This is a genomic window from Photorhabdus stackebrandtii (assembly GCF_011189495.1).
Taxonomy (GTDB): Bacteria; Pseudomonadota; Gammaproteobacteria; order Enterobacterales; family Enterobacteriaceae; genus Photorhabdus; species Photorhabdus khanii.
The window spans coordinates 1-57,671 of sequence record NZ_PUJV01000007.1; the positions used below are offsets into that span (position 1 = coordinate 1).

The window sequence follows — 57,671 nt, forward strand, 5'->3', positions numbered from 1 at the left end:
CATGTGTTAGGCCTGCCGCCAGCGTTCAATCTGAGCCATGATCAAACTCTTCTATTAAAAGCTTGATGCTCAAAGAATTTTACTGTTCATTCGTCATGAATCAACTGTTGTTCACTCTTCAAGACTTTAGTGTATTTCTTTGTGATACGGTCTTGTGAGTGCCCACACAGATTGTCTGATTAATTGTTAAAGAGCAGGCTGAACTAAAAAATAACATTCTGGTTCAGCCGGGCTGCGTATACTACGCTTTTCGCCCGCAGAGTCAAGCGCTTATTCACGTTGCTCTGCCTGGCCTCACACGTTTTGTCAGCGTTGTGTCGGTCAGTGGTGGCGCATTATAGGGGGTTCTTCGGCGCTGGCAAGCGTTTATTTAAAAAAAACTGTTATTCGCGGCTTTTTTCAACAAAACGTGTATTTTTGGTTTCTTTTTACACAAAAACGGATGTCATCGACAGTAATTATTTCCAAACTAAAGTAGTATAAATGGATAAATGCGGGAAAAGGTTCAAATCTACTATGCAATTTAAAGAACAAAGAAAAGCTTCCCAGAAAAACCTTTCTTATCTTTTAGCTGAAAAAATCGGACAACAGATTTTGTCTGGTGAATATAAAACTGAAACCATCCTCCCTGGTGAAATAGAACTCGCTGAACAGTTCGACGTCAGCAGAACTTCTGTTCGCGAAGCGATAAAAATACTTGCAGCCAAGGGTATGCTATTACCACGCCCACGTATTGGTACCCGCATCATGCCAACTATGCACTGGAATTTCCTTGATCAGGATTTATTAAAGTGGTGGATGAATCGTGATAATCTTAACCAGGTGATTGAACACTTCCATATAGTGAGATTGGCAATAGAACCACAAGCTTGCTTTCTTGCTGCAAAAAACGCCACACAAGAACAAAAGAAGCAGCTTTTACAACTCATAGGTGAAATGTATCTGCTGAAAGAAAATTTTAACCGGGAAAAATGGATAGATATTGATTACCAGTTTCACCACACCATTTATAAATCCTGTGGAAACCCATTTTTAGGTTCTTTTGCCAACTTATTTCGTCCAGTTTATCAGAACTATTTCGAAGCTATTATTTCCGACAAAGTTGTGCAACTGGAAGCTCATAAAACAATTGTTGATTCAATCATCAAAGGTGACAGTCGCAGAGCACTTCTCGCTTGCCAAAAGTTATTAACAGAGTATGAATGATCTTATATAGTAATGTGTTAGATTAATATCTAATCAAACATGGGTTAGATAAATACAGCAGGACGATTAATGGTAAAAACCGCTCGTAATATGGCGGGGCTACCCTGGATTGCTGCAATAGCTTTTTTTATGCAAGCTTTAGATGCAACAATTCTCAACACAGCATTGCCCGCTATTGCTGAAAGCCTCGAACACTCACCTCTGGCAATGCAATCCGCTGTTGTCAGCTATACTTTGACTGTTGCTTTGCTAATTCCAGTTAGTGGCTGGCTAGCAGATCGTTTTGGTACCCGCCGGATATTTATTTTTGCGGTATCCTTATTTTCTTTAGGCTCCCTCGCCTGTGCTTTGTCAGGTAATTTGGCTTTTCTGGTTATTTCCCGTGTAATTCAAGGAATTGGTGGTGCAATGATGATGCCGGTTGCCCGCCTTGCTTTATTACGCGCATACCCACGCAGTGAACTTTTAGCCGTTATGAATTTTGTCACCATGCCAGGGTTAGTAGGACCAATTCTTGGTCCTATGCTCGGGGGATTATTAGTCACTTATGCTACCTGGCATTGGATATTTATTATCAATATTCCAATTGGTTTATTGGGGATTATTTATGCTAAAAAGCATATGCCTAATTTTACAATGCCAAAACGTTCATTCGACTTTTTCGGTTTCATACTTTTTGGACTGAGTTTAGTCATGGTTTCCGTTAGTTTGGATTTATTGGGGGAGAGTTCGTTACCAGGCTATATACCTCTCATAATTATGGTCGGCGGCTTTATGATATTATTTGGCTACCTGATGCATGCCAGAAAATACCCTCAACCACTTATCAGCCTGAAGTTATTCCGTACTCGCACATTTTCTATCGGTATTATCGGTAATATTGCTACGCGCCTGGGAACTGGGTGTATTCCTTTTCTGATGCCTCTGATGCTACAAGTTGGTTTTGGTTATTCAGCAATCCTTGCCGGGATGGCGATGGCGCCAACAGCTATCGGTTCTGTTATAGCTAAATCTTTTGTTACTAATGTATTAACACGTTTCGGTTATCGTAAAACTCTGGTTAGCATAACAGTTATCATCGGATTAATGATTTCTCAATTTTCACTGCAATCACCAGAAATGTCCGTTGTTCTTTTAGTTATCCCACTATTTTTACTAGGTATGGCCGTGTCCATTCAATTTACTTCGATGAACACCATTACTCTGGCTGATCTGACCGATAATAATGCCAGCTCAGGAAATAGTTTATTAGCGGTAACTCAGCAGTTGTCTATTAGTTTCGGTGTTGCAACGAGTGCAGCTATTCTCCGTTTTTATGAGTCCATACCTTATGGAACAACTGTCGATAACTTCCACAACACTTTTATTACCGTGGGAATAATCACTTTACTCTCTTCTTCCACCTTCCTGTTATTACATAAGGAAGATGGCGATAATATGATCAAGAAGTAAGAAACAGAATACTTAAGGACGGGAAACTGAGTTACGTTCAATCAATGTTGGAGTTAATACTAACAACTTAGGATCACTCCCTGGGTTATCCATCCGGTAAAGCAAAGTATCAACAGCCAGTTTTCCCAATTCATCTTTTGGCTGATGAATGGTTGTTAAAGGTGGGATCATATAAGGGGCCAGGTCGATATCATCATAACCAATGATAGATATATCATTCGGCACGGAAAGCCCTGCTTGATAAAGAGCCTGATAAGCGCCAACAGCCATTGCATCATTGCCAGCAAAAACAGCTTCTGGTAGCTCTGGATGTTGCAGCAATTTTTGCATTGATTCAAAACCACCAGAAAATTCAAAATCACTATAAATTTCATACCCCTTAGGAATAACAAGGCCAGCGTCTGCCATTGCCTTTTTATATCCTTCCAACCGATGGCTAGCAGGCGTTTTATCTTGCGGACCAGCAATACAGGCTATTTTCTTAAAACCACAACTGATGAGGTAATTGGTGGCCATCTCCCCTCCCAACAAGGAGTTGTCCTGAATAACATCGCTAATAATATCAAATGGAGACCAATCCATCATGACCATCGGTAAAGGGGGATAACGGCGCAAAACATTACAAGAATTGTGCTGGTTCTCAGTACACATGATCAGCAGCCCATCTACTCGCTTTTGCAGCAACGTTTCCATGCTGTAATCCATCCGTTTGGCATCACCTTCTGTATTACACAAGATAAGGCTGTAACCACGTTCATAACAGCTTCTTTCAACCCCTCTTACAATTTCAGCATAAAAAGGGTTATTACTGGTTGTTACCAACATACCAATAGTTTTGGTCTGCTTGATTTTAAGACTTCGTGCAAGTGCTGATGGCGCATAATTTAGTTGCTCAATAGCATCATTAACTTTCTTTTTTACACCATCACTGACATAACGGTTATTGTTAATAACATGAGACACAGTTGATGTGGAGACGCCTGCAAAACGAGCAACATCTTTCATTGTAGCCACAGTCAGTCCTGTTCCGTTAAAAATGCATCAATTTCATTTCGCCACGGGACAGAAGGCTGAGCTCCCTGACGGGTTACCGCTATTGCAGCAGCAGAGTGGGCAAACCGTACCGCAGATAACATTGCTTTTCCTTCCAGCAAAGCTGTCACGAACGCGCCATTGAAAGTATCTCCCGCTGCAATAGTATCTACAACTTTAACGTTAAATCCTGAAACAATTTCTCCCTTCTGACCTTTTTCACTCAACCATACGCCACGGCTACCCAATGTGATAATGACTGTTTCAATGCCTTTATCATGCAATATCTGAGCCGCTTTTTCTGCACCTGAATCATCTTTTACTGTAATTCCAGTCAAGTATTCAGCTTCAGTTTCATTCGGAGTAATGATATCCACCAGCGAGAGCAATTGATCCGATAATTTTTGTGCCGGCGCCGGATTAAGTATTACTTTCGTATCATTTTGTTTAGCTATCTCTGCGGCAAGTTGTATGGTTTCCAATGGAGACTCAAGTTGCATTAATAATGCATCCGCCTCTTCAATAATATTTTGGTAGCGATAGAAATATTCTGGTGTCAGTGCAGCATTAGCCCCCGCATTGATACCAATAACATTTTCACCTTGCTGATTAACGAAAATCAGCGCTACACCGGTTGTTTCCCCTTCAATAACTTCAATACCAAAAGTTTTAATATTATCCATTGCTAACTGCTGGCAGATACGGGAACCAATATCGTCTTCACCGACACAAGCAATAAATGCAATATCAGCACCACTACGACCTGCTGCTACCGCCTGATTAGCACCTTTACCACCAAAAGCAATCTGGTATTGCTTTCCGATCACCGTTTCACCCGGACGAGGGAACGATTCAAGATTCAAAATATGGTCAGCATTAATGCTGCCAAGCACTGCAAGTCTTGCTGTACCCATTAAATCTATTCCTTTTCCATTATGCCGTTACCATCAATTAGCAACAGCACAGTAATACCGATTTATTTTTTAATAACCAGCTCCAATTCTACAGGAATAACGGCATCAACTTTTTCGCCTTTCAGCACCCTGTCCGCTGTCTGAATGCCAATAATACCAATCTGGTCAGGACGCTGAGCGATTGTCGCGCCTAATTTCCCACTTTGAACAGCTTTGATTCCCTCTTCCGTGCCATCAAAACCAACAACTAATACATCACTTTTACCTGCTATCTGTAAAGCACGCAGAGCACCCAACGCCATTTCATCATTCTGAGCAAATACAGCTTGTATAGCCGGATGAGCTGTCAGTAAGTTCTGCATAACATTCAACCCCTTAGTGCGGTCAAAATCAGCAGGCTGACTAGCCAACACATTAAACTTATGTTCTTGTGCTACTTTATTAAATCCTTCACCACGTTCACGGGCAGCAGAAGTGCCAGTAATACCTTCTAACTGAATAATGTTGGCTTCATTCCCCAGTTTTTCAGCAATAAAATCACTCGCTATTTTACCCCCCTGGCGGTTATCAGAAGCAATATGGCTGACAACTGTACCTTTATTCGCTATCCGATCGAGAGTAATTACCGGGATTTTCGCATTGTTAGCCATGATAATGGCATTACCTACAGCATCAGAATCAGTTGGGTTAATCAGCATTAGTTTAGTACCACGTACCGTCAAATCCTGAACATTGGCTAATTCTTTCGCTGGGTTATCCTGAGAATCCAGCACAATTAGGTTATAACCCAATTTATCCGCCTGTTTTTGAGCACTTTCTTTCATGGTGACAAAAAATGGGTTATTTAGTGTAGAAATGACTAACGCGATAGTATCTTTTGCTAACACATTTACACTTATAGTCGCGCCTAGTGCAACAGCAGATAAAGTTGTGACTAATTTCTTCATTCTCATTGTGTTATTTCCTGTAGGATGAGGTTATTTATCACTTTTGTTATCAATCAGAACTGCCAGCAATATTACACTTGCTTTAACAATCATCTGGTAGTTAGAAGAAACACCTAATAAGTTTAAGCCATTATTTAAAAAACCGAGGATTAGCGCACCAATCAAAGTCCCCGTAATTAATCCCTTACCACCAGCCAGACGGGTTCCGCCCAAAACGACAGCGGCAATAGCATCCAATTCATAACCACTCCCCGCCATTGGTTGAGCAGAAGAAAGACGGGCTACTTCAATAATACTGGCTAATGCAGTCAGTAAGCCGCATAAGGCGTAAACGATAATCTTGATTTTATCGACACTGATACCAGACAAACGGGTAGCCGATTCATTACCACCCAAAGCATAAATATAACGACCTAAACGAGTGTGATGCAGGAGATACCATGCAATAGCAAAAACTATCAACATCAGCCATATTGGAGTAGGAATTCCCAGTGGACGACCAATACCAAACCAGCCAAACAGATCCGCATTATTACTGAATCCTGTATTTATTGGGCTGCCATCAGTGTAGACGCGGGTTATTCCACGAAGTAGTAACATCATGACTAAAGTGGCAATAAAAGCCTGTACTTTACCTTTAGCAATGATTATTCCTGTACAGGCGCCGATCACAGCACCTAAAGTCAAAGCACCCACTACAGCCACCAGCGCATTAACCTCCATACCAACCAATGAAGCAGCTACTGCGCCTGTCAATGCAAGCAATGAACCAACAGACAGATCAATACCCGATGTTAAAATAACCAATGTCATCCCAACTGCCATAATGGCATTGACTGATGTTTGTTGCAGAATATTAAACAAGTTATTTAACGTGAAAAAATTTGGGCTAAGAGAAGAAACTACGGTTATCAATACTAACAACGCAATCAATGATTTTTGTTTCAATAACCACTCTTTAATAAACCAACGCTTAGATGTCGGTGATATGTTCGAATTCATACTGAATTACTCCTGAATCGTTCCATATTGTTTGCCAACAGCCGCCGCCATCAAAATTTCTTGAGTTGTCTGTTCAGCAAAAAATTCTCCGCTGATATGACCTTCATACATGACCAAAATACGATCACTCATTCCTATCACTTCCGGCATTTCAGAAGAAACAAGGATGATACTCAACCCCTCTTTTTTGAACTGATTAATTAGCTGATAAATTTCTTTTTTTGCACCAATATCTACTCCCCGAGTCGGTTCATCCAAGATAAGAATTTTTGGTCTGGTCATTAATCCACGAGCAATTGCCACTTTTTGCTGATTACCGCCAGAAAGCAGGCCAATCGTCTGTTCCATCGAAGGTGTTTTGATATTAAATAACTTGATAAAATCATTGACTGCCTGCTGCTCTTTTTTATGATTCAGGCTACCTGATTTATTACTGAAATAACGTAAGGCGGTAAGAGACATATTCTCTTTAACTGACATATCCAAAACTAATCCATCACGCTTCCGATCTTCTGAAATATAAACAATCCCACAAGCTAACCCGTCCTGAGGGCCATGGGCTACAACAAGCTTCCCATCCAGAGTGATTTGTCCTTGAGTTTTTGACAACGCACCATAAATAATTTTCATTAATTCAGTGCGGCCAGCCCCCATCAACCCTGATATACCCAAAATTTCTCCACTATAAAGGGAAAAACTAACATTTGTCACACCCGGACCAGAAATTTGCTTAACTTCAAGTCGCTTCTTACCACGAGGCAAATTTAGACGAGGATATTGCTCTTCCAGTTTTCGCCCAACCATCATTTCAATCAAAGTCTCTTCTTTTAACTCTTTTACCGATTTTTCACCAATAAATTGTCCATCACGGAATACCGTAACATCATCGCAGATTTCAAAAATTTCTTTCAGACGATGAGAGATATAAACAATACCGCACCCTTGCAATGTCAATTCACGTATTACGTTAAACAATGATTCAGTTTCTGTATCAGTCAGTGCATCAGTTGGTTCATCCATAATGATAACTTTGGATTCAAAACTCAGCACCTTAGCAATCTCAATCATTTGTTGATCACCGATAGAAAGTTCAGCTACCCGCCAGTGACTGCTGTAACTTAAATTCAACTTCTTTAAAAGGTGATCGGCTTCCTGATACATTTTTTTCCAGTCAATGGCACCAAATTTATTAACGAATTCGCGCCCCAGGAAAATATTTTCTGCAATAGTCAGTTGGGGAATAAGATTTAATTCTTGATGGATAATTCCAATACCCGCTTCCAGAGAGGCTTTAGGGCCAGAAAAAATCACTTCTTTTCCCAGATAATGAATTGCACCTGTATCCTTAGTATATATTCCAGTTAACACTTTCATCATCGTGGATTTACCTGCACCATTCTCCCCGACCAATGCCATGACTTTACCCGGATAAACACGTAATGCTGCGCCGGATAATGCTTTAACACCAGGAAAAGATTTACTAATTCCTTTTAGTTCCAGTGCAGGTCGCATAACCACCTCAGAAAGTTACACCAGCACAAAGGATGATATTGGCATAAGGAGAATTTTCTCCTGTACGAATCATCGCTCGGCTATGTTCCGTTTTCCGTTTCAATATATTATGACTGATATATTTCACAATAATTGAGTCCCGTTGCTGTTTCTCCAGTTCCTTAATCTGAGCTAGTATTAATTTATGTATCAAAGAATTATAGACAATGATCTCCTCTGCTAAAAATGCAGCTTCAACCTGCATTTCCTGAGTCACGACATTAAGAACGGATATAAAACTAGGAATCCCCTGGGTTAGCGCTAAATCAATCCGCTGGGCTGAAGAAGGAATTGGCAATCCAATATCGCCAATTGTAATCTGGTCAGTATGTCCCAACCGAGAAATTACGGCTGAAATTTCAGAATTAAGTATTACACCTTTTTTCATTTTTTTATTCCATTAGCGAAACGTTTCGCTATTAAAGCAATATAGAAAGTAACATTTAAAATGCAACATTAATAATACAAAAGTGTGATCGTTATCGATAACGTTTCGACAATAAAAAAAACAAAAATAAACGTTAACTTATTGAATATTTGACGCTGAATCGATTTTTAAGGTAAATATAGTCTTTATCAATAAATGATGATTAAAATCTATGAAGAAGAGTGATTAGATTTTATTTATCCCAACAGATAATATTGGTATGAATTATGCAATTAACGGAAAAAATAGCTCGTTTAAGTAACTATCTGGAAAGTGGTCTGTATGAAAGACAACAGACAATTCGTTTATGCTTACTAGCTGCACTGTGCGGGGAAAGTGTTTTCCTGCTTGGTCCCCCTGGGATCGCAAAAAGTCTGATAGCCCGCCGATTAAAATTTGCGTTTCGTGATGCCAGAGCATTTGAGTATCTGATGACCCGTTTTTCCACTCCCGAAGAAATTTTCGGTCCTCTTTCTATTCAGGCATTGAAAGAAGAAGGACGTTATCAGCGGCTGACCACTGGCTATTTACCTGAAACTGAAATTGTCTTTCTCGATGAAATATGGAAAGCAGGCCCGGCAATTCTCAATACCTTGCTGACTGCAATTAACGAAAGAAAATTCAGGAATGGGGATACAGAAGAGAAAATTCCGATGCGATTACTGATAACAGCATCTAATGAATTACCTGAAACAGATAGCAGCCTTGAGGCTCTTTATGACCGAATGCTAATCCGTATTTGGTTGGATAAAATTCAAGAAAAACAGAACTTCCGGGCACTACTTACTAACCACAAAAATGAAAATGATAACCCTGTCCCGGAAAATATCCAGATAACAAATGAAGAATTTCATCAATGGCAAAAAGAGATTAATAAAATAGTCCTACCAGAGAATTGTTTTGATATTATCTATCATCTACGTCAGCAACTTGATTCGACAGAACATTCACCTTATGTTTCAGACCGACGCTGGAAGAAAGCAATTCATTTATTACAAGCTAGCGCTTTCTTCAATGGCAGAAGAGAAATATCACCACTTGATTTAATATTGTTAAAAGATTGTCTGTGGTATGATCTTCACTCTTTCAAATTATTACCTCAATATCTGAATACTCTCATGATCGAACAAGCATATCAGCAAAGAGTATCATCTCAGCAAATTGATTCACTTTATCACCAATGGATTCAAGTTCGTCAGGATAAAAATAATCAGCAGGCATTGTACCTGGAAAAACAAACAGGTTTGTTTGGACGCAAAATACAATATTCGTTACCCGATCACATCAATGAAGAAAAATTGACTTTGTTCCTGCATACACCTCTTCATATCCATGATATTCAAGTCAATTTTATTGAAACGGAAAAAAAGACGCTAAACACCTGGATAAATAAAGGTGGAAGTTTACCAGCTCGTCTGAATGGTATTGGTTTTCCACAAGATATAGTCGCCGAAATTAATTCAATACACCAACCAGAGATTTTTGATATTAGTCGCCGTTCCTCTACTTTATATTTACCGGATAGTCAACATCAACAAAACGAAAAAAACGGAGAGTGGTTGGAAAAACTGGAAAAAATTAATCAAGAGATCCACCATCAACGCCAATTATTTAGTCAGCATCAGCCATGTTTATTCATTGAAAACCATTGGTTTGCTGCAATAGAACAAAGTTTTATCCAACTGACAGACAGAATCAACCAACTGAAAATAAAAATGGGAGACTAACTAAATGATTAGCCTAACAACCCTTGATCTTTTATTGTCAGTAAACGAAGGAGAGCTGATAGAAGAGGTCATATTAACTCTTCTGGCTTCTCCTCAATTAACTATCTTTTTTGAAAAATATCCTCGTTTAAAACGTGCGCTACTGAAAGATATTCCCGGTTGGAAACAAGATTTACAACAAAGAATTAAAGAAGCACTAATTCCTGCCCCCCTGGCAGAAGAATTTCAGTTATATCAACAGTTACTGTCAGCCAACACTAATAATTTTTATCTTAAACTTCCCGATATTCTGGAAATACTGAACCAAATTAAATCTCCTTTTATTGAAGAAGCACAGAAATTGGTAACCGACACCACCGATCATTCAAACACATTACAAATCCTGTTTATCCAACGATGGCGGCTCAGCTTGATCCTGCAAACCACAACTTTCCACAAGAAATTACTGGAACAAGAAAAAGAGCAATTACTGGCAGAACTGCAACAAAGACTGACACTAAGCGGTAATCTTGATCCTGTTTTCAGTGAAAATGACAGGGCCGCAGGACGATTATGGGATATGAGTAAAAGTCAGTTAAACCATTCCCTAAATGATGAACAGCTATTGATTCGCTACAGTGAATTTCTCCATCAACAACCAGAACTGGAAAAACTGGCTCAATTACTTGGTCGTAGCCAATCTGCAAAATCAAAACCACAGGAAAGCCATCTTCTCGAGCCCTTTACCACCATTGAACAGACATCAGATACCGTTCCTGAACAGGTAAATGGTATAGGGCAAAGTGATGATATTTTACGCCTATTACCAACAGAATTAGCAATATTGGGAATTGAAGATCTGGAATATGAATTTTATCGCAGATTGGTGGAAAAGCGCTTATTGACCTATCGCTTACAAGGCGATAGCTGGCAACAGAAAACAACATTTCGACCAGTCATTCATTATAATCAGGAGGAAAAGCCAAGAGGGCCATTTATTGTCTGTGTAGATACTTCCGGCTCAATGGGAGGATTCAATGAAAAATGTGCCAAAGCCTTTTGTCTGGCACTGTTACGCATTGCACTAGCAGATGATCGCAACTGTCACATCATGTTATTTGCTACAGAAATTGTGCACTATGAACTATCTTCACCAGATGGCCTGGAACAAGCTATTCGTTTTCTCAGCCAGACTTTTAAAGGAGGAACAGATTTAGCTTTTTGTCTGGCAAGCACAATAGAAAAAATGAAAAAGCAATGCTGGAAAGATGCTGATGCTGTTGTTATTTCAGATTTCATTGCCCAGCGTTTACCGGACTCACTAATCCATCAGATAAAAAATCTGCAACAGCATCAGCAACACCGCTTCCATGCGGTCTCCATGTCCCAATATGGTAAGCCCAGTATTATGCGGATATTCGATCATATCTGGCGTTTCGATACCGGACTTAAAAGCCGTTTACTGCGAAAATGGCGTCACTGAGTCGAATCAGAGCACGTCTTCTACAGTTTCGCGTACTTCAGGTGACCATATGCTGCATTGAACCTGACCGATATGTTTCATTTGCAGCAGTAGCATCACCAAACGGGATTGACCAATACCTCCGCCAATCGACTGTGGCATATCGCCTTTAAGTAATGCCTGATGCCAATCATATTGCAAGCGCTTTTCATCACCTGTCAGCCCTAATTGGCGCTCTAGTGCTTCTGCATCAACACGGATACCCATGGAAGAGATCTCAAAAGCATCCTCTAAAACAGGGTTCCAAACAATAATGTCGCCGTTCAGACCAGCAAAACCATCACTGTTTGGCGTCGTCCAGTCGTCATAATCCGGAGCACGAACATCATGTGCTTGACCATCAGATAATTTAGCACCAATACCAATGAGGAAAACAGCGCCCAATTCTTTAGCAATAGCACGTTCACGACCTTTTGCATCCAGATCCGGATAGCGGCTCAGAAGTGTTTCACTGTGAACAAAGTGAATTTGATCTGGCAGGAACGGTGCCAGACCAAACTCTTTGCTGACAGCTTTTTCTGTTTCTTTTATTGCTTCGTAAATTTTGCCTACTGTCTGTTTTAGATAAGCAAGTGAGCGTTGCCCATCTCCCATCACTTTTTCCCAATCCCATTGATCAACATAAACAGAGTGGATTGGTGTTAAGCGATCCTCGTCCGGACGCAATGCTTTCATGTGAGTGTAAAGCCCTTGCTCCGGCTGAAAATCAAAACGACCCAATGTCTTACGCTTCCATTTAGCCAATGAATGCACTACTTCGAAAGTTGAATCCGGTAACGTTTTCACTTTTACCTGAACAGCCTTTTCATGGCCGGACAAGTTATCCTGAATGCCATCACCCAAGCAGCTTAAGATTGGCCCTTGTACTTCAATCAGACCCAGTTTGCTTTCCAGCAAACGGGAAAAGAAAGATTTCACGAAACTGATTTGTTGCTGCTTCTCAATAAATGACTTTTTCATAATATTATTCTCAAATTCTTAGGTAGCCCTGATGTCCTGTTGAAAACATTAAGCAATAGAATGAGGTATAAATTCAATATACTTTAATAAAAATAGTCTTTATGCTTTATAAAATTCATTTTCAATAGAGTAAAAATGAAAATTCGATAAAAAATGGAGCTAGAAATGGCAGATATTTATCAGATCGATAATCTGGACCGCGGCATACTTCACGCTTTAATGGACAACGCACGCATACCTTATGCTGAACTGGCAAAGAAATTTACTGTCAGCCCAGGAACCATTCATGTTCGTGTAGAAAAAATGAAGCAAGCAGGGATCATCACCGGTACCAGAGTAGATATTAGTACTAAACAACTTGGTTATGATGTTTGTTGCTTTATTGGCATTATTCTTAAAAGCGCTAAAGATTACCCATCAGCCCTGAAAAAATTAAGTAACCTGAATGAAGTCGTTGAGGTCTACTACACAACTGGTCACTACAGCATCTTTACTAAAGTTATGTGCCGCTCAATTGAATCTCTTCAAGATGTACTTATCAACAAAATACAGACTATTGATGAGATCCAATCAACAGAAACCCTGATCTCCTTGCAAAACCCGATTATGCGAACAATCAAGCCATAAGATAAAATTTGTTATAACCACATTATCCACAGGTAGATCCCAACAGATTCACAGCGTACAATAGCCGCTCTTGAAATCTGTTGGGATCACTATGGTCACTATTACTTTAATCAGCGGCAGCACCATGGGTAGTGCTGAATACGTAGCTGAACATATGGCTGAAATTCTGGAAAATGCTGGTTTTTCCACCGAAATGCAGCACGGCCCCTCTCTAGATGAGCTTCCTCAGGAAGGGATCTGGTTGATAGTCACATCCACACATGGGGCAGGAGAATTACCGGAAAATATACAACCACTGGCAGAAGAAATTTCTGAACAAAAACCTGATCTCAGCAAAGTAACATTTGGCGCTGTTGGTATTGGCAGTTCTGAATACGATACTTTCTGTGGGGCAATAAGATCGTTTGATCAACTATTAGTGGAAAATGGAGCCAAGCGCCTCGGTGATCGTCTGGAAATTGATATCCAACAGCATGAGATCCCCGAAGATCCTGCTGAAGAGTGGGTTAAAATTTGGGCAAACTCACTCTAGTTTGAACAAAAAAACAGCGAACGATTGTGGATAACTCATATAAAAAGCCGGGGTTAACCCGTAGTTATCCATAGTATAACTATCAGTCCATGATCGTGTTGTGAATAACTCCCAGTTTAGATCCCAGTTTATACCGGGCAGGATCACGGATCATTCACAGTAAATGATCCTTTACAATGTTATGATCTTTCTAAGTAAAAACAACTTATCCACAAAAGATCATGATCCTAATAAAAGATCTAATAAAGAGATCTTTAAATAAAAAAGATCTTCTTTTAATTACCTGCGATCTTACCTACTTGGTCTATCGCCCAAACTTGAGTAGAATTCTCTTCCCTTAATGCAACACTAAGCATTCTTATAACTAAAGGTTCATCACCATGTTTTATCCAGAGCAATTTGACGTCATCATTATCGGTGGTGGTCATGCCGGTACTGAAGCTGCTATGGCAGCTGCTCGTATGGGTCGTCAAACCTTATTACTGACTCACAATATTGATACTTTGGGCCAAATGTCATGTAACCCAGCCATCGGTGGGATCGGTAAAGGACATCTGGTTAAAGAAATTGATGCGCTTGGTGGCTTAATGGCTAAAGCTACTGATCAGGCTGGTATTCAGTTTAGAACCTTAAATGCTAGTAAGGGACCCGCTGTCCGCGCAACACGTGCCCAAGCTGACAGAATTCTTTATCGTCAAGCCATACGGACAGCATTAGAAAATCAACCTAACCTAATGATTTTCCAACAACCCGTAGAAGATCTCATAGTTGAAAACGATGCTGTCACCGGTGCAGTAACTCGTATGGGACTTAAATTCAGAGCCAAAGCAGTTGTTCTGACAGTAGGTACGTTCCTTGATGGTAAAATTCATATAGGTCTGGAAAATTACAGTGGAGGAAGAGCTGGTGACCCTCCAGCAATTTCATTAGCACAGCGTCTACGTGAGTTGCCTTTACGTGTAAACAGATTAAAAACAGGTACGCCACCACGTATTGATGCTAGGACTATTGATTTTAGCCAACTAACACAGCAACTAGGTGATAATCCAACACCAGTATTCTCTTTTCTTGGAAATGTGGGACAGCATCCACAACAAATGCCATGCTATATCACTCATACCAATGAAAAAACACATGATGTAATCCGTAATAATTTAGATCGCAGCCCAATGTATGCAGGGATTATTGAAGGGATCGGCCCACGTTACTGTCCTTCGATCGAAGATAAAGTCATGCGTTTTGCGGATCGCAATGCTCATCAGATCTTTCTTGAACCAGAAGGGCTGACCAGTAACGAAATTTATCCAAATGGTATCTCTACCAGCTTACCGTTCGATGTACAGATGCAAATTGTTCACTCCATGAAAGGAATGGAAAATGCTCGTATTATTCGTCCTGGCTACGCAATAGAATATGATTTCTTCGATCCAAGAGATCTAAAACAAACATTAGAAAGTAAATTCATCCACGGTTTATTCCTTGCCGGGCAAATTAATGGTACGACCGGCTATGAAGAAGCTGCTGCTCAAGGACTCCTAGCTGGTCTTAACGCAGCACGTTATGCTTCGGAGGAAGAAGGTTGGTTCCCTCGCCGAGATCAAGCTTATATTGGCGTTCTGGTTGATGATTTATGTACCTTAGGGACTAAAGAACCATACCGTATGTTTACTTCCCGGGCTGAATATCGTTTGATGTTACGTGAAGATAATGCTGACCTTCGTCTAACAGAAAAGGGCCACGAATTAGGGATAGTAGATGATTACCGCTGGGAATATTACTGCCGTAAGGTAGAGATGATTGAACAGGAACGTCAGCGTTTGCGTAATATTTGGATTCATCCTCATTCAAATAATCTTAGCGACATCAATAACATATTAAAAATGCCATTATCAAAAGAAGCTAATGGAGAAGATTTATTGCGTCGCCCTGAAATGAATTATCAGATTCTGACTTCATTACCACTGTTTTCACCCGGCCTTAAAGAACTACAGGCAGCTGATCAGGTTGAAATTCAAGTTAAATATGAAGGGTATATTGCCCGTCAACAGGAAGAAATTGAAAAACAATTGCGTAATGAAAACACGTCATTACCGGTTGATCTTGATTACCGTCAAGTTAGTGGTCTTTCTAATGAAGTTGTCGCTAAACTTAATGATCACAAGCCAAACTCAATTGGTCAGGCTTCACGCATTTCAGGGGTAACACCTGCTGCAATTTCGATTTTACTTGTATGGCTGAAAAAACAGGGCTTACTGCGCCGTAGTGCCTGAGAGGATTTTTATTGTGCTTAATAAACTGGAATTTCTGCTGACTAAAGCAGGAATAGCGCTTTCACTACAGCAAAAACAGCAGCTCATGGCCTATGTTGATATGCTCAACAAATGGAATCAAGCCTATAATCTCACGTCTGTCCGTGAGCCAGAGCAAATGCTGGTACGTCATATTATGGATAGCATTGTTGTCAGCCCTTATCTACAGGGTCATCGTTTTATAGACGTAGGCACAGGTCCGGGGTTACCGGGGATCCCATTAGCCATTGTTCGTCCAGATTCTCATTTCACATTGTTGGATAGTTTAGGTAAAAGAATTAGATTCTTGCGCCAGGTTCAGCATGAACTTGGTTTGGATAATATAGAACCAGTGCAAAGCCGGGTTGAAACGTACTCTTCTGAGCCGCTTTTTGATGGCGTTATTAGCCGTGCTTTTGCCTCATTACAGGATATGGTCTCTTGGTGCTGCCATTTGCCTGAATCTGTTCATGGACGATTCTATGCGCTTAAAGGCATGCTTCCTAAGGAAGAATTTACCATGTTACCTTCCGGAATTGTTGTTGATTCAGTTATTCAGTTAGATGTTCCTGAACTGGAAGGGCAACGCCATTTGGTTATCCTTAAATCAAACTAAGTTTGTTATTTGTCAATAAAGTTATAAATAATTAGTGATGTTGAGCACAATATACTGTGGTCAACATCGTCAATTATGATTTGTCTCGTTTCAGCTTTAATTTACCGAGTTATTACATAAAAATAACGTTATCTTGATATTAAGATAGTTGGGACTTTAAAAATCAGATAAAGCGTTTTTTCATCAGATTCGCTTTTTTAAAGCAGCTAAAAATTAGCTTGGTAATTTAAGTCAATAATATAATAACCTTTTCCTATAAATTTAAATTAACTTATTGATTTAAATGTTGATATTTTTTATTTTTATTCCCTGTAAATGTTAAATATAACTAACAAATGAAAATTTTATGTGATTCAAATCACACTTAAGTTTGAGAGTATGAAATTATTAGAGATGGGAAATCAGCACAATAATTAGCTTACAATTTGGCACCAAAGTAAAAAATTTAAATAATTGTTCACCTTTTCGCTACTTATGGATTGAATTCATTTTGGCTGCCCGTATAATTTGCACGTTTTTGTCACTTGACACACTTAAGCAAAGGCAGTTTTATACAACATTTAGCAAAACCTGATATGCAAGGCGTGCAAGGGGAGAAAATAAAAGTCATGTCTGTATCCCTTTACAGCGGTAGAATTGCACTGAAACTGCTTTTTTTGCAGTTAATGACTTTTGTTGTTCTCAGTGTGGCTTTTTGTACCAAAAGTATAGAATGGGGCATTTCTGCTTTTGTTGGTGGATTAGCATGTTGGTTACCTAATGCCATTTTTATGCTATTTGCCAGTTTTCAGAAAGTAAAAGAAGAAAGTGTTCCTGTACGTGTTGCATGGTCTTTCGCTATTGGCGAAGGGTTGAAGGTTATTATTGCAATAGCTGTGCTGGTTGTTGCTTTAGGCGTGTTTAAAGCGGCGTTTGCACCACTGGGTTTGACTTATTTAGCGGTGCTGGTTGTGCAGATCATCGCACCAGCTGTGATAAACGGTTAGGTTTTCAACAACAAAAGGGTAAGAGGCATCATGTCTGCATCAGGAGAAGTTTCAACTGCAAGGGACTACATAGGCCACCACCTGAATAACCTTCAGTTGGACCTACGTACCTTTGAGTTGGTCGATCCCAACTCTGGTGGTTCTGCAACGTTCTGGACGTTGAACATTGACTCGCTTTTTTTCTCAGTCGTATTAGGGATTTTATTTCTGTATGTATTCAGAAAGGTTGCGGTTAATGCCACCAGTGGCGTACCTGGCAAACTTCAGACTGCTATAGAATTAATCATGGGTTTTGTTGATAACAGTGTCCGTGATATGTATCACGGCAAGAGCAAAGTTATTGCCCCTTTGGCACTGACTGTGTTCGTCTGGGTGTTATTAATGAACGTGATGGACTTACTGCCAATCGATTTTCTCCCTTATATCGGTGAACATGTCTTCGGCTTACCTGCTCTGCGTGTGGTACCAACAGCAGATGTCAGTATTACTTTGTCGATGGCTATTGGTGTCTTTGTCCTCATCCTCTATTACAGCATTAAGATGAAAGGAGTTGGTGGTTTTACAAAAGAGCTGACTTTACAGCCTTTTAATCATCCATTGTTTATTCCAGTTAACTTAATTCTGGAAGGGGTTAGCCTGCTTTCAAAACCGGTATCACTCGGTCTGCGACTGTTTGGTAACATGTATGCAGGTGAATTGATCTTTATTCTTATAGCTGGTCTGTTACCGTGGTGGTCGCAGTGGATGCTCAGCCTGCCTTGGGCTATCTTCCACATACTGATTATTACGTTACAAGCCTTTATTTTCATGGTTCTGACGATTGTTTATCTGTCGATGGCATCTGAAGAACATTAATTTTTACCACAATAACTGTGTTTTAACTGAAACAAACTGGAGACTGTCATGGAAAACCTGAATATGGATCTGCTGTACATGGCTGCCGCTGTAATGATGGGTCTGGCGGCAATCGGTGCTGCGATCGGTATCGGCATCCTCGGAGGTAAATTTTTGGAAGGCGCTGCTCGTCAGCCGGATTTAATCCCTCTGCTGCGTACACAGTTCTTTATCGTTATGGGTCTGGTTGACGCCATTCCGATGATTGCTGTGGGCCTTGGCTTGTACGTAATGTTTGCTGTCGCGTAGTTTGCAGAAAAAATCTGAAACTACGTCAACTCATTAATTTAAAAAGAGGTATTGTGCTGTGAATCTTAATGCAACAATCCTCGGCCAAGCCATTGCGTTTGTCCTGTTTGTTATGTTCTGTATGAAGTTTGTATGGCCACCAATCATGGCGGCCATTGAAAAGCGTCAAAAAGAAATTGCTGACGGTTTATCTTCTGCGGAACGCGCCAAAAAGGACCTGGACTTAGCGCAAGCCAATGCGACCGACCAAATGAAGAAAGCGAAAGCGGAAGCTCAGGTCATCATCGAACAGGCTAATAAACAAAAAGCCCAGATCCTTGATGATGCAAAAGCGGAAGCTGAGCAGGAACGTAACAGAATCGTAGCGCAAGCTCAGGCAGAAATTGATGCCGAACGTAAGCGTGCTCGGGAAGAGTTGCGTAAGCAGGTCGCTATGTTGGCTATCATAGGTGCCGAGAAAATCATCGAACGTTCCGTGGATGAAGCTGCTAACAGCGACATCGTTGATAAACTGGTCGCTGAACTGTAAGGAGGGAGGGGCATGTCTGAATTCGCTACTGTAGCTCGCCCCTACGCCAAAGCAGCTTTTGACTTTGCTGTGGAAAAACAATCGCTAGAACAATGGCAGAATATGCTGGTGTTCACAGCTGAGGTGACTCGTAATGAGCAAGTTGGTGATCTGCTTTCCGGTTCATTGGCATCGGAAACATTAGCCAATGCCTTTATCGCAATTTGCGGTGAACAGGTTGATGAACATGCTCAGAACTTTATTCGTGTTATGGCAGAAAATGGTCGCTTATTGGCGTTACCTGAAGTTTTGCAGCAATTTATTCAATTGCGTGCGTCACTTGAATCAACCGTTGATGTTGAAGTGATTTCTGCAGCCGAACTGAGTGAACAACAGCTGGCTAAAATTTCTGCAGCGATGGAAAAACGTCTGTCACGCAAAGTTAAGCTGAATTGCAAAATTGATAAGTCTGTTATTGCTGGTGTGGTCGTCCGCGCAGGTGATTTGGTGATCGATGGCAGTATTCGTGGCCGTTTAGATCGCTTAACAGACGTCTTGCAGTCTTAAGGGGACTGGAGCATATGCAACTGAATTCCACCGAAATCAGCGAACTGATCAAGCAGCGCATTGCTCAGTTCAATGTAGTGAGTGAAGCTCACAATGAAGGTACGATTGTATCTGTTAATGACGGTATCATTCGTATTCACGGTTTAGCCGAAGTTATGCAGGGTGAGATGATCGCACTGCCTGGCAATCGTTATGCAATCGCATTGAACCTGGAGCGCGACTCCGTAGGTGCGGTTGTGATGGGCCCGTATGCTGACTTAGCAGAAGGCATGAAGGTCAAATGTACTGGCCGTATTCTTGAAGTTCCTGTTGGTCGTGGTCTGCTTGGTCGTGTGGTAAACACGCTGGGTGAGCCAATTGATGGCAAAGGTCCTGTTGAGCATGATGGTTTCTCTGCTGTTGAAATGATTGCTCCGGGCGTTATCGACCGTCAATCCGTTGATCAGCCGGTACAGACTGGTTATAAATCTGTCGACGCCATGATCCCTATCGGTCGTGGTCAACGTGAACTGATTATCGGTGACCGTCAGACGGGTAAAACAGCACTGGCTATTGACGCAATTATTAACCAGCGTGACTCAGGTATTAAATGTGTTTATGTCGCAGTTGGTCAGAAAGCTTCTACTATTGCGAACGTTGTTCGTAAATTAGAAGAACATGGTGCTCTTGCCAATACTATCGTCGTTGTTGCAACTGCTTCAGAATCTGCTGCATTACAATACCTGGCGCCATATTCTGGTTGTGCAATGGGCGAGTATTTCCGCGATCGCGGTGAAGACGCGCTGATTGTTTACGATGATTTGTCTAAGCAGGCTGTTGCTTATCGTCAAATTTCCCTGTTGTTGCGTCGCCCACCAGGGCGTGAAGCATTCCCAGGTGATGTTTTCTATCTGCATTCCCGTTTGCTGGAGCGTGCTGCGCGTGTTAACTCTGAATATGTAGAAAAGTTCACTAATGGTGAAGTGAAAGGTAAAACGGGTTCTCTGACGGCTTTGCCTATCATTGAAACTCAGGCAGGTGACGTATCAGCATTCGTACCAACAAACGTTATTTCAATTACTGATGGTCAGATCTTCCTGGAATCCAGTCTGTTCAACGCGGGTATTCGTCCGGCAGTTAACCCAGGGATCTCTGTATCCCGTGTCGGTGGTGCAGCTCAGACTAAGATCGTGAAGAAGTTGTCTGGTGGTATCCGTACTGCTTTGGCTCAGTACCGCGAACTGGCAGCGTTTTCTCAGTTTGCTTCTGACCTTGATGATGCAACCCGTAAGCAGTTGGATCATGGTCAAAAAGTCACTGAGTTGCTGAAACAGAAACAGTATGCACCAATGTCTGTTGCACAGCAGTCACTGTCTCTGTTTTCTGCGGAGCGTGGTTATCTGGAAGATATCGAAATTGCTAAAGTTATTGATTTCGAGTCTGCGCTGCTTGCGTATGCCAGCCGTGAACATGCTGATCTTCTGAAAGAGATTGACCAGTCTGGTGGTTACAATGAAGAGATCGAAGCAAAGCTGAACGCTCTGCTTAATTCCTTCAAAGCAACTCAGTCCTGGTAACACTATTCGGCCCGGTTTAATTAAACATGGGCCGTCTGGTTAATGAGGAGAATCAGGAATGGCCGGCGCAAAAGAGATACGTACCAAGATCGCCAGCGTGCAAAACACGCAAAAAATCACTAAAGCGATGGAGATGGTTGCTGCGTCCAAAATGCGTAAAACGCAGGATCGCATGGCGGCCAGCCGTCCTTATGCAGAAACCATACGTAGCGTGATTGGTCACCTTGCGTTAGGTAATCTGGAATATAAACACCCATACCTTGAAGAACGTAAAACCAAACGTGTCGGGTATCTGGTTGTTTCTACCGATCGTGGCTTGTGCGGTGGTTTGAACACTAATCTGTTCAAAAAACTGTTGTTAGACATGAAAGACTGGTCTGATAAAGGTGTCCAGTGTGATCTGGCACTTATCGGATCTAAGGCGACCTCTTTCTTTGCTTCTGTTGGGGGCAACGTTGCTGCTCAGGTAACAGGCATGGGAGATAACCCTTCACTGTCCGAATTAATCGGGCCGGTTAATATCATGTTGCGGGCATACGATGAAGGACGTCTGGATAAATTGTATGTGGTGACGAATAAGTTCATCAATACAATGTCTCAGGAACCTACTATTACTCAGTTGTTGCCTCTGCCTGCTGGAGATGATGAGACACTGAAGAAGAAATCCTGGGACTATTTATACGAACCTGATCCTAAGGCGTTGCTAGATATACTGCTGCGTCGTTATGTAGAATCGCAGGTTTATCAGGGCGTCGTTGAAAACCTGGCTAGTGAACAGGCCGCACGAATGGTGGCGATGAAAGCCGCGACTGATAATGGTGGCAGCCTGATCAAAGAGCTGCAGTTGGTTTATAACAAAGCTCGTCAGGCCAGCATAACTCAGGAGCTGACCGAGATTGTCTCGGGTGCTTCCGCGGTTTAACAGCTAGGTTTACGAATTACGTAGAGGATTCAAGATGGCTACTGGAAAGATTATCCAGGTAATCGGCGCCGTGGTGGACGTCGAATTCCCTCAAGATACCGTACCAAAAGTATACGATGCACTTGAGGTTCAAAACGGCGAAGCTAAATTGGTGCTGGAAGTACAGCAGCAGTTGGGCGGCGGCGTTGTTCGTTGTATTGCAATGGGTACTTCTGATGGCTTAAGCCGTGGTTTAAGCGTTACTGATTTAGGTCACCCAATCGAAGTTCCCGTTGGTAAAGCGACACTTGGCCGTATCATGAACGTATTGGGTGAACCAATCGACATGAAAGGTGATATCGGCGAAGAAGAGCGTTGGGCTATTCACCGTTCGGCTCCAAGCTATGAAGAGTTATCTAACTCTCAAGAGCTGCTGGAAACCGGTATCAAAGTAATGGACCTGATTTGCCCATTCGCTAAGGGTGGTAAAGTCGGCCTGTTCGGTGGTGCGGGTGTAGGTAAAACCGTAAACATGATGGAGCTGATCCGTAACATCGCGATTGAGCACTCAGGTTACTCTGTATTTGCCGGTGTAGGTGAACGTACCCGTGAAGGTAACGACTTCTACCACGAAATGACCGACTCTAACGTATTGGATAAAGTATCTCTGGTATATGGTCAAATGAATGAGCCACCAGGAAACCGTCTGCGTGTTGCGCTGACTGGTCTGACAATGGCAGAGAAGTTCCGCGATGAAGGTCGTGACGTTCTGTTGTTCGTTGATAACATTTATCGTTATACCCTGGCAGGTACCGAAGTGTCTGCATTGCTAGGTCGTATGCCATCTGCGGTAGGTTATCAGCCAACTCTGGCGGAAGAAATGGGTGTTCTGCAGGAACGTATTACTTCCACTAAAACCGGTTCGATCACTTCTGTACAGGCTGTTTACGTACCTGCGGATGATTTGACTGACCCATCTCCAGCTACAACTTTCGCCCACTTGGACGCAACTGTAGTACTGAGTCGTCAGATTGCCTCTCTGGGTATTTACCCTGCGGTGGATCCGCTGGATTCTACCAGCCGTCAGCTCGATCCATTGGTTGTTGGTCAGGAGCACTATAATGTTGCCCGTGGCGTTCAATCTATCCTGCAACGTTATCAGGAACTGAAAGACATCATCGCTATCCTGGGTATGGATGAACTGTCAGAAGATGATAAGCTGGTGGTTGCGCGTGCTCGTAAGATTCAGCGCTTCTTGTCTCAGCCATTCTTCGTTGCAGAAGTGTTTACAGGTTCACCAGGTAAGTTCGTTTCCCTGAAAGACACTATCCGTGGCTTTAAAGGTATCCTGAACGGCGACTATGATCACTTGCCAGAACAAGCGTTCTATATGGTTGGTACCATCGAAGAAGCTGTGGAAAAAGCGAAGAAACTTTAAAACGGCTGACCGGAGGTTGACATGGCTGCGATGACTTACCATCTGAATGTTGTCAGTGCTGAGAGCCGGATGTTTGAAGGCTTGGTACAGAAAATTCAGGTGACAGGTAGTGAAGGTGAGTTGGGTATTTACCCGGGACATGCTCCACTACTTACTGCCATAAAACCTGGCATGGTACGTATTGTTAAGCAGTTCGGTGAAGAAGAGGTGATTTACCTTTCTGGTGGTATCCTTGAGGTACAACCGAGCGGCGTTATCGTACTGGCTGACACTGCGATCCGTGGTAAAGATTTGGATGAAGCTAAGGCGCTAGAATCTAAGCGTAAAGCTGAAGAACACATCCGTAATTCTCACGGTGATGTTGACTATGCTCAGGCATCAGCTGAATTGTCTAAAGCGATTGCAAAACTTCGTGTAATCGAGTTGACAAAAAAGGCGATGTAATACAGGCAGTTAAAGAAAAAAGCCAGTTGGTGCAAGCTAACTGGCTTTTTTGTATTGCGAAATATGTAGTAATTTATCTCACAAACAGGTTTACTTTTTTCTCTCAAATTGGAGTTATCAGGTTTCTTATGTCTAACAGTGCAAAAAGTGTTGTGATCCTTGCCGCGGGTAAAGGAACTCGCATGTATTCTGATCTCCCTAAAGTACTGCACTTGCTGGCCGGTAAACCGATGGTTCAGCATGTGATTGATACTGCAATGGCGTTGGATGCTAAAAATGTTCATCTGGTTTATGGGCATGGTAGTGATCTGATGAAGCATGCCTTATCTGATCAAAAGTTGAATTGGGTATTACAGTCGGAGCAGTTAGGGACTGGGCATGCAATGCAACAGGCAGCACCTTATTTTACTGATGATGAAGATATTCTGATACTGTATGGCGATGTGCCTCTGATTGGAGCAGATACCCTTGAACGTCTGCTGGCGGTTAAACCTGAAGGTGGTATTGGTTTACTGACAGCAATTCTGGATAATCCAACGGGTTATGGTCGCATTGTTCGTGAAAACGGAGAAGTAACCGGAATCATTGAGCAAAAAGACGCGACTGAAGATCAACGAAAAATCAATGAAATCAACACAGGTATTCTGGTCGCTAATGGTGGTGATTTAAAACGTTGGTTATCCCAATTAAATAACAACAATGCTCAAGGTGAATATTACCTTACTGATGTGATTGCTCTGGCTTATAAAGAAGGTCGGAAAATTGAAGCAGTACATCCAAGCCGCTTGAGTGAAATGGAAGGTGTGAATAACCGCCTCCAGCTTTCCGCTCTTGAGCGTATTTATCAATCTGAACAAGCAGCAAAATTATTACTGGCGGGCGTTATGCTGTTGGATCCCGCTCGTTTTGATTTACGCGGTATATTGACTCATGGCCGTGATGTGGTTATTGATACCAATGTCATTATAGAAGGTAATGTAACCCTTGGTAATAACGTGCAAATTGGCACAGGCTGCATATTGAAGAATTGTATTATCGGCGATGATTCTATTCTTAGTCCATATACCGTTGTTGAAGATTCTGAAATGGAAGTTGGTTGTACTGTTGGGCCTTTTGCCCGTTTGCGTCCTGGTTCTAAACTCGCTGAAAAAGCCCATGTAGGGAATTTTGTTGAGATGAAGAAATCTTATTTGGGTAAGGGCTCTAAAGCTGGACATCTGACTTATCTTGGCGATGCTGAGATTGGACATAATGTGAATATTGGTGCAGGTACTATTACCTGTAACTACGATGGCGCTAATAAATTCAAAACCGTCATTGGAGACGATGTTTTTGTTGGTTCTGATACTCAGCTTGTTGCGCCAGTGACTGTTGCCAACGGTGCAACAATTGGTGCGGGGACAACAGTGACAAAAAATATCGCTGAAAATGAATTGGTAGTAAGCAGAATTAAGCAAACCCATATTCAGGGTTGGAAACGTCCAGTAAAGAAAAAATAAAATAATAATCCCCACTCTACAGGCTCGGGGACCGGCAAAGCCGGAAAACAATCAGGTTCGTGACATATAAAGGGCTTTCATCAGCCCTGTTTTTAGGAATAAAACTGATGTGTGGAATTGTTGGTGCAGTAGCACAACGAGATATTGCTGAAATCCTGATTGAAGGGCTTCGTCGTTTGGAATACCGTGGTTACGACTCCGCTGGGCTGGCGGTTGTTGATAACGAAAATAATATGCTTCGCCTGCGTGAAGTCGGTAAAGTGCAAATACTTGCTGATGAGGTTGACAAGCAACCAGTCCTTGGTGGGACAGGTATTGCGCACACCCGTTGGGCTACACATGGTGAACCAAACGAGAAAAATGCTCACCCGCATATATCCGATTATATTGCTGTTGTTCACAACGGCATTATTGAGAATTACGAAGAATTGCGGGTTCAGTTAATTGAGCACGGTTATCAGTTTACATCGGATACTGATACAGAAGTTATTGCCCATCTTGTTCATTGGGAGCAAAAACAGAGTGATAGCTTGCTGGAGACTGTCCAGCGTGTAATTCCCCAGCTTCGTGGTGCGTATGGTGCAGTTATCATGGATGGCCGTGATCCTGGGACAATAATCGCTGCAAGATCGGGTAGTCCTCTGGTTATTGGTTTAGGCGTTGGGGAAAACTTTCTTGCGTCTGATCAATTGGCTCTGCTGCCTGTTACCCGCCGTTTTATCTTCCTTGAAGAAGGTGATATTGCGGAAGTAACCCGCCGTACTGTGCATATTTTTAATACTCAGGGCGAACCGGTTGAACGGGAGCAGATCGAATCCAATATTCAGTATGATGCTGGTGACAAAGGTGTTTACCGTCACTATATGCAAAAAGAGATCTATGAACAGCCAATGGCAATCAAAAGCACTCTGGAAGGGCGCTTAACCCATGGGCAGGTAGATTTGTCTGAACTTAGTCCTAATGCAGCTGAATTGTTATCCAAAGTTGAACATATTCAGATCGTTGCCTGTGGTACATCCTATAACGCTGGTATGGTTTCCCGTTACTGGTTTGAAGCATTGGCGGGTATTCCTTGTGATGTGGAAATTGCTTCTGAATTCCGTTACCGCAAATCAGCACGTCGTCCAGGAAGCTTACTGATTACATTGTCTCAATCAGGTGAAACCGCAGATACACTGGCAGCACTGCGTTTATCCAAAGAGCTTGGATACCTCACATCGTTGACGGTTTGTAACGTAGTAGGCTCTTCCTTGGTGCGTGAATCTGATTTTGTTTTGATGACCAAGGCTGGTGCAGAAATTGGCGTTGCTTCAACTAAAGCGTTCACAACCCAGCTGACAGTATTGCTAATGCTGGTGGCTTATCTTGGGCGTTTAAAAGGTGTTAATGCTGAACAGGAGCAAAAAATTGTTCATGCATTACATGCACTGCCAAGCCGCATCGAAAGCATGCTGTCGAAAGATAAAATTATCGAGGCGCTGGCAGAAGATTTTTCTGATAAACATCACGCTCTATTCCTTGGCCGTGGTGATCAGTATCCAATTGCTGTTGAAGGGGCGCTGAAATTAAAAGAAATTTCTTATATTCATGCAGAGGCTTATGCCGCAGGCGAATTAAAACATGGCCCATTGGCACTGATTGATGCAGATATGCCAGTCATCATTGTAGCTCCAAACAATGAACTGCTGGAAAAATTGAAATCCAATATCGAGGAAGTACGTGCTCGTGGCGGATTACTATATGTATTTGCTGATCAGGATGCTGGTTTTACAGACAGCGAAGGAATGAAGATCATCTCATTACCGCATGTTGAAGAATTGATTGCTCCAATATTTTATACCGTGCCGTTGCAACTGCTCTCTTATCATGTTGCGCTGATTAAAGGAACTGATGTTGATCAGCCTCGTAACCTGGCTAAGTCAGTGACTGTAGAATAATCGCTTTATAATAAGAAGTTAAAATAAGCCCCTGTACATTAAAAACACAGGGCCTTTTTGTGTTTAATTGAGAAAGTTTCTCATTATTTTCTTGATGATAAAAACAAATTGCGATATTGTTATGTTATATTATTACATTTATGGCGAAGTTATGAAACCAGATATCCATCCAAACTACCGGGTAGTTGTATTTCACGATACCAGTGCTAATGCCTACTTTACAGTTGGCTCCACTATTCGTACTGAGCGGGCAATTATTTTGAATGGAGAAGAGTATCCGTATGTGACTGTTGATGTATCATCGGAATCACATCCTTTCTATACAGGTAAGCAGAAAACTTTATCTCAAGAAGGTAGCACAGCACGATTCCAGAAAAAATTTGGGCGTTTTATTGGCAATAAATAAATTGAGGGATCGTAAAAATGCAGGTGTTAAGTTCACTTAAAACGGCGAAAACCCGTCACCCAGATTGCAAAATCGTACGCCGTTGGGGCAGGTTGTATGTTATCTGTAAATCCAATCCGCGTTTTAAGGCTGTTCAAGGGAAGAAAAAGAAACGCTGATACTAATAGTAGAACTCGTAGCTTATAACTGCGGGTTTCTTTTCTGTATTTTATTTGTAATTATCTTGAGAATAACTAATCTAACCTAAACTTTGTTTGAGAAGGGAGTTAGCATCATTAAATTCCAGATGAAGAAAAGTTATATTTTACGCAAAATGAAACCTTATAAATGTTTGCTGTATAGTCTAGAATTAAACCTTCAATTGGTTGTTATTGCTACAAATCCACCCTAAAAAATAGTTCATAATTTACTCTTATTAACGTATTTCTCTATAAACCATTATCTTGGTCATTTATTGATACCCGAATATAGCCAATCTTCGTCATGTGTAACCCTGCTTAATACCAATAAGAGACTATTTTTATGGGAATTATCATGGATTGAGCTATTTTGAAAAATCTTGGTTTAAAAGAAGGGGCTAAAATAGCTGCTGCTGAAGGATTATTAAACTCCGATGGTTATATAACTATTCCTATGATAGTTAATGGTGTACCAAAGAAGTGGATATTTCAGTGGATGACAGGCCCAATTTGTAATAAAGAAGATGTAACTTACCCAGTATTACAGTTTCCACTTGCTTTCCCGAATATGTGCTTAATAGCTCTAACCGCAACAAAAGGCAATGACACCCGTTTCTCGGATCAAGTGTTTCAAGTATCCTCTTGGACTAATTCAGAAGTAAAAATATTCCCACAATGGTTTGGTACAGGAAATCAAGGCTTATGTTATCCACTTATTATAGCTATCGGGTATTAAATATATTCAACAAGTTAGGATTTTCACCCAGATATGTTAAAAGCTGGTTATCTTTCTATGAAAAGTTTGCCCTATCATGCAAAACATTCTGATGAACGAAGAATGGAATAGTTAACCAAATTGGTATTTCAAAAATACTAGAGATTGACTGACCAATTCCACCATTATCGTAACTTAAAGGAAGACCGGGCACTATACATTCTATCCCCGGTCTTTTTGTTAGTTATGGCAATGGTGGATATTATTCTGCAATAACTATTGATTGAAACAGTTAATAGTAGTTATGCGAGTCATAGCTGATCGACTTCAACAAGGTTTTTTTATTTCCCCCATACTCGCAAATAAATTGTTACATCTGATTCTGGCAAAACATCATTTCTGTTTACTGGAAGATAAATTCCAGCCCACACAGTAATCGAAGTTTTACTTACATCTGACACCCATGATGTTTCAATATAAATCCAGGGAGTATCAAGATTAGTCACCGATGCACCAAGAAAAGCAACAGGAAAAACAATTGGAAAAGATATGTTTTTCATTCTTTCTTGATGCGTATTACTCCGATTATGTACATCGCTCTTTGTCAAAATGACTTTTACATACTGTTCTATAATTCCATTCGGACTCATCCACCAGCCTTTATCATCACTGAAATTACTGGAAAAAAAACTGGCATCTGGAACCTGATTACCTTTGTTTCCTATATCACGTTTAGCCCCTTCTTTTAAACCAAGGTTTTTCACATTAGTCGATCCGTGATAATTTCTATAAAAATAGTCTATTATTGGTATTAAGCAGGGTTACACATGGCGAAAATTGGCTATATCCGGGTGTCAACAAATGACCAGAATAGTGATTTACAGAGAAATGCATTGATATGTATAAATTGTGAGCGAATTTTTGAGGATAAAATCAGTGGAAAAACAGCCAACAGACCGGGTTTAAAGAGAGCTTTAAAACAGCTTAAAAAAGGCGATACTTTAGTTGTTTGGAAATTGGATCGATTAGGGCGTAGCGTAAAAAATATGGTTACTTTGATTTCTGATTTAAGTGAACGCGGTATCCATTTCCAGAGCCTGACTGACAGTATTGATACTAGCACCTCTATGGGGAGATTTTTCTTCCACGTTATGAGTGCATTGGCTGAAATGGAACGAGAATTGATCGTTGAAAGAACAAATGCAGGATTAGTAGCCGCTCGTGCCCAAGGGAGAATTGGTGGCAGACCAGTATCATTTTCATTCGTTGAACAGCAACAAGCTGCAAGATTGCTGGCGAAAGGCCACACACGGAAACAGTTATCATTAATTTACAACACATCGTTATCCACGATATATAAATATTTTCCGGTAAATAAAACGGATTGTTCATCAGATTAATATTTGTAAGGAAACTAACTAAATGTTTAATTTTATACTGTGTAATACCTAAGGCTAATGGAAAACGTTGACTCTGTTCTACAAAAAATTAACAAATAAAGACAAGCAAGTACTGCTGGCAGAAAAAGCTTATTGTATGTTAAATCCACTGCGTTTGGGTATTTTTGAACAAAAAATCGCCATTAAGCATAGGGTTTACATACTTGAAAATTAATTTATCAATGATGGAAACGGTTGTCAGTACCTGGAAATCGTCAGGTAAATTCGACCAATAAAATTAATTTCATTAATTGCACAGTCAAAAGTTACATCGTGATCACAGACACGAATTTTACCGCCCGGGATTTTTATGATCTTTTTAATGCTATGCATCCCTTCAATATCAATCAACCATAAACCATCCTGAATATCAGGTTCTTCTGCATCCAACAAATACCAAGAGTTGTTGTCATCAATAATGAGCGATTTTTTTATTCCTCTAGCGATAAGTTCATTATCTAAAATTACAGGGGTTTCAACATCCAGCCTTCCACCTACTAATTTAACGCGCTGTATTGTCGGAGCAATAATATTTTCTAAAGATTCTTTTTTCTTTTCTCCGTCAGGGAACATTTCTCCTTGCCCTGTGCTTAGCCATAACAATGAAGCATTGGTTTCAAGATTGCATTGAATAACCCAGTCTGCTGGAAAACTATCCCTTAAATAACGGTTTGCCATTGTGCTTTTAGACACACCCAAATGGTCGCTAAGTGCCTGACGTGATTTGAATCCATATGCATGGACAAGACGCTCGATAGCTTGTTTTCCTCCACTATCTGCACCCATCTTTATCTCAATTGTGTTTTTTTTCATTAAAAGTACAGTTTAGTGAGTTTGTTATCTTCACAAAGTTCTCTGATTAAGAACTATAGTGATCCTAGATGAATTTATTAGAATATTGCATCATGAACACTCAAATTTCAATATGTATACTTTGTGAAACTATATCATCTAAATAAAGGGAAAGAATTTGTTAAGTTTTAAAATAAGAAAAATTTATTAATTACAGCTGATTGTAATCGGAAAGAAACCTTTTTAATCATTAATTATTTCAATAAAAACAATAATTAATATATTAACACTATCAAATATAGTTATCAAAAAAGATAAGAAACTACTTTAACTTTTTCTAATCAACGTGTACTGTTCTTATATACAGTTATGTTATACGGAGGTAAGTTTGTCAGTGGACTTTCTTATGGAATCAGTAATAGCGCAACGTATTAATTTTATCGCCAGAATGGCAACAAGCTGTGAATGTAATCATGCTGAAGATAAAGAACTGGCTTTAGCTTGGATTGCTGAGTTATCAACACCACTTGCAAAACAACTTGTTAACCATCACGAAATGCTTGATGAATAAGTGTAACAAAAGAATAAATGTGATAGGTAAATGATATGCATTTGGAAATTCTATTTGATAAAAAATCTAAATTTTCTCAGTTAGTTATGATTACATTGAAAAATGAACTGAAAAATAGATTTTTCTTATGATTCAACAAATTTGAGAAGACGATAGTTGAACTAGCCACTGGAAGGTGGCTTTTTGTTTTCGTTTGTACTATTCCTTTAACAATGTTGCCTGGTTGTTTCTTCCTATCTTGTTAGCACACCATAACACTCTAATTTAATAAAATTTTCTGTAATATAGAGGGGATATTTAATGAAAATAATTTCACAGCAAAATGATACTGTTGACGCTTTATGCTGGCGTCACTATGGCCGAACTCAAGGTATGACTGAACGAGTTTTAGAAGCTAATCCAGGGTTGGTTGAACTGGTATTTAAAAAATTCCCTGAATTGTCTGAATATAGCGTAATCCTGCCACATGGCACTGAAGTCGAAATGCCAGAGGTTATATCAGCCACAACAAAACCTATTCTGCAACTATGGGATTAAAGATAACAGACGGATAAAGACAACCATATTACCTTGATTGCTTTTTCAACAGAATTATTACCTTATATTAGGAATCGTCAACAATCAAGCCAAGTAAAATTACCTGTAACACTGTACCCAGTATTTGGTCAGGTAGTACAAATTAAAATTCTTTTAATTATCGTGTCAAACTCTGACTATAGCTATAGATTATATAAAAGCCTTTCTCAATTGTGGGAAAGGCTTTTTAATTCATATTGTTATAGTTTTTCCCTTCCAAGAAATTTGTCTGATCTTTCCTACAATTCACCTTTAATGTCTACCGCTACCTTTAATGTCATTCTTCCAAACATAAACCCATAACTACCTATATGGCATTTTTCCGAATATGGATACACAACTAACAGAACTTCTACGCTTATTGCGTAACCTGATCAGAACTGGTGTTGTTACTGAGGTAGATCATGCCCGAGGTATGTGCCGGGTCGCGACAGGTAATCTTAAAACTGACTGGCGGCCTTGGTTGACAATGCGAGCAGGTCATTCCCGTACCTGGTGGGCCCCCAGTGTTAGTGAGCAGGTTTTATTACTATCCGTTGGTGGAGAGCTGACCACCTCCTTTGTATTACCGGCTGTTTATTCCGATCGATTTCTAGCTCCATCAGTTTCTTCCGAAGCTGTCCATATTGCTTTCCCTGATGGGGCCGTAATGGTGTATGAGCCGAAATTCGGTGCCTTAACCGTAAAAGGTATTAAGACTGCTAATGTGCAAGCTTCATATTCCATAACACTTGAGGCAACGAATATAACACTAAAAGCACACGATAAAATCTCAATGTCGGCAAATAACAAAATTGGATTGACATCGCAAAACGAAATCTCAATGTTGGCAAATAACAAAATTGGATTGACATCGCACAACGAAATCTCAATGTCGGCAGATAACAAAATTGGATTGAAATCGCACAACGAAATTTCAATGGGAGCAGACATTAAAATTGGACTAAATGCAAAAAAATCACTTTCACTGAGCTCACATGAAGTCAAGTGTGAAGCAAAAAAAGAAATGGAATTGAAAGCACCAGAACTGGCTCTGAAAGGAAAAACTAAACTGGAAGGTGATGTTGAAAATACCGGCGGAAAACTCAGCTCTAATGGTGTGACCCTACATTCTCATAAACACACTGGAGTCATGTCCGGCGGTGCAACAACAGGAGACCCAACATAATGATGTATATTGGAATGAACAGGCAAACTGGCCGCAGCCTGACGGATTTGGCACATGTACGGCAATCTGTCAGCGATATCTTATCAACACCAGTAGGTAGCCGTGTGGAACGGCGTACTTATGGTTCTCTGTTACCTGAATTGATTGACTGGCCACAGAATGCAGCTCTGCGTCTGCAAGTTATGGCAGCCAGTTATACAGCGATCAGCCGCTGGGAACCGCGCATCAATCTGACATCTATAACCATCAATACCCTACAAGACGGCAAAATGACGGTAGATATAGCCGGCCATTATCAGCAGTCCGCCGGAGCGTTTTCTCTATCCATCCCTGTGAGGTAAAACAATGCCAACCATTGACCTGAGCCAGTTGCCACCACCTGATGTAGTCGAGCCACTGGACTATGAAAGCCTGTTAGCTGAACGCAAAGCCGAATTGATCTCTCTTTACCCTGAAGAACAACGAGATGCTATTACTCGAACATTGGAACTGGAATCTGAACCTCTGGTTAAATTACTTGAGGAAAACGCTTATCGGGAATTGATATTGCGTCAGCGGGTTAATGAAGCTGCCCGTGCAGTAATGCTGGCTTATGCAACTAACGGCGATTTGGACCAATTGGGAGCGAATTACAACGTTACTCGGGCAGTTATGGAACCGGATAATACCTTCCGTGATCGTATCCAAAGAGCCTTTGAAGGACTAAGTGTTGCAGGTCCGATAGGTGCGTATGAATATCACACCCTTAAAGTTAATGAAGGTATTCATGCTGATAAAGATGAATATAAAGGTGAATATCAAACTGTAGCGGATGTTTCCGTCATCAGCCCATCTCCTGCCAATGTGACTGTAACTATTTTGTCACGGAAATGGAAATGGGAAAAAGGTAAAAAAGATGAAGAGGATACAGAACATAAAGGCGTGGCTTCACAAGATTTACTGGATAAAGTGGTTGTAGCACTTAATGACGAAAATGTTAGACCAGTTGCTGATCGGGTAAAAGTACAGTCAGCACAAATAGTGGAATACCAGATTGATGCTGTGCTTTATCTCTATCCGACACCTGAGTCTGAACCTATCCGTAAATTGGCTCAACAAAATATGGATAAATATGTGCAAGATCAACATAAGTTGGGAAGGGATATCCGGCTATCTGCCATTTATGCCGCACTGCATGTGGCTGGTGTACAGCAGGTGGAACTAAGAGCACCGGCGAAGGATATTATTTTATGCAAAGATCAAGCTTCTTATTGTACCAGCGCAAAACTGGAACTGGGTAAAACTCAAACTTCCGATTGTTCCAAACCAAATCCAGCTCTAATCGTGGGAGGTTATGATGAGTGACCGCCTGTTGCCAACAGGTTCCACTGTTCTGGAAATAGCTGCCGCTAAGGCGTGTTCGCAATTACAAAACATTCCGGTGCCACTTCGCCAACTTTGGAACCCTGATACCTGTCCTGAGGAGTTATTACCTTATCTGGCGTGGGCGTGGTCTGTTGACCGCTGGGATGAAAACTGGCCGGTAAATACTAAGCGGGAAGTTATAAAAAACTCGCTGTTTCTGCACAAACATAAGGGGACCATTGGAGCCATTCGCCGTGTGGTGGAACCATTAGGCTATCTCATAAAAATACAGGAATGGTGGCAGAACAACGAAACACCAGGCACGTTTCAGTTGGGAATAGGGGTACAAGAAAATGGGATTACCGAAGAAACTTTTTTAGAGCTAGAGCGGCTGATTTATGATGCCAAGCCTGTGAGTCGCCATCTGATAGGTCTATCAGTCAATCTGGATGTTAAAGGCGAATTTTATTGTGCTGCGGCAAGTTATAGCGGAGATGATCTCACTGTTTATCAATATTTACCTGAAATCATCTCTACTGGCAGCGATACATCTTTAGGGGCTGCAATTCATTTGATTGATACAGATACATTGAGGGTTTCACCATGAAATACTTTGCAATTTTAACCAAGATGGGAGCGGCAAAATTAGCAAACGCTGCTGCTTTGGGAACAAAAGTCGATATTACCCATATGGCTGTTGGTGATGGAGGCGGCCAATTACCATCCCCTGACGTTAACCAGACACAACTGATTAATGAAAAACGCCGCGCTGCGATTAACACGCTAAGTGTCGATCCGGTAAACACTAACCAAATTATTGCTGAGCAAATTATCCCAGAAGGTGAGGGTGGTTGGTGGATGCGTGAAATTGGTTTGTTTGACAGTGAAGGTAATATGATTGCGGTAGCAAACTGTCCGGAGACCTACAAACCACAATTACAAGAAGGTTCAGGCAGAACACAAACTGTCAGGATGATATTGATTGTCAGTAGCACTGATTCAGTAACACTGAAAATCGATCCCTCTATAGTTCTAGCAACTCGTGAATATGTAGATAGCTCCATTCAGAAACATGAAAAAAGCCGCAATCACCCAGATGCCACGTTGACAGAAAAAGGTTTTACAAAACTTAACAGTGCTACTAATAGTAATAATGAAACTACAGCGGCAACACCGAAAGCAGTGAAAGCAGCTTATGATTTAGCAGCTAAAGTAAATACTAATGCTTTAGCAAAAAATCAGAACGGTGCAGATATCCCAGATAAGAATGCTTTTGTGAAAAACCTTGGTTTGTTGGAAAAGCTAATTCCGGTGGGGATACCGCTTCCCTGGCCGACTGCCACACCGCCAGATGGGTGGGTGCAATGTAATGGTGCGGCCTTTGATAAGTCGAAATTTCCGGAATTATCGAAAGCCTATCCTGGCGGTAATTTGCCCGATTTACGCGGTGAATTTATTCGCGGCTGGGATGACGGGCGTGGCGTCGATCCATCACGTTCATTACTAGTATGGCAAGAGGGGTCTTATTTATTACAAGAAATTAATCAGTCTTCTGATAATGTTGTTAATTTCTCACTTAATGATCGTGTGGCATTACAGTGGGATACTCCGCAAAATAAAGCTATTGTAGTGAGAGCCAGGTCTGTAAGTACAGCAACAACCTGGGATGCTAAAATAGCTCATATAGGGGTATCAAGGCCACGCAACGTCGCGTTTAACTATATTATAAGGGCAGCATAATGAGCATGCCTGTACTCGAAGTGATCCCGGTGGGAATACCTCTTCCCTGGCCGATTGACATACCTCCAAACGGATGGGTGAAATGTAATGGGGCAATCTTTGATAAATCTCTGTATCCGAAATTAGCTGAAGCCTATCCTGACGGCAAACTACCCGATTTAAAAGGTGAATTTATCCGAGGGTGGGATGATGCGCGCGGCATTGACAGAGGTCGCCAACTACTGAGCATTCAAGTTGATGCGCTCAAAAGACATAATCACAGCATTTATACCACTAACAGTGATAAAACTAGTCTTGAGGATACAGATCCCATGCGTGGCGGTATGACTGGCGGTCCTAACTACCGGGGCAGTTTAGGGGAAAACAAATCTATTGGGATGAATGGTGAAAATGAAACACGCCCGAGAAACGTGGCATTTAATTACATTGTGAGGATTGTCTGATGAATAAGGCTATACTGGATAAAAATAATATTGCCATTGATAGCGGAAATATTATTGTGTTTAATTACAACGCAAGCACGCGAGAATATTTAAGCAGTACTGATGAATATATTTCTATCGGTGTCGGTCTTCCTGCCAATTCTTGCATAGATGCACCACCTGATACTAAAGAGGGATATATCGCCTGCCGTTCATCTGATTTAACTAACTGGTTAATTGTGCCAGATTACCGCGGACAAATAGCTTACAATACACAAACTGGGAAACAGCAGGAAATTATTGAACCAGGTGAATTACCAGAAATACTGACATTTAAACAACCCGCTACCGATTTTGATAAATGGGATGGAGAAAAATGGGTAACGGATATTGAAGTCCAAAAGGCCAGTCAGATTGAACAGGCAGAACAACAATGTGCTACTCTTCGCCAACAGGCAGATGAAGCCATGACGTTACTGCAATATGCCGTTGAAACTGAAATGGCATCAGAAGTAGAAAAAGCGTTATTGCTTGCTTGGAAAAAATATGTGGTATTACTGAGCCGGGTTGATGTTTCATTCGCGCCTGATATTAACTGGCCTGAAAAACCAGAATAAAATAGTAACGGCCTGTTTTCCAGGCCGTAGATTTAAGACTTATAAACTGACTTGTAGGTATTTATCGTTTCTGAAACTATTTTTTTGCATTGAATTTATTGACATATTTTCCTTAGATTGTCAGTTAATACGGTCATTATGCTGCTCTTACGATGTAATTAAATGCGATATTACGCGGTCTTGACACACCTATATAACCCTTAGTAACTGTCCAAGCATATTCTGCCTTTACAGCTCTAATTCTTGCTGAAACATCTTTATTTTGGGGAGAATCCCACTGTAATGCCATACGATTATTAAGAGAGAAGCTGACAATATTATCAGGAGGCTGATTAATTTCCTGTACAAAATAAGATCCCTCTTGCCATGCCAATAATGAACGCAATGGATCGACGCCACGTCCGTCATCCCAGCCGCGAATAAATTCACCGCGTAAATCGGGCAAATTACCACTAGGATAGGCTTTCGCTAGTTCCGGAAATTTTGACTTATCAAAGGGTTTGCCATCGCATTTCAGCCACCCATCTGGCGGTGTGGCAGTCGGCCAGGGAAGCGGTATCCCCACCGGAATTAGCTTTTCCAACAAACCAAGATTTTTCAAAATAGCTCAATCCATGATAATTCCCATAAAAATAGTCTCTTATTGGTATTAAGCAGGATTACACATGGCAAAGATTGGCTATATCCGGGTATCAATAAATGACCAGAATAGTGATTTACAGGGAAATACGTTGATAAGTATAAATTGTGAACGGACTTTTGAAGATAAAATCAGTGAAAAAACAACCAATAAATAGGGCTAAAAACAGCTTTGACCAAAAGATCACAACAGGAAGGTACTGATATTGATTTACAGTATTTCATTTCCCACTATCTACAAAAATTTACGATTAACTTACTAAAAAAACAATAAATTAATCGATTTGGTTTGTATCATCCCCCATACATTTCCTATCGAATGATTTAATGGTTTGGATACCTCAACATAGCGGGACACCTTAACAGGAGAACCGCTAATATGGCACAAGATTATCACCACGGCGTCCGTATAGAAGAAATTAACGAAGGCACACGCACCATCACCACTGTTAGCACCGCTATTGTCGGTATGGTATGTACTGGCCCGAAAGCAGACGAAAAAACTTTTCCATTAAATACCCCAGTATTGATTACTGATGTTTCAACTGCCATTGGCAAAGCCGGTGAAACCGGTACATTGCCTCAGGCACTTAAAGCTATCGCAGATCAGTCTAAACCTGTCACTGTTGTTGTCCGTGTGGAACAAGATGAAACAGAAGAGAAAACCACCAGCAATATCATTGGTACCACTACTAAGGACGGTAAAAAAACAGGTATACAGGCACTGTTGGCAGCACAAAGCCAATTAGGTGTGAAACCACGTATTCTGGGTGTTCCTGGGCTGGATACAAAAGAAGTTACTACTGCATTGGTAATTGTCGCAAAGACACTGAGAGCAATGGCTTATGCCAGTGCTTATGGTTGTAAGACTATCCCGGAAGTTCTCGAATATCGCAAAAACTTCGGTCAGCGAGAACTGATGCTGATTTGGCCTGATTTCCTGAGTTGGGATACTATTTCCAATCAAGAGGTTACAGCCTACGCTACTGCCCGTGCCTTGGGTCTGCGTGCCAAAATTGATGAAGAAACCGGTTGGCACAAAACGTTGTCCAACGTCGGCGTCAATGGGGTGACCGGTATTTCAGCAGATGTATTCTGGGATCTTCAATATCCAGCTACTGACGCGGGTGTGTTAAACGAAAATGGTATCACTACGCTTATCCGTAAAAACGGCTTCCGTTTCTGGGGCTCTCGTACTTGCGCTAGTGCTAGTGAACCATTGTTCCAGTTCGAAAGCTACACCCGTACTGCACAGGTACTGGCTGATACCATGGCTGAAGCACATATGTGGGCGATCGATAAACCACTGACTCCATCGCTGGTACGAGACATTATCGAAGGTATTAACGCCAAATTCCGTGAATTGAAATCTGGGGGTTACATCATTGATGGTAAGTGCTGGTATGACGAAAAAGCCAATGATAAAGACACTCTGAAAGCCGGCAAATTGACCCTCGATTATGACTATACACCTGTACCACCATTGGAAAACATGATGTTACGCCAGCGTATTACAGATCGTTATTTGATGGATTTCGCAAAAAGCATAAACGGCTAAGGGGGAACAGATGGCATTACCACGCAAACTTAAATACCTGAATTTGTTTAATGACGGCAATAGCTATCAGGGAATAGTAGAAGAACTTACTCTGCCTAAACTGAGCCGTAAATTGGAAACCTATCGTGGCGGTGGTATGAACGGTAGCGCGACCGTGGACTTAGGTCTGGATGAAGGCGCATTGGATGTTGAATTTACTCTGGGAGGTATGGAGGCTCAGCATTATCGGCAGTGGGGGCTAACTAAAGCTGATGGTGTAATGTTGCGCTTTGCGGGCTCCTTCCAGCGCGATGATACCAACGATGTGATTGCTGTTGAAGTCGTGATGCGTGGCCGCTTCCATAAATTTGACCACGGCACTTATAAGCAGGGAGATAACACTCAGACCAAAATCAGCGCTAAAAATACCTACTTCAAACTGACATGGGATGGAGAAGTCCTGATCGAAGTGGATACCGTCAATATGGTTGAAGTGGTTAATGGTGAAGATCGCTTGGCAGATCATCGTCGCGCTATGGGTCTTTAATCTAATCGGATAAACAAGGTTGAACCATGACAGAAACACTCATTACTCAAAACGAAGAGCAGCGTACAATCGTATTAGAAGAACCGCTTGCACGTGGTAATAGCAACATCACTGAAGTGGTGGTGCGTAAACCTAACAGTGGTGCGCTGCGTGGTGCACGGCTACAGGCTCTGCTGGAGATGGATGTGGACTCAATGATTTTAGTTTTGCCACGTGTGACCACACCCGCTTTAACCAAAAGCGACCTGTTGACAATGACACCTGGCGATCTGATTAATCTCAGTGTTGAGGTGGTCAATTTTTTGTTACCGAAGTCGGCGAAGTCCGGTTTCCAAACCGACTAACCGTAGATGAATTGGTGGCAGATATTGCCACCGTTTTCCACTGGTCTCCAGCAGTAACAAATGAAATGTCACTGCTGGAATTACTGGACTGGCGACATCGGGCCATCTTAAGAAGTGGTGCAGAAAATGAGTAATACACAGTCACAGCTTAAATTTGTAATACAGTCTGTTAATAAGCTGACCAACGCCTTGAAATCCGTACAACGGAATAATAAAAAGTTGGCGGATTCTATTCGGCAAAACAGTGATGAACTCAAGCGATTAAATCAGACTGGTGAAGCGATTAAATCTTATTCTGCCCCTGAATATGCGCAGGGAACTGCGCATGACAGTAGCAAAAAGGAAGAAAATCGCGGTAGAAGTCGTTATAGCAAAATTAAAGATCTTCGTGATCGCATTAGCCAGCATGGCGCTAATGCAAAATCGGCAGGCGTTAAGATACTGACAACCAGCAAAAACTTTTTAATGCCGGGTTACGATCTTAATGCTCAAATGGTCAAAATTCGGGTACAAACTAATATTGAAAAAAATTCTCCTGAATATGCCATGTTGCTCAATCAAAGTCGTGAGTCGAGCAAAAGTACCAGAATTGATGCCAGCAAAATCGCGCAAGGGCAGAGTCTTTATGCCTCTGCGGGTTATTCCCCTGATCAGATAAAGCTGAGTGATGCCAATATCAAAGTAAGTGAGGCCGGAGAGGTTCTGAGCAGTGTGCTGGGACGGTTGGCTGAACCTCCTAAAGCCGCTCCTGCTTTGAATGTGTTGGTGGATCAAGCTGGACAAGGGGGATTACAGACATTTATCGCTAAATTAAAGAATGTCCAAGGCGAATCCCAAAAAGTTGCATCGGCAATGACGAATAGCCTCACTGGTGATATCCAAAAACTTAATGCTGCCTGGAGTGATCTGGGCGTTCAGATGTTTTCCGGCGTAGAAGGCCCTTTAAGGGGAGCCACTCCGCAAGTAACACATGTGGTCAATAAAGTTGGTAAGTGGATGGAGACCAATCCACGCCTGGCTGCAACACTTGCGACTATCACGATGGTAATCGGAGGGATGCTAACTGTTTTCGGCGCATTGGCCCAAGTGATCGCTTCAATATTACTTCCGTTAGCTGTAGCGAAATATAGTCTTACTCTCTTTGGCAGTGCTGGTGTGAGAGCCCTTGGATTTGTGGGGAACGCTCTGAAAATGTTGGGTAGCACCATGATGATCGTTGGTCGTCTGATGATGGCTAACCCAATCCTTGCCATTATTGGTTTGATTTCTATGGCTGCTGTTTATATTTGGCAAAACTGGAAAACCCTGGGGCCGAAATTTTCCCAGCTTTGGGAGAATATAAAAACTAATATAAGTAATGCCTGGGAAGTTGTTAAACAAAATACATTGAATATCTTGGAAAGTATTAAAATATCGATTTCAGATAAATGGAATGAAATTATTACCGGCATAATGAGTCTGCCCGATAAATTTAAAGAGTTCGGAACCGCGATAGTTAACAGTTTGCTAGATGGGATTAATGAAAAATGGGAGGCGCTGAAAAAGAAACTGACTTCATTGTCTGATTATATCCCTGAGTGGATGCGGCCGTGGGACGATGCTGCAAAAGGCGTGAGTAATAACATTAGTTCTGATGTCAGTTCGGTATTGCCCAAACATGGTAAGGGGAGAATTATTCCAGCTGGAAAATTCGGTATTGTTGGTGAATATGGACCGGAGATTGTTTCAGGCCCTGTTAATATCATTAGTCGACGCCAGACGGCTAAATTTGCCGCTGCTGCTGCATTTTCTTTAAGTGTGATGGCGCCTTCTACTGCGGCCAGAACTGCACCATTACATATTCAGAGTTTGCCTATTCATGCTTATCCACAGATTCAGGAAAAGGTGGATAAAAAACAGATACAGTACCGTAATGAATCACCTGTCTATCACATAAATATCTATGGTGCTCCGGGGCAGTCTGCGCAGGATATTGCTGCAGCGGTCAGGCGCGAACTGGATGATCGGGAACGTAAACAGCAAGCTCGTTTACGTAGTTCATACTCTGACAGAGGGGAATTCTAATTATGATGGCTGCACTGGGTTTATTTGTTTTTATGCTGAAAACTACGCCATACCAGAATTTGCAACATCAGCAGTCATGGAGACATGCTTTTAACAGCCGTATCGGAATGCGGCCTGCCTGGCAATTTCTGGGGCCGGATAACGACACTATGACACTTTCCGGCACATTACATCCAGAAATTACCGGTGGTCGCTTATCGTTGATGGTTTTACAAGTTATGGCTGATAGCGGAAAAGCATGGTCTTTTTTAGATGGCAATGGCACGATTTATGGCATGTTTGTGATTGAGAGTATCGACCAGACAAAAACGGAGTTTATGTCGAATGGTGCTGCCCGCAAAATTGATTTTACTTTGACATTGCGGCGAGTTGATAGCTCTCTGGGGGAAATGTTTGGTGATTTGCAGGGACAGTTCTCTATGCTCACAGACAATCTATCCGGTAGAGTTGGTGAGGTGTTACCATGACATCTGAGTTTGATCGGGTTACCGAAAAAGGCAACACCCCGGCATTTCTTCTGGAAATTGATAATAAAGATATCAGCGAGCGCATTCAGTCGCGCTTGATGTCACTGACGATGACAGATAATCGTGGTTTTGAGGCTGATCAGCTTGATATTGAACTGGATGATGCAGATGGAACCTTGATGCTACCTTCCAGAGGGAATGTGATTTCTCTGGCATTGGGGTGGCGCGATCAACCACTAATTAGTAAGGGGCGTTTTACTGTAGATGAAATTGAGCACAGTGGAGCGCCGGATAAACTGACTATCCGTGCCCGCAGTGCTGATTTCCGCGAATCTCTCAATATGAGACGCGAAGAGTCTTATCATGAGAAAACGATTGGCGATATTGTTCGTACTATTGCTGCCAGAAATAAACTTACCGCTGATTTGCATAAGGATATAGAGCAAGTATTTATTAATCATATCGATCAGACAAATGAGTCTGATAGTAGCTTTCTTACCCGGTTGGCAAATCAGGAAGGGGCAATTGCTTCAGTAAAAAATGGCAAATTGATATTTATCCGGCAAGGACAGAACAAAACAGCCAGTGGTCAAATTATTCCTGCATTAGTTATCACTCGTCAGTTAGGAGACAGCCATAATTTTACTCTGTCTGACCGTGATGCTTATACTGGCGTGGTAGCAAATTGGTTGGATACCCGTAAGCCGGAAAAAAAGCACATTTTAACCGTTAAGCGAAAAAATCAGGAAAATACTGACAAATCAAAATCATATTTGGTTGGCAGTAAGGATAATGCACTGGAACTTTCCCGTATTTATGCTGATGAAGCCAGCGCTAAACGCGCTGCTAAAGTTGTCTGGGAAAAAATGCAACGTGGTACAGCGACATTTTCAATTCAACTGGCTCGGGGGCGTGCAGATCTTTACCCCGAAGTACCCATAAAAGTCACTGGTTTTAAGCCAGAAATAGATAATACGGAATGGACACTAACGACTGTCACTCACACTATGAATGGATCTGGCGGAGGTTTTACAACAGCGCTGGCTCTGGAATTAAAAATTGATGATCTCGATATGAAATAATTGTTCTTTAAATGAGATCTGATTGTTATATTGTTCACATAATGAGAGTTTGTTTTTCATTTAAGGTAAAATATATGATCAAGTGTCCTCTTTGTGGTAAAGCTGCTCATGCACGCAGTAGTTTTGAACATTCCAGTCAGACAAAAGAACGTTACAACCAGTGTCAAAACATAAACTGTGGTGCAACTTTCGTCAGCCATGAAACATTTGTCCGTTTTATTTCCAAACCTGGTGAAGTGGTAAGTGTTAAACCACACCCCAAAGAAAAATCTAAGGTTCAGTTAGATTTAGCTTAAAGATTAGAAGATTAGTAAAAAATGCTGTAAACCCCGTCCAGTGCGGATGGGGAACAGTCGCTTGACGATGTTTGCCACCGATAGGTGGCTAGTGAAATGGTCACTTCCACTGTGAGATATGGGGTGAATATAAATTTTATGGTTTTGGATTTGTTATCCCTTTTGTATTAACTGCGTCACTAAATATTTTGCGAATAGTTAATAAATTCACTTGCGCCTCTGGTTATATTTTGTCAGCTTTAGTGTAATTATAATCTCTGATTTACACTCCCCAAGACAGGACAATAACGATGAAAAATGTGGGTTTTATCGGCTGGCGTGGTATGGTCGGCTCAGTATTAATGCAGCGTATGATTGAAGAACGGGATTTTGATATTATTCATCCTACATTCTTCACGACATCACAACATGGGCAGATTGCACCTGATTTTACAGGTCAACAAGGTACCTTACAGAATGCTTTCGATATTGAGGCTCTTAGCGCTCTGGATATTATTATTAGTTGCCAAGGTGGAGATTACACCAATGAGGTTTATCCGAAGTTAAGAGCAACGGGTTGGCAGGGATATTGGATTGATGCGTCATCAGCGCTGCGTATGAATGATGATTCCATTATTATTCTTGATCCGGTCAATCATGCTCATATTCAGGAAGGTTTTAATAAAGGTATAAAAACTTTTGTTGGTGGTAATTGTACCGTTAGCTTAATGCTGATGTCTTTGGGCGGTTTATTTGTTAATGATTTGGTTGAATGGGCTTCTGTTGCGACTTATCAGGCAGCTTCTGGTGCCGGTGCCCGTCATATGCGCGAATTACTGCTTCAAATGGGCTCTTTGCACATTCAGGTAGCAAAAGAGCTGCAAGATCCGGCATCTGCTATCTTGGATATTGAAAGAAAGGTAACAGATTTCACTCGTAGCGGTTCTTTACCAACAGACCAATTTGGCGTACCACTGGCAGGTAGTTTGATCCCATGGATTGATAAACAGCTTGATAACGGTCAGAGTCGTGAAGAGTGGAAAGGGCAGGCAGAAACCAATAAGATCCTCAATACCGGTAATAATCTTATTACCGTTGATGGTTTGTGTGTACGTATTGGCGCTTTACGTTGCCACAGCCAAGCATTTACTCTGAAATTGAAAAAAGACATTCCGATTCCTGAAATTGAGCAATTACTGGCTGCGCATAATGACTGGGTAAGGGTTATCCCAAATGATCGTGAGCTGAGTATGCGGGAATTAACTCCGGCAGCGGTAACAGGCACGTTGAATACTCCTGTGGGGCGTTTACGTAAGCTGAATATGGGCCCAGAATATTTATCTGCTTTTACAGTAGGTGACCAATTGTTGTGGGGAGCAGCAGAGCCTCTGCGTCGTATGCTACGTATTCTGGCTTAATCATTTTAATCTATTTATTTATGTAAAAATCCACTCGTTATTTGGGTGGATTTCTCTATATGGCATTTGATGGTTCTGTTGATTGTTTCTTTATTGGTTTATTTTTGTTATATTGCATAAATTATATTTATGATTTGTATCTGCCTGGTAAATCATTTTTATGGAGATGACGGGAATGGAACAAGATAATTTACTGAGTTTAAAAGTAAGAGAATTAAGAGAGTTGGCAAGAACGTTATCTTTTCGCTATATCAGTCATAGTAAAATCAAAATAGATTTTAATTCAGATGTAAATATTTTTATAGAGGATATATTGGGACGGGTTCGTGTTCATTGTTTATCTTCAAGTGGTGCAATTGAGTTTATCCAATTTGAAATAGATCACTTGAAAGAGCAAGCTTTCTATTTAACAGCAAATAGAGTAAAGCAATATGCAATAATTGAAAGGGAAAAAGAAAAATCAAGTTTTTTTACTCTTATGTTAAAGCAAATTGGATTTGTTGCTGGTGGTACTCAACTTCTTACTGGGTATACAGTTTGTAAAGCTTCCTTGGGGTTAGCATGTGCTTCGTTTGGTGTTCCAGTAATGTCTCATGGATACAATAATATTGTTGAAAATGGATATTATCTACTGTACAGAGAAAATATTAATGGTGGTGTTAGAGAAGGATACAGGTATATTGCTAACAAAATTGGCTTAAGTGACAAAGATGCGGATATTGCTTATGCAACTGTTGATTTAGCTCTTTCAGGATATGGCGTTTTTAGAAAAGTCTTGAAGCCAAGGGAAAAATCCTGGAGTTTATTTAGAAATATCAATAATGATTTTACCAGAGGGTGGAAAGAAATGGATATAATTAGTTTATCAACAGAAGTTGCTGCTGATTCTTATACTACTTGGGGTATTTATAAAATACAAAAGGAAAAAGAATAATGGATTATACTGATATTATTATTTCAACTAAATCATCATGGCTAGATATATTATATTATTATGTTTTATCTATTCTTATATTATTTCTTTTGTTTATTATGAAAAGAATTGTAGAAGAAAGTAGCAATAATGTTTTTATTGTTTTTGGTGTTATTTCTGTTCTTATATTATCTAGTATTCAGTTAATTTTAACAGGATATGAATACGATATACCGTATTTTATTAACTTTAAAAGTGAAAGTATAAAATTTGGTGGTGTTATATTTTCAATATTATATATTTTTTTGATTCCAAGGAAATATTCTAAATAATTTTTGTTTTATAAATGGTTATTTTAGCCTATATGTAAAGAAAAGTATTTTTCAACATTAAGTACAGAAATGGCGGTTGGTGGTGTTACTCTTTGGATTATTAATAATATGTGTCATGGGTTGTTAGAGGCTGTAATTGATCCTGTAATTTAAATTTGATTATTCCTTATTTTCGACCCTGTAATTTATGTTTTTTATTTTAATAGTAATTATTTTTCAATAAAATTCAAATGGTTGTGTTGGTTTGTTAATGGTAATAATAATGAATTATATCAATGTTTATTAATTTAAATAGTGAGGTGATTATAGTAGGTAGTGTGATGTTTTCTATATTATACGCTTGCTTGTTACCAAGAAAATATTGAAATTAGTTTTAGATTAGATGCTTATGAAATGAATTTGTTAATGGATAGAATAAGCTTATAATAACTATCTAATTACTGAAAAAATCATAATATTCTTGTTGAGTATTTGTTGATTAAGATAGGAAAAATATGGATTATATTGATGTTATAATTTCCACTAAGCCCACTTGGTGGGATATTTCTCTTTATTACATTATGTCTTTAGTTGTTTTTATCTCATTTTATTTTATAAAAAATATTGTGGATAAAAAGCGTAATTATATTTGGTTATATACAACTATTTGTTGTTGGTCTTAATGAGCACCATGATTTTATATCAAAATTCATTAATTTGAATAGTGAAGAGATTAAAATAGGAAGTATGATATTCTCTGTTTTATATGCTTTGGTCCTACCGAGAAAAGTTCGTTAATGAAACAAGGCGTGAAGTTAAAACGCCTTGTTTTGCTCTTTTAATAAATCCTGTCATCCCAAATACTATAACCACCAGTACCTGCGATAAGGTGATTCCAGGTAATATTTGTATATTTTAACGAAATACTTTCCTGTGGTGGGAGCTCATTATGATTCAATGAATGTGGATGTAAAACACTTATTTCAGTGATTGTGGCACCAGTGATCTTTATATTGTAATAACGTTCTTGAGCACCATTTGAGTTAGTTCGGTAAAAATCAATAGAGCATTCAAGAGACTCATTATCAGAAATAGCAATACCAAGTAATGGTGATGATTTGTCGATAGGTTTTTGAATAACAATGGGTTGATGCTCGACGTTTTGAGCCCGTGTTATCGTATGGCTTAAGCTATAAACTAATATCTGATCAAAGTGGTTTGCTTGATATTTATTACCAATAGAATCAACAGAAGAACATCCCGCTGATATTAATCCTTGTTTCTTTCCCTTTATCGTCATGTAAATCATGTCAGCCATATTATATCCTTAGATTATATTTAATTGATGTTTTACAGAAACATTAGATAAATTACACTTTATTGGTTATAAATAACAGATAAAAAAGCGCTCATAGAGAATAAATATGAGCGCTTTAGAGATTGCCAAGAATAGCAATTAGATATCAATATTAGCCGCTTTCAGGGCATTCTCTTCAATAAATGCACGGCGAGGTTCAACAGCATCACCCATCAGGGTTGTGAACAGTTGATCAGTTGCAATAGCATCTTTTACTGTCACGCGCATCATACGGCGGGTTTCCGGGTTCATGGTTGTTTCCCATAATTGCTCAGGGTTCATTTCTCCCAGGCCTTTGTAACGCTGTATGGACAGGCCACGACGTGATTCTTTGGTTAGCCAGTTCAGAGCCTGCTCAAAATCAGAGACAGGTTGGCGGCGTTCACCACGCTCAATATAAGCGTCTTCTTCGATCAAATTGGCAAGTTTGTCGCTCAATTTGGTAATACGGTGATATTCACCACCGTGGACAAAATCGAAGTCTAGTAGATAGTCAGTATCAACACCATGTGTACGAACACACAGAACGGGTTCATACATTTGGCGCTCACGGTTTTCATGGAGGCGATAGCTGTAGCTGCTGCTGTGTTGTTCACGGTCATTCAGACGAGTAACCAGCGTTTTAATCCATTCTTCAACTTTGGTTTTATCAAACAGCTCTTCTTCAGTTAGCTTTGGATGATAAATCAGATTGTTCAACAGACTTAGTGGATACAGGCGCTCCATACGTTTAATGATTTTCTGCACGCTATTGAATTCTGTCACCAGTTTTTCCAGTGGTTCCCCTTTCAGGGCGGGTGCGTGTTTGTTGGTGTAAAGTGATGCGCCATCCAATGCAATGGACAGTTGGTACTCATCCATTGCTTCATCATCTTTAATGTATTGTTCTTGTTTGCCTTTTTTCACTTTATACAGTGGTGGTTGCGCAATAAATACATGACCACGTTCAATGATTTCTGGCATTTGACGATAGAAGAAAGTCAGCAACAGAGTACGGATATGAGAACCATCGACGTCCGCATCTGTCATGATGATAATACTGTGATAACGCAGCTTGTCCGGGTTGTATTCGTCACGGCCAATACCGCAGCCCAGCGCAGTGATCAGGGTTGCGACTTCCTGAGAAGAGAGCATTTTGTCGAAACGCGCTTTTTCAACGTTCAGGATTTTACCTTTCAATGGCAAAATTGCCTGATTTTTACGATTACGCCCCTGTTTTGCGGAACCTCCCGCAGAGTCCCCTTCCACTAAGTAGAGTTCGGACAGTGCCGGATCACGCTCCTGACAATCTGCTAGTTTGCCGGGCAGACCAGCTAGATCAAGAGCCCCTTTGCGGCGTGTCATTTCGCGTGCTTTACGGGCTGCTTCACGGGCGCGGGCAGCGTCGATAATTTTACCGACGACGGTTTTAGCGTCATTCGGGTTTTCCAGCAGGTATTCCACCAGCTTCTCGTTCATCAGTGTTTCAACCGCCGTTTTCACCTCGGAAGAAACCAGTTTGTCTTTGGTCTGAGAAGAGAATTTTGGATCAGGTACTTTAACGGAAATAACTGCGACCAAGCCTTCACGGGCATCATCACCGGTGGCGCTGACTTTGGATTTCTTGTTGTACCCTTCTTTGTCCATATAGCTATTGAGAGTACGGGTCATCGCAGTACGGAAACCAACTAAGTGAGTACCACCATCACGTTGCGGGATGTTGTTGGTAAAGCAGTAAATATTTTCCTGGAAACCATCGTTCCATTGCAATGCGACTTCAACACCTATGCCATCTTTTTCTGTAGAGAAATAGAAAACATTGGGATGGATTGGTGTTTTGTTTTTATTTAAGAATTCGACAAACGCCTTAATACCGCCTTCATAATGGAAATGGTCTTCAATATTGGTGCGTTTATCAAGCAGGCGAATAGATACACCTGAGTTCAGAAAGGACAGTTCACGCAAGCGTTTAGCCAGAATGTCGTGCTGGAATTCAGTGTTGTTACTGAAAGTGTCCATGCTCGGCCAAAAGCGGACACGGGTACCGGTCTGTTCGGTTTCACCAACGACTTTTAGTGGGCTTTGTGGCACACCAAGGTGATAAGTCTGTTCATGAACTTTGCCGTCACGGCGGATAACCAGTTCCAGCTTTTCAGACAAGGCGTTAACAACAGAAACCCCTACGCCGTGCAAACCGCCGGAAACTTTATAAGAGTTATCGTCGAATTTACCCCCCGCATGCAGCACAGTCATAATAACTTCAGCTGCTGAAACACCTTCTTCTTCGTGTATACCGGTAGGAATACCGCGACCATCATCCTGTACAGAGACAGAGTTATCGGCATGGATAGTGACGATAACTTCACTACAGTGGCCTGCGAGGGCTTCGTCGATAGCGTTGTCGACAACCTCGAAGACCATGTGGTGTAAGCCGGTACCATCGTCTGTATCACCGATATACATGCCCGGACGTTTACGAACCGCATCCAGCCCTTTTAATACCTTGATACTTGAGGAGTCATATGTATTCGACATCAACGTTTCTCGCTCATTTTTAATCCTGTGGTTGAACCTCTATTTTGCCATTTTCCACGCGAAACATCCTGCTATTTCCATCAAGCATATCTGTGACCTGACCAGGACTTATTGCACTGACAAAGACCTGAGCTTGCGTGGATTTTAGACGTTCGGCCAATAACTGACGGCGGCCGGCATCCAGTTCGGAGGCAAAATCATCAAGCAGATACAGACATTGTTGTCCGCTCTGTCGGGTGAAATATTCACCCTGTGCTAGCCGCAGTGCACACATCAGCAATTTTAATTGACCGCGGGATAGCATATCTTCTACTGGCGTTCCTTCTGCACGGATGCGCAGATCTGCCTTATGCGGGCCGGAAGCCGTGTAGGTTAATGCTCTGTCACGCTCAAACTGGCGTTCCAGCAATTCAGCGTAATCACTCTCTTTGTCCCATCCCTGTTGGAAAGAGAAACTCAATATAAATTCGGGTAAGAACTGTTTACAGGTATCAGCAATATCTTGAGTGATGTTTGTAACGTATTCAGCTCGCCACTGGTTTATCTGGTTGGTCAGGGGTGCCAATTCTTGATCCCAGGGCCGTATCTGGCTGTAGCGGGTAACTTGTCGCAGTGCTGCATTGCGTTGTTTAAGCAGCCGTTTCAAGTTTACCCATGCAGAAAAAAAACGTGGCTCATTGTGGAAACAACCCCAATCAATAAAGGCCCGGCGATACTTTGGCCCGCCATTTAACAGGGTGAATCCTTCCGGGGTAATAAGCTGTATAGGCAACATCTTGGCTAGTTCTGAAATTTTACCGCCATCATTGCCATCAATTCTGACTCTGCTATCGCCATGACGGTTTTTGCTCAAACCGATAGACAGTTCCCGCTCATTCTTCCGTTGTCCTAGTCGTCCATGTAAAACAAATTCATCACAGTCATGACGGATGACTCGCCCAGCCTGAATGCTGCGAAAAGAGCGCCCGTGACCCAGAGTATAAATCGCTTCCAGTATACTGGTTTTGCCGCTGCCATTAGAGCCAACCAGAAAATTAAATCCGGTAGCCAGAGGCAAATCTGCGGCGGCGATATTACGAAAATCGCGGATAAGTAAACGCGTAAGAGTCATATACCTGAAATGTAAATCCTGTTACAGGCGCATTGGCATCACGACATAAGCCGCATTGTGGCTGGCACAGTCTTCTATCTGAACACTGGAAATAGCGTCGGTCAGCAGTAAACGAACCTCTTCACATCTTAATGTGTTGAGTACGTCCAAAACATAACTGACATTAAAGCCTATTTCCATTTCAGTACCTTGATAGCTGACATCGACAATCTCTTCGGCTTCTTCCTGTTCGGGGTTATTTGCTGTGATTTTTAGCTGGTTCTCACTAAAATAGAGGCGAACTCCGCGGAATTTCTCATTAGAGAGAATTGCCGCGCGTGAAAAAGCCTGTTTCAGCATATCACAACTGGCTTCCAAGGTTTTATCTGGGTTCTTCGGTAATACGCGGCGATAATCAGGGAAGCGCCCATCTACCAGTTTAGAGGTGAAAATAAAGTCGCCAACGTGGGCACGAATATTGTTACTGCCGATTTGTAACTGTAACGGCGTATCGCCACCATCCAGCAATCTCATCAGTTCGATAACGCCTTTACGTGGCACGATCACCGAATGGGAAGGCAGATTTTGACCAATTCCCATAGAGCAGACTGCCAGACGGTGACCATCCGTTGCCACTGTCCGCAATTCTTCGCCTTCGGTTTCAAACAACATACCGTTGAGGTAATAGCGGACATCCTGATGAGCCATTGAGAATTGCGTCGATTCAATAAGACGTTTTAGTGTGGCTTGTGGCAGCGAAAATTCCACTTCACTTTGCCAGTCATCAAGATTTGGAAAATCAGCAGCGGGCAATGTAGAAAGCGAAAAACGGCTACGGCCGGAGCGTACCAGCAGGCGGTCTCCATCCAGTTCCACACTGATTTCAGCTCCATCCGGCAAACCGCGCCAGATATCAAAGAATTTACGTGCTGGTACAGTGGTTGCACCTTCTTCATGTGGCAATGAAAGCGCGACACGCGCCATCATTTCCATTTCTAAATCTGTGCCGGTCAGCAATAGAGAACCTTCCGTGACCTGTAGTAATAAATTACCCAGAATCGGTAGAGTAGGGCGCCCACCCAGTGGGCTACTGACTTGTTGCAGTGGTTTTAACAATTGCTCACGTTCGATGATAAATTTCATAGCGCTAGGAAGACAATGTTCTGATTAAGTTAGAAAAATCCTCTTTGATGTCATGACTTTCTTCGCGCAGTTGCTCGATTTTACGACAAGCGTGCAGCACGGTTGTATGGTCACGTCCACCAAAGGCATCCCCGATTTCAGGCAAGCTGTGATTGGTTAACTCTTTTGCCAGCGCCATTGCCATTTGCCTTGGTCGGGCAACGGAACGGGAGCGCCGTTTGGAAAGTAAATCGGCCACCTTGATTTTATAATACTCAGCGACTGTTTTCTGAATATTATCAATGGTAACCAGTTTTTCTTGCAGTGCTAACAAGTCACGTAATGCTTCACGTACAAAATCAATAGTAATCGCCCGGCCGGTAAAATTGGCATTCGCTATTACCCTGTTCAATGCGCCTTCAAGCTCGCGGACATTAGAACGCAGGCGTTTGGCTATAAAGAAAGCGACTTCTCCCGGCAGCTGGATTTCGTTTTCGTCCGCTTTTTTCATCAAAATAGCGACACGAGTCTCCAGTTCCGGTGGTTCAATAGCAACGGTTAGCCCCCAGCCAAAACGGGATTTTAACCGATCTTCTACCCCATTGATCTCTTTTGGATAGCGATCTGATGTCAGAATAATCTGTTGATTACCTTCCAGTAATGCGTTGAACGTATGAAAGAACTCTTCCTGAGAACGCTCTTTATTGGCAAAAAACTGAATATCATCGATCAGTAATGCATCGACAGAGCGGTAATAGCGTTTGAACTCTTCTATTGCATTGTTTTGTAATGCTTTGACCATATCCTGAACAAAACGTTCAGAATGCATATAAACCACCTTGGCGTTTGCCTTACGTGCCATAATACTGTTACCTACGGCATGTAATAAGTGGGTTTTACCCAAACCTGTACCGCCATAAAGGAATAGTGGATTGTAGGCACCACCCGGGTTATCGGCTACCTGTCTTGCGGCAGCGCGGGCAAGCTGGTTGGATTTACCTTCAACAAAGTTATCAAAAGTATGTTTGGGATTAACATTAGAGCGATAAGACAGCTCTGGTTGTACCGCAGTGTTATCCCAACTGGGACGTACTGATGCGTTCTGTGGTGCAGGTGTAACCGGTGTATGAGCAACAACCCTCTGTGGTGGGCTGTCGTTTTGGGAAACAGGTTTATTGCCAACTTCGAAACGTAATAACGGTACTTCTGCCCCACAAAAGTCATTCAACAACCCATTGATATTGTTGATATACTTTTCTCTTACCCAATCCAGAACAAACCGATTTGGGGCATAAAGTGCCAGAGTGTTACCACTTAGCTCTGCCTGAAGGGGGCGTATCCACATACTGAATTCTGTGGCAGGTAATTCATCCTGCAATCGGGCAAGACATTGCTGCCAAAGCGAAAGTGACACGGCGGACTCCCCTAAAACAAGGCCAATTAACAATTAAAGAAATCGGAGTGGTTAGCTCATTAATATTGGGTACAAGACAACGATTCCTTCAGGGCTAAGGAAGGATCAATTGCCATGCTTATGGCGATTTTTAATGTCATCGCTCACCCATGATCCACAGATAAGATCCGGATCATGGCCTGCGATCATAGCGCAAAAGACGATATAGATCTTCATTCTTTTACACAGTTTAAGCGCTTTTTATCCACAGGTTAAAATTGCCTGTGAAATAAAAGGCTGTAAAAGGTGCTTTAATGTGGTTATGGCATATATCAAACAAAGATCGAGGATAAGCCGATATTTAAGACAAAATCGGGCCTATGATCATAATAGAAAACGAAGATCAACGGGTGATCATTGCGCTTTGCTCAACAGTCCGTATAATATTGCACCCTGCGTGCAATGCCAGAGTTTTTTGCCAGTAGTCGCTGGTGAGGGGTTCTGGTGTAAGCACGGGCAGGTTGTTGGTAAACATTCAACTCAGTAGAAAAGCCGGCCGGCTTGTGTCATGTCAATTGACTCATAGCTGTACATTTTATTACAATCCCGCTTCTTTATATTGATGTTGCGATTGAGGCATCGGTGTCTACTTCTCACTGGTTGCCAACGCGTTTACTGAATCAGTAATAATTTTAAGTTAGGTAGAAATCGCTATGAAACGCACTTTCCAACCGTCCGTACTGAAGCGTAACCGTTCTCACGGCTTCCGCACTCGTATGGCCACCAAAAATGGTCGTCAGGTTCTGGCTCGCCGTCGTGCAAAAGGCCGTGCTCGTCTGACCGTTTCTAAGTAATAAAGCTAACCATCTAGTGGTTACGCTCGCTTTTCCGAGGGAGTTACGCTTGTTAACTCCCAAGCATTTCACGTATGTTTTCCAGCAACCCCAACGGGCAAGTTCGCCAGAGATTACTATCCTTGGTCGCCTTAATGAGCTGGGGCATCCCCGCATCGGTCTTACTATAGCCAAAAAAAATGTTAAACGTGCTCATGAGCGTAACCGGATTAAGCGGTTGGCCCGTGAAAGTTTTCGTTTGAACCAACATAATTTGCCTCCTATGGATTTTGTGGTATTGGTTAAGAAAGGGGTTGCTGAGCTTGATAACCGTGCGTTAACGGAAGCTTTGGGTAAATTATGGCGTCGTCACTGTCGCTTGGCTCGCGCTTCCTGATTGCATTAATCCGGGGATACCAGTTAGTGATAAGTCCACTGCTGGGGCCTCGTTGTCGTTTCAATCCTACGTGCTCTCACTATGGAATTGAGGCGCTACGCAGGTTTGGGATGATAAAAGGCGGTTGGTTAACGGTGAAACGCATATTAAAATGCCACCCTTTACACGAAGGTGGTGATGATCCTGTCCCACCTGAAAAAAACAACGATAACAGAGAACACTAACGATGGATTCGCAACGTAATCTTCTTCTCATCGCTTTGCTGTTCGTTTCTTTCTTGGTCTGGCAAGCATGGGAAGCAGATAAAAATCCGCAACCAACTACAGTACAGGCCACGCAACAAACGGATATGCCTAGCAGTGAGAATCAGGCAGTGCCAGGCAGTGGAAAAGGTAAACTGATCACGGTTAAAACTGATGTGCTCTCTTTGACCATCAATACTCGTGGCGGTGATATTGAAGAGGCTGACCTGTTAGCCCATCCTGATACCCTGGGTTCAAGCAACCCATTCAAATTACTGGAAACAACATCTGCTTTCACTTATCAGGCGCAAAGTGGGTTGACTGGTAAAGATGGCCCGGATAACCCGACAAATAGTGAGCGCCCGCTGTATACCGCAGCACAGGATAGCTATGTATTGGCTGATGGGCAGGATGAATTACGAATCCCAATGAATTTCGTCGCTAAAGATGGTGTTGCTTATGTCAAAACGTTTGTTTTGAAACGTGGTGCATACGCGATTAGTGTGGATTACCGCATTCATAACACGACAGAAAACCCGTTGCAGATGACCTTTTTTGGTCAACTGAAACAGAGTGTTGAATTGCCGAAACATCGTGATACCGGCAGCAATAACTTTGCATTGCATACTTACCGTGGTGCGGCTTACTCTTCAGACGAAACTAAATATAAAAAATACAGCTTTAGCGATATTGAAAGTGAACCGTTATCCGTCGCTACCAAAGGTGGTTGGATTGCCATGTTGCAGCAATATTTTGCTACGGCTTGGGTTCCCGCTGCGAATGAAACCAGCACCTTCTATACTGCCGCGTTAGGTAAAGAGATGGCTGCGATTGGTTATAAAAGTGCGCCAATCTCTGTTGCGGCTAACAGTGAAAAAACGATCTCTTCTACGCTGTGGATTGGCCCGGAAATTCAAGATGAAATGGCCGCAGTAGCTCCTCATCTGGATCTGTCCGTGGACTATGGCTGGTTGTGGTTTATTTCTCAGCCGTTATTTAAGCTGTTGAAATTCCTGCATGGTTTCATCGGTAACTGGGGCTTCTCCATTATCGTTATTACCTTTATCGTGCGTGGTATCATGTACCCGCTGACCAAAGCGCAATATACTTCAATGGCGAAAATGCGCCTGTTGCAGCCTAAATTAGCGGCTATGCGTGAGCGTATTGGTGATGATAAACAGCGCATGAGCCAGGAAATGATGGCGTTGTATAAAGCAGAGAAAGTGAACCCATTGGGGGGTTGTTTGCCTTTGCTGATCCAGATGCCAATCTTCCTTGCTCTGTATTACATGCTGATGGGCTCTGTTGAATTGCGTCATGCGCCATTTGCTGGCTGGATCAATGATTTGTCTGCACAAGATCCTTATTACATCCTGCCATTGCTGATGGGTGTGAC

General features: G+C 41.5%; 62 protein-coding genes and 1 pseudogene (1 of these 63 running past the window's edge). 48 read left to right on the forward strand and 15 right to left on the reverse strand.

Annotated features, from left to right (window positions below):
* Positions 1–516 precede the first annotated feature (516 nt).
* Positions 517–1,206, forward strand: a complete 690-nt coding sequence (locus C5470_RS07590; RefSeq protein ID WP_166287380.1) for a FadR/GntR family transcriptional regulator — start codon at positions 517–519, stop codon at positions 1,204–1,206.
* A gap of 69 nt (positions 1,207–1,275) precedes the next feature.
* Positions 1,276–2,658 (forward strand): multidrug transporter subunit MdtD, encoded by a 1,383-nt coding sequence (mdtD, locus tag C5470_RS07595; RefSeq protein WP_166287383.1) that lies wholly within the window; start codon positions 1,276–1,278, stop codon positions 2,656–2,658.
* A 12-nt stretch (positions 2,659–2,670) separates the two neighbouring features.
* On the opposite strand, the gene rbsR is transcribed toward mdtD, so the two are convergent.
* From rbsR to rbsD, 6 genes are all read right to left on the reverse strand, one after another.
* Entirely contained in the window at positions 2,671–3,672 is a 1,002-nt protein-coding gene (gene rbsR / locus C5470_RS07600; RefSeq protein WP_166287386.1) for a ribose operon transcriptional repressor RbsR, read from the reverse strand.
* Between the two features lie 2 nt (positions 3,673–3,674).
* A complete protein-coding gene (rbsK, locus tag C5470_RS07605; protein ID WP_166287389.1) occupies positions 3,675–4,604 on the reverse strand; it encodes a ribokinase in 930 nt (309 codons plus the stop codon).
* Between the two features lie 62 nt (positions 4,605–4,666).
* On the reverse strand, positions 4,667–5,557 hold the full coding sequence (rbsB, locus tag C5470_RS07610) for a ribose ABC transporter substrate-binding protein RbsB (protein WP_166287392.1): 891 nt from the start codon (positions 5,555–5,557) through the stop codon (positions 4,667–4,669).
* A gap of 24 nt (positions 5,558–5,581) precedes the next feature.
* Complete coding sequence (gene rbsC / locus C5470_RS07615; RefSeq protein WP_166287395.1) at positions 5,582–6,553, reverse strand: ribose ABC transporter permease; 972 nt, start codon at positions 6,551–6,553, stop codon at positions 5,582–5,584.
* Positions 6,554–6,559: 6 nt separating this feature from the next.
* Positions 6,560–8,065, reverse strand: a complete 1,506-nt coding sequence (gene rbsA, locus C5470_RS07620) for a ribose ABC transporter ATP-binding protein RbsA (RefSeq protein ID WP_166287398.1) — start codon at positions 8,063–8,065, stop codon at positions 6,560–6,562.
* A gap of 7 nt (positions 8,066–8,072) precedes the next feature.
* The gene (gene rbsD / locus C5470_RS07625) at positions 8,073–8,492 is read right to left on the reverse strand and encodes a D-ribose pyranase (protein ID WP_166287401.1); all 420 of its coding nucleotides are present in this window, start codon (positions 8,490–8,492) and stop codon (positions 8,073–8,075) included.
* 266 nt (positions 8,493–8,758) lie between these two features.
* On the opposite strand from rbsD, the gene ravA reads away from it, so the two are divergent.
* Both ravA and viaA read left to right on the forward strand, forming a co-directional pair.
* On the forward strand, positions 8,759–10,258 hold the full coding sequence (gene ravA, locus C5470_RS07630) for an ATPase RavA (RefSeq protein ID WP_166287404.1): 1,500 nt from the start codon (positions 8,759–8,761) through the stop codon (positions 10,256–10,258).
* A gap of 4 nt (positions 10,259–10,262) precedes the next feature.
* Positions 10,263–11,720, forward strand: a complete 1,458-nt coding sequence (gene viaA / locus C5470_RS07635; protein WP_166287407.1) for an ATPase RavA stimulator ViaA — start codon at positions 10,263–10,265, stop codon at positions 11,718–11,720.
* 6 nt (positions 11,721–11,726) lie between these two features.
* On the opposite strand, the gene asnA is transcribed toward viaA, so the two are convergent.
* The gene (gene asnA, locus C5470_RS07640) at positions 11,727–12,719 is read right to left on the reverse strand and encodes an aspartate--ammonia ligase (protein WP_166287410.1); all 993 of its coding nucleotides are present in this window, start codon (positions 12,717–12,719) and stop codon (positions 11,727–11,729) included.
* 165 nt (positions 12,720–12,884) lie between these two features.
* Between asnA and asnC the strand changes: the two genes are divergently transcribed.
* The 18 genes from asnC to C5470_RS22700 all read left to right on the forward strand — a co-directional run bounded on the left by asnC (position 12,885) and on the right by C5470_RS22700 (position 29,082).
* The gene (gene asnC / locus C5470_RS07645; RefSeq protein ID WP_036845262.1) at positions 12,885–13,346 is read left to right on the forward strand and encodes a transcriptional regulator AsnC; all 462 of its coding nucleotides are present in this window, start codon (positions 12,885–12,887) and stop codon (positions 13,344–13,346) included.
* Positions 13,347–13,437: 91 nt separating this feature from the next.
* On the forward strand, positions 13,438–13,878 hold the full coding sequence (gene mioC, locus C5470_RS07650) for an FMN-binding protein MioC (protein WP_166287413.1): 441 nt from the start codon (positions 13,438–13,440) through the stop codon (positions 13,876–13,878).
* 380 nt (positions 13,879–14,258) lie between these two features.
* Complete coding sequence (mnmG, locus tag C5470_RS07655) at positions 14,259–16,148, forward strand: tRNA uridine-5-carboxymethylaminomethyl(34) synthesis enzyme MnmG (RefSeq protein WP_166287416.1); 1,890 nt, start codon at positions 14,259–14,261, stop codon at positions 16,146–16,148.
* 13 nt (positions 16,149–16,161) lie between these two features.
* Complete coding sequence (rsmG, locus tag C5470_RS07660) at positions 16,162–16,782, forward strand: 16S rRNA (guanine(527)-N(7))-methyltransferase RsmG (protein ID WP_166287419.1); 621 nt, start codon at positions 16,162–16,164, stop codon at positions 16,780–16,782.
* Positions 16,783–17,390: 608 nt separating this feature from the next.
* Positions 17,391–17,768: a F0F1 ATP synthase subunit I gene (gene atpI / locus C5470_RS07665; protein ID WP_036845640.1), complete on the forward strand. Its 378-nt coding sequence runs from the start codon at positions 17,391–17,393 to the stop codon at positions 17,766–17,768.
* A gap of 30 nt (positions 17,769–17,798) precedes the next feature.
* Positions 17,799–18,623: a F0F1 ATP synthase subunit A gene (atpB, locus tag C5470_RS07670; RefSeq protein ID WP_036845268.1), complete on the forward strand. Its 825-nt coding sequence runs from the start codon at positions 17,799–17,801 to the stop codon at positions 18,621–18,623.
* 48 nt (positions 18,624–18,671) lie between these two features.
* Positions 18,672–18,911: a F0F1 ATP synthase subunit C gene (gene atpE / locus C5470_RS07675; RefSeq protein WP_000429386.1), complete on the forward strand. Its 240-nt coding sequence runs from the start codon at positions 18,672–18,674 to the stop codon at positions 18,909–18,911.
* A gap of 58 nt (positions 18,912–18,969) precedes the next feature.
* Entirely contained in the window at positions 18,970–19,440 is a 471-nt protein-coding gene (gene atpF / locus C5470_RS07680; RefSeq protein WP_021325028.1) for a F0F1 ATP synthase subunit B, read from the forward strand.
* A gap of 12 nt (positions 19,441–19,452) precedes the next feature.
* The gene (atpH, locus tag C5470_RS07685; protein WP_166287422.1) at positions 19,453–19,986 is read left to right on the forward strand and encodes a F0F1 ATP synthase subunit delta; all 534 of its coding nucleotides are present in this window, start codon (positions 19,453–19,455) and stop codon (positions 19,984–19,986) included.
* A gap of 14 nt (positions 19,987–20,000) precedes the next feature.
* On the forward strand, positions 20,001–21,542 hold the full coding sequence (gene atpA, locus C5470_RS07690) for a F0F1 ATP synthase subunit alpha (protein ID WP_166287425.1): 1,542 nt from the start codon (positions 20,001–20,003) through the stop codon (positions 21,540–21,542).
* Between the two features lie 58 nt (positions 21,543–21,600).
* Entirely contained in the window at positions 21,601–22,464 is an 864-nt protein-coding gene (gene atpG / locus C5470_RS07695; RefSeq protein ID WP_166287428.1) for a F0F1 ATP synthase subunit gamma, read from the forward strand.
* 34 nt (positions 22,465–22,498) lie between these two features.
* Complete coding sequence (atpD, locus tag C5470_RS07700; protein ID WP_046974581.1) at positions 22,499–23,881, forward strand: F0F1 ATP synthase subunit beta; 1,383 nt, start codon at positions 22,499–22,501, stop codon at positions 23,879–23,881.
* 21 nt (positions 23,882–23,902) lie between these two features.
* Positions 23,903–24,325, forward strand: a complete 423-nt coding sequence (locus tag C5470_RS07705) for a F0F1 ATP synthase subunit epsilon (protein WP_011144452.1) — start codon at positions 23,903–23,905, stop codon at positions 24,323–24,325.
* A gap of 128 nt (positions 24,326–24,453) precedes the next feature.
* On the forward strand, positions 24,454–25,824 hold the full coding sequence (gene glmU, locus C5470_RS07710; protein WP_166287431.1) for a bifunctional UDP-N-acetylglucosamine diphosphorylase/glucosamine-1-phosphate N-acetyltransferase GlmU: 1,371 nt from the start codon (positions 24,454–24,456) through the stop codon (positions 25,822–25,824).
* 107 nt (positions 25,825–25,931) lie between these two features.
* Complete coding sequence (gene glmS / locus C5470_RS07715) at positions 25,932–27,761, forward strand: glutamine--fructose-6-phosphate transaminase (isomerizing) (protein WP_166287434.1); 1,830 nt, start codon at positions 25,932–25,934, stop codon at positions 27,759–27,761.
* Positions 27,762–27,912: 151 nt separating this feature from the next.
* Positions 27,913–28,167 (forward strand): type B 50S ribosomal protein L31, encoded by a 255-nt coding sequence (locus tag C5470_RS07720; protein ID WP_166287437.1) that lies wholly within the window; start codon positions 27,913–27,915, stop codon positions 28,165–28,167.
* Between the two features lie 17 nt (positions 28,168–28,184).
* Complete coding sequence (gene ykgO, locus C5470_RS07725) at positions 28,185–28,325, forward strand: type B 50S ribosomal protein L36 (protein ID WP_036845286.1); 141 nt, start codon at positions 28,185–28,187, stop codon at positions 28,323–28,325.
* A gap of 391 nt (positions 28,326–28,716) precedes the next feature.
* Positions 28,717–29,082, forward strand: coding sequence for a gp53-like domain-containing protein (locus C5470_RS22700; protein WP_242687834.1), 366 nt, complete (start codon positions 28,717–28,719; stop codon positions 29,080–29,082).
* 320 nt (positions 29,083–29,402) lie between these two features.
* Here the strand turns inward: C5470_RS22700 and C5470_RS07735 are convergent, their stop codons facing one another.
* Positions 29,403–29,825, reverse strand: a complete 423-nt coding sequence (locus C5470_RS07735) for a gp53-like domain-containing protein (RefSeq protein WP_166287440.1) — start codon at positions 29,823–29,825, stop codon at positions 29,403–29,405.
* Between the two features lie 63 nt (positions 29,826–29,888).
* On the opposite strand from C5470_RS07735, the gene C5470_RS07740 reads away from it, so the two are divergent.
* Positions 29,889–30,461 (forward strand): recombinase family protein, encoded by a 573-nt coding sequence (locus C5470_RS07740; RefSeq protein ID WP_166287445.1) that lies wholly within the window; start codon positions 29,889–29,891, stop codon positions 30,459–30,461.
* A 237-nt stretch (positions 30,462–30,698) separates the two neighbouring features.
* Here C5470_RS07740 and C5470_RS07745 read toward each other — a convergent pair whose 3' ends face one another.
* The gene (locus C5470_RS07745) at positions 30,699–31,313 is read right to left on the reverse strand and encodes a phage repressor protein CI (RefSeq protein ID WP_166287448.1); all 615 of its coding nucleotides are present in this window, start codon (positions 31,311–31,313) and stop codon (positions 30,699–30,701) included.
* A gap of 385 nt (positions 31,314–31,698) precedes the next feature.
* On the opposite strand from C5470_RS07745, the gene C5470_RS07750 reads away from it, so the two are divergent.
* From C5470_RS07750 to C5470_RS07790, 9 genes are all read left to right on the forward strand, one after another.
* A complete protein-coding gene (locus tag C5470_RS07750; protein ID WP_166287451.1) occupies positions 31,699–31,863 on the forward strand; it encodes a hypothetical protein in 165 nt (54 codons plus the stop codon).
* A 300-nt stretch (positions 31,864–32,163) separates the two neighbouring features.
* Positions 32,164–32,400, forward strand: coding sequence for a tail protein X (locus tag C5470_RS07755; protein WP_036845293.1), 237 nt, complete (start codon positions 32,164–32,166; stop codon positions 32,398–32,400).
* 367 nt (positions 32,401–32,767) lie between these two features.
* A complete protein-coding gene (locus tag C5470_RS23380) occupies positions 32,768–33,607 on the forward strand; it encodes a phage baseplate assembly protein V (RefSeq protein WP_036845295.1) in 840 nt (279 codons plus the stop codon).
* Entirely contained in the window at positions 33,607–33,948 is a 342-nt protein-coding gene (locus C5470_RS07765; RefSeq protein WP_036845297.1) for a GPW/gp25 family protein, read from the forward strand. The genes C5470_RS23380 and C5470_RS07765 overlap by 1 nt, the downstream gene beginning before the upstream one ends.
* Before the next feature lie 4 nt (positions 33,949–33,952).
* Positions 33,953–34,951, forward strand: a complete 999-nt coding sequence (locus C5470_RS07770) for a baseplate assembly protein (RefSeq protein WP_166287454.1) — start codon at positions 33,953–33,955, stop codon at positions 34,949–34,951.
* Positions 34,944–35,558, forward strand: coding sequence for a phage tail protein I (locus tag C5470_RS07775; protein ID WP_166287819.1), 615 nt, complete (start codon positions 34,944–34,946; stop codon positions 35,556–35,558). The genes C5470_RS07770 and C5470_RS07775 overlap by 8 nt, the downstream gene beginning before the upstream one ends.
* Positions 35,555–36,691 (forward strand): phage tail protein, encoded by a 1,137-nt coding sequence (locus C5470_RS07780; protein ID WP_166287457.1) that lies wholly within the window; start codon positions 35,555–35,557, stop codon positions 36,689–36,691. The genes C5470_RS07775 and C5470_RS07780 overlap by 4 nt, the downstream gene beginning before the upstream one ends.
* On the forward strand, positions 36,691–37,134 hold the full coding sequence (locus C5470_RS07785) for a phage tail protein (protein ID WP_166287460.1): 444 nt from the start codon (positions 36,691–36,693) through the stop codon (positions 37,132–37,134). Before C5470_RS07780 ends, C5470_RS07785 begins: the two co-directional genes overlap by 1 nt.
* Complete coding sequence (locus C5470_RS07790; protein WP_166287463.1) at positions 37,134–37,730, forward strand: tail fiber assembly protein; 597 nt, start codon at positions 37,134–37,136, stop codon at positions 37,728–37,730. The genes C5470_RS07785 and C5470_RS07790 overlap by 1 nt, the downstream gene beginning before the upstream one ends.
* Positions 37,731–37,866: 136 nt before the next feature.
* On the opposite strand, the gene C5470_RS07795 is transcribed toward C5470_RS07790, so the two are convergent.
* Complete coding sequence (locus C5470_RS07795) at positions 37,867–38,331, reverse strand: phage tail protein (protein ID WP_207626925.1); 465 nt, start codon at positions 38,329–38,331, stop codon at positions 37,867–37,869.
* 64 nt (positions 38,332–38,395) lie between these two features.
* Here C5470_RS07795 and C5470_RS07800 point away from each other — a divergent pair.
* From C5470_RS07800 to C5470_RS07855, 12 genes and pseudogenes are all read left to right on the forward strand, one after another.
* Positions 38,396–38,524, forward strand: a pseudogene (locus tag C5470_RS07800) (DNA-invertase); the annotation flags it as partial.
* A gap of 224 nt (positions 38,525–38,748) precedes the next feature.
* Complete coding sequence (locus C5470_RS07805; protein WP_166287466.1) at positions 38,749–39,927, forward strand: phage tail sheath protein; 1,179 nt, start codon at positions 38,749–38,751, stop codon at positions 39,925–39,927.
* A gap of 10 nt (positions 39,928–39,937) precedes the next feature.
* Positions 39,938–40,453 (forward strand): phage major tail tube protein, encoded by a 516-nt coding sequence (locus C5470_RS07810; protein ID WP_166287471.1) that lies wholly within the window; start codon positions 39,938–39,940, stop codon positions 40,451–40,453.
* 26 nt (positions 40,454–40,479) lie between these two features.
* Positions 40,480–40,797, forward strand: a complete 318-nt coding sequence (locus C5470_RS07815; RefSeq protein ID WP_166287474.1) for a phage tail assembly protein — start codon at positions 40,480–40,482, stop codon at positions 40,795–40,797.
* Between the two features lie 14 nt (positions 40,798–40,811).
* Positions 40,812–40,931 carry a GpE family phage tail protein gene (locus C5470_RS07820; protein WP_021325003.1) on the forward strand — a complete coding sequence of 40 codons (120 nt, stop codon included), beginning with the start codon at positions 40,812–40,814 and terminating at the stop codon, positions 40,929–40,931.
* A complete protein-coding gene (locus tag C5470_RS07825) occupies positions 40,924–42,861 on the forward strand; it encodes a phage tail tape measure protein (protein WP_207626926.1) in 1,938 nt (645 codons plus the stop codon). The genes C5470_RS07820 and C5470_RS07825 overlap by 8 nt, the downstream gene beginning before the upstream one ends.
* A gap of 2 nt (positions 42,862–42,863) precedes the next feature.
* On the forward strand, positions 42,864–43,328 hold the full coding sequence (locus C5470_RS07830; protein WP_036845316.1) for a phage tail protein: 465 nt from the start codon (positions 42,864–42,866) through the stop codon (positions 43,326–43,328).
* Entirely contained in the window at positions 43,325–44,410 is a 1,086-nt protein-coding gene (locus C5470_RS07835) for a phage late control D family protein (protein ID WP_036845319.1), read from the forward strand. The genes C5470_RS07830 and C5470_RS07835 overlap by 4 nt, the downstream gene beginning before the upstream one ends.
* Before the next feature lie 74 nt (positions 44,411–44,484).
* On the forward strand, positions 44,485–44,706 hold the full coding sequence (locus C5470_RS07840) for an ogr/Delta-like zinc finger family protein (RefSeq protein WP_036845321.1): 222 nt from the start codon (positions 44,485–44,487) through the stop codon (positions 44,704–44,706).
* 290 nt (positions 44,707–44,996) lie between these two features.
* A complete protein-coding gene (gene asd, locus C5470_RS07845; RefSeq protein WP_166287480.1) occupies positions 44,997–46,103 on the forward strand; it encodes an aspartate-semialdehyde dehydrogenase in 1,107 nt (368 codons plus the stop codon).
* Positions 46,104–46,278: 175 nt separating this feature from the next.
* Positions 46,279–47,037 (forward strand): DUF4225 domain-containing protein, encoded by a 759-nt coding sequence (locus C5470_RS07850; protein WP_166287483.1) that lies wholly within the window; start codon positions 46,279–46,281, stop codon positions 47,035–47,037.
* A complete protein-coding gene (locus tag C5470_RS07855) occupies positions 47,037–47,348 on the forward strand; it encodes a hypothetical protein (RefSeq protein ID WP_166287486.1) in 312 nt (103 codons plus the stop codon). Before C5470_RS07850 ends, C5470_RS07855 begins: the two co-directional genes overlap by 1 nt.
* 817 nt (positions 47,349–48,165) lie before the next feature.
* Here C5470_RS07855 and C5470_RS07860 read toward each other — a convergent pair.
* The 5 genes from C5470_RS07860 to dnaA all read right to left on the reverse strand — a co-directional run bounded on the left by C5470_RS07860 (position 48,166) and on the right by dnaA (position 54,824).
* Positions 48,166–48,645, reverse strand: coding sequence for an Hcp family type VI secretion system effector (locus C5470_RS07860; protein ID WP_166287489.1), 480 nt, complete (start codon positions 48,643–48,645; stop codon positions 48,166–48,168).
* A 138-nt stretch (positions 48,646–48,783) separates the two neighbouring features.
* Entirely contained in the window at positions 48,784–51,198 is a 2,415-nt protein-coding gene (gene gyrB, locus C5470_RS07865; RefSeq protein WP_166287492.1) for a DNA topoisomerase (ATP-hydrolyzing) subunit B, read from the reverse strand.
* A 19-nt stretch (positions 51,199–51,217) separates the two neighbouring features.
* Positions 51,218–52,309: a DNA replication/repair protein RecF gene (gene recF / locus C5470_RS07870; protein WP_152964064.1), complete on the reverse strand. Its 1,092-nt coding sequence runs from the start codon at positions 52,307–52,309 to the stop codon at positions 51,218–51,220.
* 21 nt (positions 52,310–52,330) lie between these two features.
* A complete protein-coding gene (gene dnaN, locus C5470_RS07875; protein WP_152964063.1) occupies positions 52,331–53,431 on the reverse strand; it encodes a DNA polymerase III subunit beta in 1,101 nt (366 codons plus the stop codon).
* 4 nt (positions 53,432–53,435) lie between these two features.
* Positions 53,436–54,824: a chromosomal replication initiator protein DnaA gene (gene dnaA, locus C5470_RS07880; protein WP_036845344.1), complete on the reverse strand. Its 1,389-nt coding sequence runs from the start codon at positions 54,822–54,824 to the stop codon at positions 53,436–53,438.
* Between the two features lie 692 nt (positions 54,825–55,516).
* Between dnaA and rpmH the strand changes: the two genes are divergently transcribed.
* The 4 genes in view from rpmH to yidC are tightly spaced (at most 16 nt apart) and all read left to right on the forward strand, a layout consistent with a single transcriptional unit that may run on beyond the window.
* The gene (gene rpmH, locus C5470_RS07885; protein WP_036845347.1) at positions 55,517–55,657 is read left to right on the forward strand and encodes a 50S ribosomal protein L34; all 141 of its coding nucleotides are present in this window, start codon (positions 55,517–55,519) and stop codon (positions 55,655–55,657) included.
* A 16-nt stretch (positions 55,658–55,673) separates the two neighbouring features.
* Entirely contained in the window at positions 55,674–56,033 is a 360-nt protein-coding gene (gene rnpA, locus C5470_RS07890) for a ribonuclease P protein component (protein WP_071992963.1), read from the forward strand.
* Positions 55,997–56,257 (forward strand): membrane protein insertion efficiency factor YidD, encoded by a 261-nt coding sequence (gene yidD, locus C5470_RS07895; RefSeq protein WP_036845351.1) that lies wholly within the window; start codon positions 55,997–55,999, stop codon positions 56,255–56,257. The genes rnpA and yidD overlap by 37 nt, the downstream gene beginning before the upstream one ends.
* A 2-nt stretch (positions 56,258–56,259) precedes the next feature.
* Positions 56,260–57,671: the 5' portion of a membrane protein insertase YidC gene (gene yidC, locus C5470_RS07900; RefSeq protein WP_036845353.1), read on the forward strand. Its footprint extends 229 nt past the window's final position; the window shows 1,412 of its 1,641 coding nt (coding positions 1–1,412); its start codon is at positions 56,260–56,262; its stop codon lies off the right edge, out of view.

Bases quoted from the DNA above. Each gene is read 5' to 3' on its own strand.
- C5470_RS07590 (WP_166287380.1), top strand. From the start codon at position 517: ATGCAATTTAAAGAACAAAGAAAAGCTTCCCAGAAAAACCTTTCTTAT.
- mdtD (WP_166287383.1), top strand. From the start codon at position 1,276: ATGGTAAAAACCGCTCGTAATATGGCGGGGCTACCCTGGATTGCTGCA.
- rbsK (WP_166287389.1), bottom strand. From the start codon at position 4,604: ATGGGTACAGCAAGACTTGCAGTGCTTGGCAGCATTAATGCTGACCAT.
- rbsB (WP_166287392.1), bottom strand. From the start codon at position 5,557: ATGAGAATGAAGAAATTAGTCACAACTTTATCTGCTGTTGCACTAGGC.
- rbsC (WP_166287395.1), bottom strand. From the start codon at position 6,553: ATGAATTCGAACATATCACCGACATCTAAGCGTTGGTTTATTAAAGAG.
- rbsA (WP_166287398.1), bottom strand. From the start codon at position 8,065: ATGCGACCTGCACTGGAACTAAAAGGAATTAGTAAATCTTTTCCTGGT.
- rbsD (WP_166287401.1), bottom strand. From the start codon at position 8,492: ATGAAAAAAGGTGTAATACTTAATTCTGAAATTTCAGCCGTAATTTCT.
- ravA (WP_166287404.1), top strand. From the start codon at position 8,759: ATGCAATTAACGGAAAAAATAGCTCGTTTAAGTAACTATCTGGAAAGT.
- viaA (WP_166287407.1), top strand. From the start codon at position 10,263: ATGATTAGCCTAACAACCCTTGATCTTTTATTGTCAGTAAACGAAGGA.
- asnA (WP_166287410.1), bottom strand. From the start codon at position 12,719: ATGAAAAAGTCATTTATTGAGAAGCAGCAACAAATCAGTTTCGTGAAA.
- asnC (WP_036845262.1), top strand. From the start codon at position 12,885: ATGGCAGATATTTATCAGATCGATAATCTGGACCGCGGCATACTTCAC.
- mioC (WP_166287413.1), top strand. From the start codon at position 13,438: ATGGTCACTATTACTTTAATCAGCGGCAGCACCATGGGTAGTGCTGAA.
- mnmG (WP_166287416.1), top strand. From the start codon at position 14,259: ATGTTTTATCCAGAGCAATTTGACGTCATCATTATCGGTGGTGGTCAT.
- atpI (WP_036845640.1), top strand. From the start codon at position 17,391: ATGTCTGTATCCCTTTACAGCGGTAGAATTGCACTGAAACTGCTTTTT.
- atpB (WP_036845268.1), top strand. From the start codon at position 17,799: ATGTCTGCATCAGGAGAAGTTTCAACTGCAAGGGACTACATAGGCCAC.
- atpE (WP_000429386.1), top strand. From the start codon at position 18,672: ATGGAAAACCTGAATATGGATCTGCTGTACATGGCTGCCGCTGTAATG.
- atpH (WP_166287422.1), top strand. From the start codon at position 19,453: ATGTCTGAATTCGCTACTGTAGCTCGCCCCTACGCCAAAGCAGCTTTT.
- atpA (WP_166287425.1), top strand. From the start codon at position 20,001: ATGCAACTGAATTCCACCGAAATCAGCGAACTGATCAAGCAGCGCATT.
- atpG (WP_166287428.1), top strand. From the start codon at position 21,601: ATGGCCGGCGCAAAAGAGATACGTACCAAGATCGCCAGCGTGCAAAAC.
- atpD (WP_046974581.1), top strand. From the start codon at position 22,499: ATGGCTACTGGAAAGATTATCCAGGTAATCGGCGCCGTGGTGGACGTC.
- C5470_RS07705 (WP_011144452.1), top strand. From the start codon at position 23,903: ATGGCTGCGATGACTTACCATCTGAATGTTGTCAGTGCTGAGAGCCGG.
- glmU (WP_166287431.1), top strand. From the start codon at position 24,454: ATGTCTAACAGTGCAAAAAGTGTTGTGATCCTTGCCGCGGGTAAAGGA.
- glmS (WP_166287434.1), top strand. From the start codon at position 25,932: ATGTGTGGAATTGTTGGTGCAGTAGCACAACGAGATATTGCTGAAATC.
- C5470_RS07720 (WP_166287437.1), top strand. From the start codon at position 27,913: ATGAAACCAGATATCCATCCAAACTACCGGGTAGTTGTATTTCACGAT.
- ykgO (WP_036845286.1), top strand. From the start codon at position 28,185: ATGCAGGTGTTAAGTTCACTTAAAACGGCGAAAACCCGTCACCCAGAT.
- C5470_RS07740 (WP_166287445.1), top strand. From the start codon at position 29,889: ATGGCGAAAATTGGCTATATCCGGGTGTCAACAAATGACCAGAATAGT.
- C5470_RS07745 (WP_166287448.1), bottom strand. From the start codon at position 31,313: ATGAAAAAAAACACAATTGAGATAAAGATGGGTGCAGATAGTGGAGGA.
- C5470_RS07750 (WP_166287451.1), top strand. From the start codon at position 31,699: ATGGAATCAGTAATAGCGCAACGTATTAATTTTATCGCCAGAATGGCA.
- C5470_RS07755 (WP_036845293.1), top strand. From the start codon at position 32,164: ATGAAAATAATTTCACAGCAAAATGATACTGTTGACGCTTTATGCTGG.
- C5470_RS23380 (WP_036845295.1), top strand. From the start codon at position 32,768: ATGGATACACAACTAACAGAACTTCTACGCTTATTGCGTAACCTGATC.
- C5470_RS07765 (WP_036845297.1), top strand. From the start codon at position 33,607: ATGATGTATATTGGAATGAACAGGCAAACTGGCCGCAGCCTGACGGAT.
- C5470_RS07770 (WP_166287454.1), top strand. From the start codon at position 33,953: ATGCCAACCATTGACCTGAGCCAGTTGCCACCACCTGATGTAGTCGAG.
- C5470_RS07775 (WP_166287819.1), top strand. From the start codon at position 34,944: ATGAGTGACCGCCTGTTGCCAACAGGTTCCACTGTTCTGGAAATAGCT.
- C5470_RS07780 (WP_166287457.1), top strand. From the start codon at position 35,555: ATGAAATACTTTGCAATTTTAACCAAGATGGGAGCGGCAAAATTAGCA.
- C5470_RS07785 (WP_166287460.1), top strand. From the start codon at position 36,691: ATGAGCATGCCTGTACTCGAAGTGATCCCGGTGGGAATACCTCTTCCC.
- C5470_RS07790 (WP_166287463.1), top strand. From the start codon at position 37,134: ATGAATAAGGCTATACTGGATAAAAATAATATTGCCATTGATAGCGGA.
- C5470_RS07805 (WP_166287466.1), top strand. From the start codon at position 38,749: ATGGCACAAGATTATCACCACGGCGTCCGTATAGAAGAAATTAACGAA.
- C5470_RS07810 (WP_166287471.1), top strand. From the start codon at position 39,938: ATGGCATTACCACGCAAACTTAAATACCTGAATTTGTTTAATGACGGC.
- C5470_RS07815 (WP_166287474.1), top strand. From the start codon at position 40,480: ATGACAGAAACACTCATTACTCAAAACGAAGAGCAGCGTACAATCGTA.
- C5470_RS07825 (WP_207626926.1), top strand. From the start codon at position 40,924: ATGAGTAATACACAGTCACAGCTTAAATTTGTAATACAGTCTGTTAAT.
- C5470_RS07830 (WP_036845316.1), top strand. From the start codon at position 42,864: ATGATGGCTGCACTGGGTTTATTTGTTTTTATGCTGAAAACTACGCCA.
- C5470_RS07835 (WP_036845319.1), top strand. From the start codon at position 43,325: ATGACATCTGAGTTTGATCGGGTTACCGAAAAAGGCAACACCCCGGCA.
- C5470_RS07840 (WP_036845321.1), top strand. From the start codon at position 44,485: ATGATCAAGTGTCCTCTTTGTGGTAAAGCTGCTCATGCACGCAGTAGT.
- asd (WP_166287480.1), top strand. From the start codon at position 44,997: ATGAAAAATGTGGGTTTTATCGGCTGGCGTGGTATGGTCGGCTCAGTA.
- C5470_RS07850 (WP_166287483.1), top strand. From the start codon at position 46,279: ATGGAACAAGATAATTTACTGAGTTTAAAAGTAAGAGAATTAAGAGAG.
- C5470_RS07855 (WP_166287486.1), top strand. From the start codon at position 47,037: ATGGATTATACTGATATTATTATTTCAACTAAATCATCATGGCTAGAT.
- C5470_RS07860 (WP_166287489.1), bottom strand. From the start codon at position 48,645: ATGGCTGACATGATTTACATGACGATAAAGGGAAAGAAACAAGGATTA.
- gyrB (WP_166287492.1), bottom strand. From the start codon at position 51,198: ATGTCGAATACATATGACTCCTCAAGTATCAAGGTATTAAAAGGGCTG.
- recF (WP_152964064.1), bottom strand. From the start codon at position 52,309: ATGACTCTTACGCGTTTACTTATCCGCGATTTTCGTAATATCGCCGCC.
- dnaN (WP_152964063.1), bottom strand. From the start codon at position 53,431: ATGAAATTTATCATCGAACGTGAGCAATTGTTAAAACCACTGCAACAA.
- rpmH (WP_036845347.1), top strand. From the start codon at position 55,517: ATGAAACGCACTTTCCAACCGTCCGTACTGAAGCGTAACCGTTCTCAC.
- yidD (WP_036845351.1), top strand. From the start codon at position 55,997: ATGGCGTCGTCACTGTCGCTTGGCTCGCGCTTCCTGATTGCATTAATC.